Consider the following 55,079-nt stretch of genomic DNA (forward strand, 5'->3'; position numbering starts at 1 on the left):
TGTCGATTATGTCGACGGGATCGGCGAGTCGAAACTCCCGCAAGCGATGGCCAAGCTCAAATTTCCCAAGCTCGCCACCGCGCGCAACTGGAATACCGTGGTGAAGCTCGCGTCTTTGCTCGAACGCTAACCGTCATCCCTCCGGCATCTGGTACGGGTGCCGCTCGGAATGCACCGATCACCCGGCTCAGAAATCGATCGCGATGCCCTTCGATTCCCAATCGCCGTAGCGCGTCGGGTCGAGCCCGTCGGGATCGCCTTTCGCGCTCTGGCCCTTGGGCGCGACCGGCATCGGATCCGGTTCGGGCACCGGCGGACTCTTGCTGAGATAGGCGGGTGGCTTCACATGCGGCGGGCGAACGGCCATGGAGTGTCCTTGATGCACGACAGGTGCGCCCCCGCTACATCGGCGGCCTTTAGACAGAGTTCAAGCTTTTGACCCTTCCGCCGCCACGTCGCTACATGCCCAGACCCGAACCGGTCGATCCGCCCGGCGTCCCCGCACGCCGTGCCGCGCTCCGGTTGCTCGACGCGGTGCTGCGCCAGGGACTCCCGCTCGAGGCGGCGATCGGCCGCGCGACCGCCGGGATCGAGCGCAGCGACGATCGTGCACTCGCGCATGCGATCGCCGCCGAAGTGCTGCGCCGCCTGCCCGATCTCGATGCGCTGATCGATTCGGCGACCAAGACGCGATTGCCCGATGACGCCAAGGCGCGTTTCGCGCTGCGCATCGCTTTGGTGCAGGCGCTGTCGCTCGGCACGCCGCCGCATGCCGCGATCTCGACCGTGCTGCCGCTGGTCGATGGCGGTCCGCGCAAGCTCGTCCACGGCGTGTTCGGCACGCTGATGCGCGGTGGCGATCACTTGCCCGAACAGCCGACCTTGCCCGATCCGGTCGCGATCCGCTGGCACGCCGCCTGGGGCGACGACGGCATCGAGGCCGCCGAGCGCGCGATGGCCGCGCCGCCGCCGCTCGACCTGACGCTCGCCGACCCGGCGACGACCGAAGCGATGGCCGAGACGCTCGGTGGCGTCTCGCTGCTGCCTGGCCATGTCCGCCTGCCTTCGGCGCATGTTCCGGAGTTGCCGGGCTTCGAGGAGGGCAGCTGGTGGGTGCAGGATATCGCCGCATCGCTCCCCGCGCGGCTGCTCGGCAAGGGGCCGGGCAGCGTGCTCGATTTGTGCGCCGCGCCCGGCGGCAAGACGATGCAGCTCGCGAGTGCGGGCTGGAGCGTCACCGCGATCGATTCGTCGGAAAGTCGTCTTGCGCGACTTCACGAGAATCTCGAGCGCACCCATCTCGCCGCGACGGTGATCACCGCCGACCTGCTCCTCTGGTCGCCGCCTGCGCCGGTCGATGCGGTGCTGCTCGATGCGCCGTGCAGCGCGACGGGCATCTTCCGGCGCCACCCCGACGTACTCCACCGCGTCCGCCCCTCGCAGATCACCGAGCTGGCCGCGCTGCAGGCGAAACTGCTCGCGCGCGCCGCCGATTGGGTCAGGCCGGGCGGCACGCTCGTCTTCGCGACCTGCTCGCTTGAACCCGCCGAGGGCGAAGCGCAGCTGACCAAGTTCCTTGCCGCCCGCCCCGACTACAGCCTCGTCCCCGTGACGCAGGACGAATTGCCGGCGGGCATCGTCCCCAATCCCGGAGGCTGGGTGCGGACCTTGCCCGGCATGATCGATCCCGGCGGCAATGACGGCTTCTTCATCGCCCGTCTGCGCCGACAGGGTTAAGCGTTGCTTGCCCGTTCGCGCGACCGTGCTAGAGGCTGAACGACCATGAGCCAGCTACCCGTCCGTATCGCCCCGTCGATCCTTTCCGCCGACTTTGCCAAGCTTGGCGAGGAGGTCCGCGCGATCGATCTCGCGGGCGCCGACTGGATCCATGTCGATGTGATGGACGGGCATTTCGTCCCCAACATCTCGATCGGGCCGGGCGTGGTGAAGGCGATCCGCCCGCACACGACCAAGCCGCTCGACGTCCATCTGATGATCGCGCCGGTCGACGCTTATCTTGAGGCGTTTGCCGAGGCCGGTGCCGACACGATCAGCATCCATGTCGAGGCCGGGCCGCACACGCATCGCAGCCTCCAGCACATCCGCCAGCTTGGCAAGCGCGCGGGCGTCGTGCTCACGCCGCAGACGCCCGCCAAGGCGCTCGACTATCTGCTCGAGGAAGTCGATCTGGTGCTGGTGATGAGCGTCAATCCCGGTTTCGGCGGCCAGGCCTTCATCGAAAGCTCGCTGCGCAAGATCGAGGCGATCCGCAAGATGATCGACAAGGGCGGCTACACCGTCGATCTCGAGGTCGATGGCGGGATCGACCACGTGACCGCCCCCCGCGCGATCGCTGCGGGGGCCGATGCGCTGGTCGCGGGAACGGCGACCTTCCGCGGGGGACCTGACGCCTATGCCGCCAATATCGCAGGCCTGCGTGGTTAGGAGCCGCGATCTGCCGCAGCTCGATCCGTCCGCCTCCTTGGGCGAAGACGCGTTGCGCGACAGCATCGACGAGGGGAAACGGCTTGTCCGGCTGGGAGGAGACAAGGGATTGTCGCTCGCCGAACGCCTCTCGGAGCGCTTCCATCGCCTGACCTGGAGCACGCCGATCCACGGCATGCGGCTCAAGGGCCGCCATCCGCTCAAACTCACCGCCGTCCCCGACGACCCGTTCCTCGGCGACGTCAAGCGCGGCAAGGCGTTGCTCGAGGGCACGCTGACCTTCCGCGGCGAAAGTCGCGAGATCGACGCGCTCGATCTCGCCAAGCCCGATTTCTCGCGCGGTTTCAGCGACTATCTCCACAGCTTCGCCTGGCTGCGCGACCTCTCGACCGTCGCGACGCGCGCCCAGGCGACGCCGATCGCTGAAGCGCTGATGCGCAAGTGGCTCGCCGCGCATGCCGAGAAGGTGAGCGAGCCCGCCTGGCGCGCCGACCTGTGGGGCCGCCGGATCCTGTTCTGGACAGCGCACGCGCCGCTGATCCTGTCCTCGGCCGATCTGGTCTATCGCAGCAGCGTGCTCAACACGCTCGCGCGCGGCGCGCGCCATATCGACCGCGGTGCCGAGAAGGTCGCGCCCGGCGCACCGCGGATCGCGGCGTTGTGCGGCGTCGTCGCGGCGGGCCTGCTGATCGCCGGCGGCGATGCGCGCCGCGCTGCGGTCGAGGCGGCGCTCGCCAAGGGGCTGGCGGTGTCGATCTTCGAGGATGGCGGCAATGTCGCGCGCTCGCCATCGGCGCAGGTCGACATGGTGATGCTGCTCACTGCGCTTCGCGAAGTGTATGACGCGCGCCAGATCGAGGCGCCCGCCTGTATCGCCACCGCACTCGCTTCGCTGATGCCGGCGTTGCTCGGCATCTGTCACGGCGACCGCGATGTCAGCAGCTGGCAGGGCGGCGGGCCGATCGGAGCCGACGCGCTCGACCAGATCATCGCCGCTTCGGGCGTGCGTACGCGCCCGCTGCGCCAGGCGCGCGACTGGGGCTATCAGCGGCTCGCCGCGGGCAACGTCGTCGCGATCGTCGATGCCGCTCCGCCGCCGATCGCGCGGCTGGTCGAGGGCGGTTGCGCCTCGACACTGGCGTTCGAGCTGTCGGACGGAGCGAACCGCATCGTCGTCAATTGCGGCGGCGCACGGACGGGGATCATCCAGCTTCCGCCCGCACTGAGCGAGGGTCTGCGCACCACCGCGGCGCATTCGACGCTGATCGTCGGCGACAGCAATTCGACCGCGATCCATGCCGACGGCACGCTCGGCCGCGGCGTCGGCGAAGTCGAGCTCGCGCGGCAGGAAAGCGATGCCGGCAGCCGGATCGAGGCGAGTCATGACGGCTATGCGCGCCGCTTCGGCTTCCTCCATCGCCGCCAGATGACGCTGACCCGCGACGGCGCCGAGCTGCGCGGCGAGGACATGCTGCTGCCCGCGACCAAGCGCCGCAAGCTGACCGCGACGGGCTTTGCGATCCGCTTCCATCTCGGGCTCGGCATCCAGGTCTCACCGACCGCCGATGGCCTTGCGGCGTTGCTGCGGCTGTCCGGCGGCGGGCTCTGGCAGTTCCGCTGCCGCGGCGGGACGCTCGCGGTCGAGGAAAGCGTGTGGATCGACGCCGAGGGACGCCCGCGCGCGACGATGCAGCTCGTCGTGACCGGCGAATCGCCCTCGGGCGGGGCGAACGTCGGCTGGGCGTTCAAGCGCGCCGGTTAAGCCATCCCAGGTTGAATCTTGGGGGGCGAGCGGGCAGGGGACGCGCGAACGTTCCCCGGAGCCTGCCCCATGACCGCTATCCCCATCCGCCGCGCGCTTCTCTCGGTTTCCGACAAGACCGGCATCGTCGATCTCGCACGCGGTCTCGCCAGCCACGGCGTCGAACTGGTCTCGACCGGCGGCACCGCCAAGGCACTGCGCGATGCCGGGCTCGACGTCCGCGACATCAGCGAACTGACCGGTTTCCCCGAGATGATGGACGGTCGCGTGAAAACGCTCCATCCCAACGTCCATGGCGGCCTGCTCGCGGTGCGCGATGATGCGGCGCATGTCGCTTCGATGGAGGAACACGGGATCGGCGCGATCGATCTCGTCGTCGTCAATCTCTACCCGTTCGAGGCGACCGTCGCCAAGGGCGCCGAGCGCGACGAGGTGATCGAGAATATCGATATCGGCGGCCCGTCGATGGTGCGCTCGGCGGCGAAGAACCACGCCTTTGTCGCGATCGTCACCGATCCGGCCGATTACGCCTTGGTGTCGGGCGGCAGCACGACGCTCGCCGACCGTCGCAAGCTCGCCGCCAAGGCCTATGCCACCACCGCGGCCTATGACGGGGCGATCGCGACGTGGTTCGGCACGGTCGATCAGGGCGAGGCGTTCCCCGCAACACTCCCGATCACGCTCAAGCGCGGCCCAGACCTCCGCTACGGCGAGAACCCGCATCAGTCGGCGGCCTTCTACACCGCGGGCGGCCCCGCCGCGCGCGGCATCGGGCAAGCGCGGCAGGTGCAGGGCAAGGCGCTGAGCTACAACAACCTCAACGACGCCGACGCAGCGCTCGATCTCGTCAGCGAATTCCGCGACGCCGCGCCGACCTGCGTCATTGTCAAGCACGCCAATCCATGCGGCGTCGCGACCGGCGCGTCGCTCGCCGAGGCGTATGAAGCGGCGTTTGCGTGCGACACCGTCTCGGCGTTCGGCGGGATCATCGCGCTCAACCGCCCGCTCGACGGCGCGACCGCCCGCGCGATCGCGGGGATCTTCACCGAAGTCGTCGTCGCGCCTGATGCCGACGAGGAAGCGCAGGCGATCTTCGCCGCGAAGAAGAACCTCCGCCTGCTGCTGACCGGCGAACTCCCCGATCCTGCGCGCAGCGGTCTGCTCGCCAAGGCGATCACCGGCGGCTGGCTCGTCCAGACGCGCGACAATGCCAGCAATCCCGAATTGAAGGTCGTCACCAAGCGTGCGCCGACCGAGCAGGAACTGATCGACTGCCGCTTCGCCTGGACGATCGCCAAGCACGTCAAGTCGAACGCGATCGTCTATGCCAAGGACGGCAGCACGGCGGGGATCGGCGCGGGGCAGATGAACCGGCTCGAATCCGCGCGCATCGCCGCATGGAAGGCGAAGGACGCCGCCGACAAGGCCGGCTGGCCGACCCCGCGCACGATCGGCTCGGCGGTCGCCTCGGACGCGTTCTTCCCCTTCGCCGACGGCCTGCTCGCCGCCGTCGAGGCGGGTGCCACCGCGGTAATCCAGCCGGGCGGCTCGATCCGCGACGACGAGGTGATCGCCGCTGCCGATGCCGCCGGCCTGGCGATGGTGTTTACCGGGGTGCGCCACTTCCGGCATTGAGGCCGGGAACGGGCAAGGCGGGCGTCTCGCCCGCCTTGCGCCGGAACAAGGCGCGATCCTCTGGCCCCGCCGCCCAGCGGTACAGCACGAACAGATAGACCCCGGCGATCGCCGGCTCGCCGATCGCGAGCTCGGCCCATTCGAAGCGGTGCGGCAACAGCGTGAAGCCGACGCCGACCGTCCCTGCGGCGAGCACCGCCCACAGCATCGGCCAGCGCCATCCGGCAACGCCCGCGCCGAGCAACCGCGACAGATAGGTCGACTTGATGATCGACGTGATCCCGACCGACACGAACAACGCCACCGCCGGCCCCGCCGCCTGATACGCGACCGGCCATCCGACCGCCTGCATCGCAAAGATCAGCGCGAAGCTGAGTGCGACCTGGAACAGCAGCATCCCGATCGAAATCGCGACGTTCTGGACGCGCGCGATATAGACGAGCGCCGATTCGCACACCGCCCCGGTCGACGCCGCGGCTTCCGCGAGCAGCAGGAAGGCGAGCGCCGCGGTCCCGGCAACGAATTGCGGGCCGACGGTCCCCATCACCGCTTCGCCCGGGATCGAGCCCATCAAGGCCAAGCCCGTCTGCGCGGCGAGAATCCAGAAGCCCACCTGGCGCACCTGGCTCGCGACGCCAGCCGTGTCGCCGCGCGCTAGGCTCGAGGTGATCACGGGGCCGAGGATCGGGTCGAAGCTCGTCTTCAATTTGCCGGGGATCGAGGCGACCTGCTGCGCCATCCAGTAGATGCCGACGATCCGCGGCTCGAACATCAGGAACAGGATCGAGCGATCGACATTGCGCGTCCCCCATTCGAGCGCATCGGCGCCAGCAAGCGGCGCGTTGCGCCGAATCAGCGCGAAGGTCCGCCCCGGATGGAGTCGCCAGCCGGTCGGACGGCCATAGCTGCGCATGAACGGCACGATCGACGCGACGAGCGCGGCGGCCATCGACAGCATGTAGGCGAGCACCAGTCCGTCATGCGGCGCGACCGGGTAGAGCAGCCCGGCCGCGATCGAGATCGTCCACGGCTCGATCACCGCGCGCGCCGTCACCGTCGCCTGGACGTTGCGGCGATAGGCAAGGGCTGCGAGCATGATGTCCGACCACGCGCTCGCGACGATGATGCACGGCAGCAACCGCTCGAGCGCGGATGGATTGCCGCCATGGAACATCACGTCGGGCATGAGCAGCAGGATCCCGCTCGCGCAGCCGGAGGCGATCGCCGCGACGACGAGGCAATCCCACACGATCTGGACGTGCGGCCGCGCACTCTCCGAAATCGCCAGGGCAAGTCCGCGCTTCAAGCCGAAGGTCGCGAGCAACGCAGCCACTTCGACGAACAACACTGCGCGCGCGAAGGTGCCGAGCGTGTCGGGACCATACAATCGGCCGGCGATGAACAGGAACGGCAGACGCGCGACGAGCCGCATCACGAAGCCGATGATGTTGGTACGCCCGCCCTTGGCGAGCGCGTCGATCTCTTCGGTGGTACGCCCGCTTACAGGTGACTCGAATCCTATCGTCGTCAATGCGCGGCGCCCCAGCTCAGGCCCGTGCCGATCTCGATGCCGAGCGGCACGCTCAGCACGATCGCGGGTTCGGCAGCGCTCGCCATGACGTGCTCGATCACGGGGCGGGCCGCTTCGACATCGCCCTCGGGGAGTTCGAAGACGAGTTCGTCATGCACCTGCAGCAGCATCCGTACATGCCCGAGCCCGGCGGCTTCGAGCGCCGGCCCCATCCGCACCATCGCGCGCTTGATGATGTCGGCCGAAGTGCCCTGGATCGGCGCGTTGATCGCGGCGCGTTCGGCGCCCTGGCGTTCGTGCTGGAGCTTCGACTTGATCCGCGGGAAGTGCGTCTTCCGCCCGAACAGCGTCAGAGTGTAGCCCGTCTCGCGGACGAACTCGGTGGTCGCGGCGATGTAGTTGCGGATGCCCGGGAAGCGCTCGAAATAGCGATCGATCATCGCTTGCGCTTCGTCCGCGGTCACGTCGAGCCGACCCGCCAGGCCCCAGCGGCTAATGCCGTAGAGAATCGCGAAATTGATCGTCTTCGCCCGCCCGCGCGTATCGCGATTGACCTCGCCGAACAGCTCCATCGCGGTGAGGCTGTGAATGTCGTCTCCATTGGCGAACGCAGCTTTCAGCGCGGGCACGTCGGCCATGTGCGCGGCGAGCCGCAGCTCGATCTGCGAGTAATCGGCGGCGAGCAGGACATTGCCCGGCTCGGCGACGAACGCGTCGCGAATCTGCCGGCCGATCTCGGTGCGGATCGGGATGTTCTGCAGGTTCGGGTCGGTCGAGGACAACCGCCCGGTCTGCGCGCCGGTCAGCGAATAGGAGGTGTGGACGCGTCCGGTCGCTGGGTTGATCTGCGCCTGGAGCGCATCGGTATAGGTCGATTTGAGCTTCGACAGCTGGCGCCAGTCGAGCACCTTCGTCGCGATATCCTTGCCCGGCGAGTCCTTGTCGGCGGCGATCCGCTCGAGCTCGGTAACGTCGGTCGAATATACCCCCGACTTGCCCTTGCGGCCGCCCTTGACCCCCATCCGCTCGAACAGCACGTCGCCCAACTGCTTGGGGCTGCCGATCGTGAAGGCGCCGCCGGCGAGCGCATGAATCTCGACCTCGAGCGCACCAATGCGATACGCGAAGTCGGTCGACAGCGCGGCCAGCTTTTCGCGATCGACCTTGATGCCCTGCATCTCCATCTGCGCGATGACGGGCGCGAGCGGGCGATCGACCATTTCGTAGACGCGCGTCGCGCTCTCGGCGACGAGCCGCGGCTTGAAACGCCGCCACAGCCGCAGCGTCACATCGGCGTCCTCGGCGGCGTAGCGTGTCGCGGCATCGAGATCGACCTCGTTGAAGCTGCGCTGCGACTTGCCGACGCCGACGACGTCCTTGAACGCGATGCAGCTGTGCGAGAGATGCGTCGCGGCGAGTTCGTCCATGCTGTGGCCGTGAAGGCCCGCATCGAGATCGAAGCTCATCAGGATCGTGTCGTCATGCGGCGCGACGCTGAGCCCCAGCCGGCCGAGCACGATCATGTCGTATTTGAGGTTGTGCCCGATCTTGAGCACCGCCGGGTCCTCGAACAACGGCTTGAGCTTGGCGAGCGCGACGTCGCGGTCGAGCTGCGCCGGGGTTTCGGCGAACAACCCCGAACCGCCATGCGCGAGCGGAATGTAGCACGCCTTGTTGGGCTGCAATGCCATGCTCACCCCGACGAGCTCGGCGCGCGTCGCATCGATTCCGGTTGTTTCGGTATCGATTGCGATGAAGCCCTGATGCCGCGCCGCGGCGATCCAGCTGTCGAGCGCGGCTTCGTCGACCACCGTCTCATACCCGTCATGGTCGCATGGCGGGTCCTGCTCGGTCGGCACCGATTTCGGCGCGGGCACCGACGCGTCGGCGACCGCCGACAGTTTGGCGAGCAGCGAGCGGAAGCCGTGATGTTCCAAGAACGCGCGCAAAGGGGCGTCGGGAATGCCCTTGAGCTCGAGATCCTCGAGCGGCTCGGGCAGCGCGACGTCGCATTTCAGGGTGACGAGTTCCTTCGACAGCCGCGCCATCGCGGCATGTTCGATCAGATTGTCGCGCAGCTTGCCTGTCTTCATCCCCTCGGCAGCGGCGAGCACTGCTTCGAGCGTACCATGTTCGAGGATCAGCTTGGCGGCGGTCTTGGGGCCAACGCCGGGAACGCCCGGCACGTTATCGACGCTGTCGCCCATCAAGGCGAGCACGTCGCCGAGCTGCGCCGGGGTGATGCCGTGGAATTTCTCCGCGACATGCTCGGCGCCGAGGCGTCGGTTGTTCATCGTATCGTACATGTCGAGCCCGGGCTCGATCAGCTGCATCAGATCCTTGTCGGACGAGACGATCGTGACGTCCCACCCCTGCGCCAAAGCAGCGCGCGAATAGCAGGCGATGATGTCGTCGGCCTCGAGCCCCTCGGTCTCGATGCACGGTAGCGAAAACGCGCGCGTCGCATCGCGGATCATCGGGAATTGCGGGACGAGATCCTCGGGCGGCGGCGGGCGCTGCGCCTTGTACTGGTCGTACAGCTCGTTGCGGAAGGTCTTCGACGATTTGTCGAGGATCACCGCCATATGCGTCGGGCCATCGGCGGCATGGACCTCGTCGGCGAGCTTCCACAGCATCGTCGTATAGCCATAGACCGCGCCGACCGGCTCGCCATGCTTGTTGGTGAGCGGGGGGAGGCGGTGATAGGCGCGGAAAATGTATCCGGAGCCATCGACAAGATAGAGATGCGGCATTTGGCGGGGATAGCCCAAGCTTCGGGAAGCACAAAGCCCCCGCGTCACGCCATTCGGCGCTTATCCGCTGTTAGCCGCGATGGTTCGCAACGACGCTCGCCACCACCGCCTGCATCAACGCCTGACGCGCCGGGATCGGGCGCGGCGTATCGCCGATCATGATCGCGATCGCATAGCCGCTGCCATCGGGCGCCATCAGCAGCCCGACATCGTTATAGCCCGCGGTGCGCCCGGCAAGATCCTGGCCCGTGCCGGTCTTGTGCCCGAAGCTCCAGCCCGGCGGCACCGCGCCGCGCATCCGCTGCTTGCCGGTGTGCGACGACTCCATCGTGCTGATGAGATAATTGGTCGATTCGGGCGACAACAGGTCACCGCGCTTGAGCCGCGCAAGCGCGCCAGCGATCGCGACAGGCGCGGCGCCGTCGGGCGGATCGGCGACATAGCGCTCGAAGGCAGCGATCCGGTCGGCGCGCGACAGCCGATCGCGCGCGAGCGCGAAGCCGTTGCCGAAGGCATAGGACGGCTGCCACACCAGCCCCGCAGTCTGGCTTTGCAGACGACGCTCCCCCGGCCCGAAGCGGATATCGCCCAATCCCTTGCGCTGGATGAAGTCGCGCACCGAATTCGGTCCGCCGACATAGCGCAGCAAACGGTCGTTGGCGGTGTTGTCGCTCATTGTCAGCGCGCGCTGGAGCAATGCGCCGACCGTCGTCGGATAGCCCTGCTCGCCCTTGATCAGCGCCGTGATCGGCTGGTGGAACAAGGTGATGTCGTCGCGGTACAGCGTCACCGGGTCGGCCAACCGGAGCCGTCCGCGATCGCGGTAATCGAGCACGGTCATCGCGACCCACAGCTTGCTGACGCTCTGCTGCGGCAAGCGCTGCTCGCCGCCGGCATCGACGCTCCAGCCGCGATCGACGCTGCGCACCGCGATCCCGACCCGGCCGTCGAACTGGCGCGCAAGAGTTGCGACGCTGGTCGCCAGCGCCGAAGGCGCCGCAGCCGCGCGCGGCGCGGGAATCGCCTGGACATGCGCGAACGGCGCCGGTGACGACGGCACGACCCGTGCGAGATGCACATTGGCATCCTGTCCGCACGCACACAAAGCGGCGGTCAGGAGCAAGGCTGCAGCAGGCTTGGGCAATCGATAGGGAAGGATACGCAACACCGTGTTTAGTCCCGATACTCACCCCACGCTTGATCATGGCGGTAAGGCCAGATTGTGGTGGGGATATCCCTTGCGCCGCCGCTTGCGACGAAACGCTTTAATGGCGGGACAAGACGATATCGCGGCGGGAAGGTCTATTCCGTTGATCTACGGAACCAAAATGGTGTCAATGGCCTCGGGCAGCAAGTCCGGATAATCGAGCGTGTAATGGAGCCCGCGTGATTCTTGCCGATGAAGCGCGGAACGCACGATCAATTCTGCAGTCTGGAGCAGATTGCGCAGTTCGATCAGGTCGGGCGTGACTCGGAAATGCCCGTAATAATCGTTCACTTCGTCGGTGAGCATTCGAATACGGTGCTGCGCGCGTTCGAGCCGCTTGGTAGTGCGCACGATCCCGACATAGTTCCACATGAAGCGCCGGATCTCGGTCCAGTTCTGCTTGATGACGACCTCTTCGTCCGAATCCTCGACGCGGCTTTCGTCCCACGGACGGATCGGCGGCGGGGCGGGAAGCTCGTCCCAATGCTCGGCGATATGGTTGGCGCACGCCTCGCCGAACACGAAGCATTCGAGCAGTGAATTGGAAGCAAGGCGGTTGGCACCATGCAGCCCGCTCTCGCTGCACTCACCCGCGGCGTAAAGACCCGGCAGATCGGTGCGCCCGTCAAGATCCACTACCACGCCGCCGCAGGTATAATGCTGCGCGGGCACGACCGGGATCGGCTCCTTGGTCATGTCGATGCCGAGGCCAAGCAGCTTTTCATGGATGTTGGGAAAGTGCTCGCGGATGAACGCCTCGCCCTTGTGGCTGATGTCGAGATGGACGTAGTCGAGCCCCAACCGCTTGATCTCGTGATCGATCGCGCGCGCGACGACATCGCGCGGCGCGAGTTCGAGGCGAGGGTCGAAATCGGGCATGAAGCGATAGCCCGTCTCGGGAATCAGCAGATGCCCGCCCTCGCCGCGCACGGCTTCGGTGATCAGGAAGTTCTTGACCTCGAGATTGTAGAGGCAGGTCGGGTGGAACTGCATCATCTCCATGTTCGAGACGCGGCAGCCCGCGCGCCACGCCATCGCGATGCCGTCACCGGTCGCGCCGCGCGGCGCGGTCGAGAAGAGATAGGTGCGTCCCGCCCCGCCCGTGGCGAGGATCGTGGCGCGTGCGGTGTAGACCTCGACGCGGCCGGTTGCGCGGTTGACGGCGTAGACGCCCCAGACGTGGCCCGCGCCCGAATAGCGCTCCTCATGCTTGCCGGTGGCGAGGTCGATCGCGACCATGTCGGGGACGAGCGTGATGTTGGGATGGTCGGTCGCGGCGCGCTGCAACGCTTCCTGGACCGCCCAGCCCGTTGCGTCGGCGACATGGACGATGCGGCGGTGACTATGCCCGCCCTCGCGCGTCAGATGCAGCGCATTGCCCTCGGTCGCGAACGGCACGCCGAGCTCTTCGAGCCGCGCGATCGCGGCGGGCGCCTGCGTCACGACGAACTCGACCGTCGCGCGGTCGTTGAGCCCCGCGCCGGCGATCATCGTGTCCTCGATATGGCTCTCGAACGTATCGCCTTCCTCGAGCACCGCGGCGATGCCGCCCTGCGCCCAGGCGGTCGAGCCCTCGTTCATCGCGCCCTTGGCAAGCACGGTGACCTTGAAGCGATCGGCAAGGTTGAGCGCGGCCGTGAGGCCGGCGGCACCCGAGCCGATGATGAGGACGTCGGAGGTTTTCGTTTCGGGCACGCGCGTCTTTCTCATCCGTCGCCCCGCGGAGGCCGGGGCCGCTATGGTGGTGCCCGGCGCCAGCGTCTTGTGCAACCGCAAGCGGCCCCGGCCTCCCCCGGGGCGACGTTATGCGGCGGTGTTCGCCCGCGTCAGATTGAGGAACACGTCTTCGAGATCGGCCTCGCGAGTCGATACGTCCACAATCCCGTAGCCGTCGGCCTGCACCGCGGCGAGCACCTCGCCCGCATTCACCCGGTCTTTGGCGTAGGTGATCGCGAGCGTCCGCGTGCCCTTCAGTTCGATCTTCTGGAAGCAGACCGCGCTCGGCGGCACCGCGACGTCGCGATCGACCGTCACCTCGACCAATTTCTCGGTCGCCATCCCGACGAGCTCGCGCGTCGGCTTGTTGGCGATGAGCTTGCCATGGTTGATGATCGCGATCCGGTCGCAGAGCTGCTCAGCTTCCTCAAGATAATGCGTCGTCAGCACGACCGTCACGCCCTGCGCGTTGAGCTGGCGGACATAGGCCCAGAGCTGCTGGCGCAGTTCGATGTCGACGCCCGCGGTCGGCTCGTCGAGCACGAGCACGGGCGGCGTGTGCACCATCGCCTTGGCGACCATCAGCCGGCGTTTCATGCCCCCCGACAGCGTGCGGGCATAGGCATTGGCCTTGTCCTCGAGATGCACCGCCCGGAGCAATTCCATCGAGCGCCGGTTCGCCTTGGGGACGCCGTAGAGGCCGGCCTGGATCTCGAGCGTCTCGATCGGGGTGAAGAACGGGTCGAACAGGATTTCCTGGTTGACGATTCCGATCGACGCCTTGGCATTGCGCGGATGCTTCTCGGTGTCGAAGCCCCAGATCGTGGCATTGCCGCTGGTCTTGTTGACCAGCCCCGCAAGGATGTTGATCAGCGTCGACTTGCCCGCGCCGTTCGGACCGAGCAGCCCGAAAATCTGGCCGCGCGGTACATCGAACGACACGTCGTCGAGCGCGCGCTTGCCGCCTTTGTAGGTCTTGCATAGGTTCGCGATGGAGATGGCGGCCTCGGTCATGCCTTGCGCATAGCGCGCGAACGCGGGCCGGTCATCCCCCTCCCGCTTGCGGGAGGGGAGCTAGAAGGAGCGTCCCACCCCAAGCCGACGGACAAGGGGCGTTGAAGCGCAGCACCGACCTTGCTACACGCACGCCCATGATCGCACCGCCCGAAATCCTGCGCGTAACGCATGCCCGCAACATCTGTGACGGCGCGACCGACATTCCCGGCGGTGCAAGCCTCGGCCATCCGCGCGTTTTCCTCGAGATCGACGAGAGCGGCTATGTCGATTGCGGCTATTGCGATCGCCGCTTCGTGATGATCGGCGGACCCGCCGACGGGGTCGATCCGTCGACTTTGCACGATCACGGGGATGGCGCAGGGCGGTAACCTGCCTATATTCGTCGGATGACCAGTCCGACAGACCCCCGCGCGTTCCTGTATCATGATGGCCAGCTCGACCCGGCCGAAGCCCAGGCGCTCACCGCCGCCGCGCTCGGCAAGGCCGACGATGGCGAGCTGTATCTGCAATATCGCAAGTCCGAGGCGTTCGGCTTCGACGACGGTCGGCTGAAGACCGCGAGCTACGACACGCATTCGGGCTTCGGCCTGCGCGCCGTGTCGGGCGAGATGACCGCCTTCGCGCACGCCAGCGAGCTCAGCGCCGCCGCGGTCAAGCGCGCGAGCGAGACGATGGCGCTGATCGACCCGTCGAGCGCGCCCAAGGCCGGTCCGCCGCGCGCGACCAACCGCCACCTCTATACGGCGTCGGACCCGCTCGATCTGGTCCCCTTCGCCGACAAGGTGAACCTCTGCCAGACGATCGACGCCGCCGCGCGTGCGCGAGATCCGCGCGTCGCGCAGGTCTCGGTCTCGCTGTCGGGCAGCTGGAACGTCGTCGAGATCGTTCGCGCCGACGGCTTCATCGCCACCGACGTGCGCCCGCTCGTCCGCCTCAACGTCTCGATCGTGGTCGAGCAGAACGGGCGGCGCGAGACGGGGACGTTCGGGCTCGGCGGCCGCTATCTCTATGACGAGCTGATGGCCCCCGCGACCTGGAACCGCGCGATCGACGAGGCGCTGGCGCAGGCCGTCGTCAACCTCGACTCGGTCGCCGCACCCGCGGGCGAGATGACCGTGCTGCTTGGGCCGGGCTGGCCGGGCATTCTGCTCCATGAAGCCATCGGGCATGGCCTCGAAGGCGATTTCAACCGCAAGGGCACCAGCGCCTTCTCGGGCCGGATCGGCGAACGCGTCGCGGCGCCCGGCGTCACCGTGGTCGACGACGGCTCGATCGCCGACAAGCGCGGCTCGCTGTCGATCGACGACGAGGGCACGCCGACGCAGGAAAACGTGCTGATCGAGGACGGCATCCTCAAGGGCTATATCCAGGACCGGCTCAACGCGCGGCTGATGGGCGTCGCGCCGACCGGCAACGGCCGCCGCGAATCGTTCGCGCACGCGCCGATGCCGCGGATGACCAACACCTTCATGCGCGGCGGCAAGGATGATCCCGCCGAGCTGTTGTCGCGGGTCAAGAACGGCATCTTCGCCAAATCGTTCGGCGGCGGACAGGTCGACATCGTCTCGGGCAAGTTCGTTTTCTCGTGCACCGAGGCGTACAAGATCGAGAACGGCCGGATCGGCGCGCCGATCAAGGGCGCAACACTGATCGGCGACGGCCCCTCCTGCCTCACCCGCGTCGAGGGCATCGGCAACGACTTCGCGCTCGACGAGGGCGTCGGCATGTGCGGCAAGGGCGGGCAGAGCGTTCCCGCCGGTGTCGGGCAGCCGACCTTGCTGGTGGCAGGTCTGACGGTGGGCGGGACGGCGATGTAAGAGCGTGCAGCGCGGACGGAGGTGTGAGCTATGGCAATTCCCGATCGTCGACGACCGCGGCATGACCGCCGGCCGCAACATGATCGCTCCGGCCCTGCAGGGCGGTCGCCGCTGCTTCGGGACGCGGCGCTAATCCTGCGATTGTTCAAACGACGCGGCGACCCTGACGCGCCGCTCCCCGCGCCGGCGATTTCACCACGCGGTCCTTTGCCGCGATCCGGTGGTGCCGCGCACGCGCTGGACTTCGATGCGTGACGGCCTGGCCCGAACTCGACTGGACCGCCTGGCGCGAGACCGCGATCGCGCTGCAGCTCCGCACGCAGATCATCGGCAAGGTCCGGCTCGCGTTGACGCCGTGGCTCAACCATAGTTGGCACGTCCCGCTCTACGTCTCGGCGCGCGGGCTGACGACTTCGGCGATTCCGCTCGGCGACCGAATCCTCGAGATCGAGTTCGACCTGCTCCACGACCGCCTCGTCTTCATGACCAGCGACGGGCGCAGCCGCGGGATCGGACTCGGCCCGGGCAGCATCGCGCATTTCCACCAGAACGTGATCACCTGCCTCACCGAGCTCGATGTCCCCGCGCAGTTCGACGGCACCCCCAGCGAAATGGCCGACGTCCCGCCCTTCGCCGAGGATACCGCCGAACGCCCCTATAATGCCGACGCCGTCCGCGCCTTCTGGCGCGCGCTCATTCAGGTCGCGCGCGTCTTCGGCGAGTTCCGCACCGGCTTCCTTGGCAAGGCCTCGCCCGCCCACTTCTTCTGGGGAAGCTTCGATCTCGCCGCGACGCGCTTTTCGGGCCGTGCGGCACCGCGCCATCCCGGCGGCTTTCCCGGCCTGCCCGATGCGGTGACGTGCGAAGCCTATAGCCATGAAGAAGCCAGCGTCGGCTTCTGGCCGGGCAGCGACGCCTACCCGCACGCCGCCTTCTACGCGTACGCCTATCCCTCGCCCGCCGCTTATGCGCAGGCCAGCGTCGAACCCGCCGAAGCGCGCTGGAACGCCGAGCTCGGCGAATTCCTGCTCGACTATGCCATAATCCGCGCGGCCCCCGACCCGAGCGCCGCGCTGCTCGCTTTCTGCCAATCGACCTATGAGGCCGCTGCCGATCTCGCCGCCTGGGACCGCGACGCGCTCGAATGTCCGCTCGGTCGACGCCGGATTCCCCGCATCGTCTGAAAGTGCTACGCGCGCAGCATGGAAATGTTCTCGGCCATTGGCGATGCGCACCGCGCCTTTATCGCGAAGCAGCCCGTCTTCTTCGTCGCGACCGCCGCTGCGGGCGCGCGGGTCAACCTCAGCCCCAAGGGGATGGACAGCTTCCGCGTGCTCGGCCCCAATCGCGTCGCCTATCTCGACCTCGGCGGGTCGGGCAACGAGACGCAGGCGCATCTTGTCGCCGACGGCCGCATCACGATCATGTTCTGCGCTTTCGACAATCCCGCGCTGATCCTGCGGCTCTACGGGACGGGGAGCTTCGTCGTCGCGGGTGAGCCCGGCTTCGACGCGGTGGCGGCGCAGTTCCCGCGGCTCGCGGGTGCGCGGCAGGTGTTCGATATCACGGTCGACAGCGTCCAGACGAGTTGCGGATGGGGCGTCCCGCGGATGACGCTGGATCGTCCTCGCGATACGCTCATCAAGTTCCACGCACAGCAGGATCCCGACGCGCGCCTCGCTGTGATTGCCCAGCGCACGCACAGCATCGATGGCTTGCCGGTGCGCGTCCAGACGATCCTGCCGGCGTTCGATCCGCCGGAAATGACCAACAGGCGATGAGTCTCGCCGAAGTCGGGCGATTTGCGCGCAACGAGCCTATATCGTCGTCGGACGGCTCGAGTCCGAGGGGATCATGGCGCTCGCGCTCGACGGCAATGCCAGCATCGCCGATGGCAGTCAGTTCTTCATCCCGGTCCGCGTGATGGTCGATGAAGACGATGTCGCTGCTGCACGCAGGATCCTTGCCGAATCTGCCTGATTCTTGGGCAGCGGTTCGCAACTGCACAAAAATTTACGAATCGGTAAGCTTCGCGGATGCGGTACCGCCCCCGTCGGCGGGCGTTTGACGTCTGGCACGCCCTTTGCAGGTTACTCCCCAGGACCAATAACACATAGGGGGGTTCGCGCGTGAAGCTCGTCATTGCCATCATCAAACCCTTTAAGCTCGACGAGGTGCGCGAGGCGCTCACCGAGATCGGCGTCGCGGGAATGACCGTTACCGAAGTCAAGGGATTCGGCCGCCAGAAGGGCCAGACCGAAATCTATCGCGGCGCTGAATACAGCACCAACATGGTGCCCAAGATCAAGATCGAGGTGGTCTGCGGCTCCGACCTTGCCGGCAAGGTCGTCGAAGCGATCCAGGCCTCGGCTAACACCGGCGCGATCGGCGACGGCAAGATTTTCGTGCTCGATGTCGGACAGGCCGTCCGCATCCGCACCGGTGAAACCGACGAGACGGCCCTGTGAGCGCTGCGAACGACATGCAGGCTGTGAGCGCCGCGAACGAAACCACCCGCGTGAGCGGACTGAGGGGGGTAGCAATGAATCGATCGACCACATTGGGTCTGGCCGGGCTGGCAGGCGCGGCGCTGTTCGCAGCGCTGCCGGCATGGGCGCAGGCGCCCGCGGCAGCCGCCGCCAAGCCGTTCGTGCCGACCGCGGCGATGGTCAACAAGGGCGATACCGCCTGGATGCTGACCTCGTCGGTACTCGTGCTGATGATGTCGGTGCCCGGCCTCGCGCTCTTCTACGGCGGCCTGGTGCGCACCAAGAACATGCTGTCGGTGCTGATGCAGGTCTTCATGATCGTCTGCATCGCGGCGTTGGTGTGGGTCAGCTGGGGCTATTCGATGGCGTTCACCGGCGGATCGCAGTTCGTCGGCGGATTCGGCAAGCTCTTCCTTAAGGGCGTCGACGCGAACTCGCTCGCCGCGACCTTCTCGAACGGGGTGTACATCCCCGAATATGCCTATGTCTGCTTCCAGATGACGTTTGCGTGCATCACGCCCGCGCTGATCGTCGGTGCGTTTGCCGAGCGCGTGAAGTTCACGCCGCTGATGATCTTCATGGTCGCCTGGATGACGATCGTCTATTTCCCGATCGCGCACATGGTGTGGTATTGGGCGGGCCCGGACTTCCTTCCCGCTTCGCCGACCGACTACGGCTTCCTGTGGGGCAAGGGCGCGCTCGATTTCGCTGGTGGCACCGTGGTGCACATCAATGCCGGTATCGCCGGGCTCGTTGGCTGCCTCGTGATCGGCAAGCGTGCCGGTTTCAACAAGGAGCCGATGCCGCCGCACTCGCTGACCATGACGATGATCGGCGCCAGCCTGCTGTGGGTCGGCTGGTTCGGCTTCAACGCCGGCTCCAATCTCGAATCGAACGGCCTGACCGCTTTGGCCTTCATCAACACCTTCGTCGCCACGGCAGCAGCCGGTGTGTCGTGGGCGGTGATCGACCAGATCAAGCACGGCAAGCCCTCGTTGCTCGGCGCGGTGACGGGTGCGGTCGCCGGGCTCGTCGCGATCACCCCGGCCTCGGGTTACGCCTCGCCGATGACCTCGATCATCCTCGGCCTGCTCGTCTCGCCGCTCTGCTTCTTCTTCGTCACCACGGTGAAGAGCTGGGGCAAGTATGACGACTCGCTCGACGTCTTCGGCGTCCACTGCGTCGGCGGCATCTTCGGCGCGCTGGGCACAGGAATCGTCGCCAACCCGGCATTCGGCGGCGAGGGCTTTCTGGATTACACTGCCCCCGTCGCAAAGGCCGGTGTCTATGACATGGCAGCCCAGATGGTGACCCAGGCCGAAGCGGTCGGGATCACCCTGCTGTGGTCGGGCGGCGTCTCGGCCGTGCTGTTCCTGATCCTGAAATACACCGTCGGCATCCGCCCCTCCGAAGAAGTCGAGCATGAAGGTCTCGACATCTCCGAACATGGCGAGCGCGCCTACAATTATTGACCAGATTGGGGGGCGGGCCCCGAACGATCCGCCCCCTTCACGATGTTCCTCCTGCGGACGACCTAAGGCCGGTGCGGCAACGCACCGGCCCTTTTTTAAGTCTGTGGTGGGGTCGCTATCATTTGGTGCGGAAGATCCGCCCGCGCGGTGTCGCCGATAAAGCGCGCCCATACACCGCCCGGGCGCCAGATCGCGTCGAGCGCGGGGCGCGCCTGCGCATCGCCCCAGCCCAGCACGTCACGCCGATAGCGATAGAGGAAGGCCGAAACGCGCGCGTTGACGATGCAGTGGACGTGCACCGGCCGCGTGCCGAGATCCGCCATCGCCGCGCAGAAGTGCTCGAAATCGGCCGTGGTCGGCGCATCGAACACGACCGGGATGTGGATGTACCGCATGCCCAGCGCGACGACCGTGGCCGCTTCGTCGGGCAGCGCGCGCGGATGATCGTGCAAGGCGAGATTGATGACATCGCGCACGCCCAGCGCTGCGATCTCAGCAAGCTGTTCGCTGCTCGGCTGACCAGAGGTCGTAAGGTGAGCGTCGAGGCGATACCAATTTGGAATATCGACGGGGTCGCGCATGCGGGCTCCTTTCAAGCGGGGGTGCCCAGGCGAGCGGCGGCCGGGTCCGCGCTCCACGGTGGTGCCCCACCTGCTTCGCCAGTCACGCGAACGCAACTCTTCTCGTCGCCCGCGGCATTGCCCTCAAGCGGCTCGTCGGGCGCGACTTCCGGCTTGTCCCGGACCCTTTCGCGCAGTCGCCGCGCGGCGAGCGCGGCGCCGAGCAAAAAGCCGCCCGGTACCAACACCACCGCCGCCGTCAGCGCGACCCGATTCCAATCCTTGCGCTCCATCGCGCCGTCCCTAGCCGATCAGGCAAGATCCGCGGTCACAAAATCGGCGCAGCGTTCCCCGATCATGATCGACGGCGCATTGGTATTGCCCGAGACGAGCTTGGGCATCACCGAGGCGTCGGCGACATAGAGCCCCTCGACCCCGCGCACGCGCAGCCGCGGGTCGCACACCGCCGCCTCGTCCGATCCCATCCGCGCGGTCCCGACCGGGTGATAGACGGTGTCGGCGCGCGCGCGGATCAAGCGCTCGATCGCCTCGTCGTCGCGCAGGTCGATCGGATAGCGGTCGCGGCCCTGGTGGTCGCTCAGCGGCGGCGCCTCGAGGATGCGGTACATCGCGCGGACGCCGCGCATCATCGTCGCCATGTCGCGCGGATCACTGAAGAACGCCGGGTCGATCATCGGTGCCGCGCGCGCATCGCCCGAGGCGAGCCGCACCGTGCCGTGGCTTTCGGGGCGGAGCACGCAGACATGGCACGAATAGCCATGCCCCGGCACTTGCGTGCGGCCGTGATCCTCGAGCGCGGCGACGACGAAGTGGAGCTGGACGTCGGGCGCGGGGGCGTGCGGATCGGTGGTCAGGAACGCGCCCGCTTCGGCGAACGGCGTCGTCATCATCCCCTCGCGCTTGCGCAGCCACTGGAACAGCGCGCCCGCCATATCGAGCTTGCCCTTGAGCGAATTGCCGACGAAGCTCTTCCCCGGCGTCTCGAACGCCGCGACGTAGTCGATATGGTCCTGCAGATTGGCGCCGACCGCCGCGCGATCGACCCGCACCGATATGCCCTGCTCGCGCAGATGCGCGCCCGGCCCGATCCCCGACAGCATCAGGATCTGCGGCGTCCCGAACACCCCCGCCGCGAGCACGACGCCCTTGCGCGCGCGAATCACCTTCGACTCGCCACCCTGCAGATAGGCGACGCCCCAGGCCCGCCCTTCCTCGAACAGCACGCGCTCGACCGTGACGCCGGTCAGCACGTGCAACGCCGGATTGGCCGGCGCATCCCCCAGATACGCCCGCGCCGACGTCCAGCGCTCGCCGCCCTTCTGCGTCACCTGATAGAGCCCGATCCCCTCCTGCCGCGCGCCGTTGAAATCATCGTTGCGCGGGATCTGCAGCGATGCACCGGCCTCGACGAAATCGCGGCTACCGGGGTTGGCATGGTGCTGCTCGCTCACCCACAGCGGCCCGTCGCCGCCGTGATAGGCATCGCCGCCGCGGACATTGTGCTCGCTGCGCTTGAACCACGGTAGCACGTCGTCATATGCCCAGCCGGGGCAGCCGAGCGCTGCCCAATTGTCGTAATCCCATTTGTTGCCGCGGATATAGATCATCGCGTTGATCGCGCTCGACCCGCCGAGCCCCTTGCCGCGCGGCTGGTGCCCGCGCCGGCCGCCGAGGCCGGCTTGCGGGACAGTCTCGTAATTCCAGTTGGTCTTGTCGGTCTGGAACGCGAGGAAGGCCGGTATGCGCGTCCGCAGCCCCGTGTTGCGGCCACCCGCCTCGAGCAAGGCGACCGAGACTTTCCCGCCATCGCTCAAGCGCCCGGCCGCCGCCGCGCCGCCCGAACCGCCCCCGATGACCACGATATCGGCTTCTTCCACGCGCTCTCTCCTGCTCGCGGCGCTTTAGCGCGCCTTTGTATCGCTCGATCGCCACCGCGCCTTGATCGTCTCGGACGTGTCGCGACTGCCGTCGTGGCTCCACCCCGGCGGCATGACCAGATAGCCGAATTTCGCACGAAGCCCCGGCGCCCGCCAGACGTCTTGCGAGATCCCGATCCACTCGTGGGACGCGGCCCATAACAGGTTGAACGAGCCGAGATTCTTGACGATCCCGTAGCGCGGACGGTCGTCGGCGCGCTCGGGCTCGAACGTGCCGAACAGCCGGTCCCAGACGATGAACACGCCGGCATAATTGGTGTCGAGATAGCGCGGATTGGTCGCGTGATGGACCCGGTGGTGCGACGGCGTGTTCATCACCGCCTCGACCCAGCGCGGCATCCGGTCGATCACCTCGGTGTGGATCCAGAATTGGTAGATCAGGTTGAGCCCCGCGACGAACACCAGCATCGCCGGCGGAAAGCCGATCAGCAACAGCGGGAGGCGGAAGAGGAAGCCCAGCGAAACGAAGCCCGTCCAGGTCTGCCGCAGCGCGGTCGACAGATTATAATGCTGGCTCGAATGGTGGATGACATGGCTCGCCCAGAACCAGCGGACCCGGTGGGCCGAGCGGTGGAAGACGTAATAGAACAGGTCGTCGAGCACGAAGGCGAGCACGAACCAGTACCAGGCATAGCCGATGTCGAAGACGCGGAACTGCCAAACCCAGAGCGACAGCGCGAAGACCAGTCCGACCGACAGCGCGCCGGCGACGGTGCTGCCGAGGCCGAGCGCAAGCGACACGAGCGTGTCCTTGGGTTCGTAGCGACTGCGATCCTTGATCCGCGCGACGACCATCTCGGCAAGGACGAGCGCGATGAAGCCGGGGACGGCGTAGTGGACGGGATCGGGCAGGTCCATTCGCACTGTTTACACCAGTGTCAGTGGGATCCGTAAAGAGGTAATATCGCGCGGCCGATCAGTGGTAGGTCGTCCCGTGCGTGACGCTGTCTTCGATCGCACGGACATCGGCTTCGAGCACGCCGAACAGCAGCACCGCGCCGAACTGACGTTCCCCCGTCTCGACGCGCACGCCCTCGATCGCCTGAGTCAGCCGCAATGGCGCGATCAGCCGCCGGGCGGCGACCTTTGCACCGTGACGTTTCAGCAGGGCAAGCGCTCCGTTTCCGGCGACCAGCGCGGCATTGCCGTCGGTCCCGATCACCGCCCCGTGCGCGACGAAGCCGGCGAGCATCTGCTCGGCGGTCTCACGCGCTTGCGCTGTGCTCGAAATGCGCGCCTCGCCGAGCCGCATCCAGCGCGCGACCAGCGCCAGGCCGAGCACGCCGGCCACGCTCAGTCCGAGTTGCGTCCAGTCCATCGCGCCGCGGTCACGCCGGCGTCGACAGCGCGTCGAGCAGCGGCCGGAGTCCGGTGAGATCGTATCCCGCAGCAGCGGCCTTCGCCATCGCGGTATCGGGCTGCATACCGCCCTTGACCGCCGCGAGCGCCCAGAGGTTGCATGAGCGTGTTCCCGAACGGCAATACGCCAGCACCGGCCCCTTAGCCTCGGCCAGCACCGCCGCCATCGCGTCGATCTGCGGGTGCGAGAAGCCGGCGTGGGTCACCGGGATCGCAGCGTAGGTAAGGCCGGCGGCCTCTGCGGCGGCGGCGATCTCGGCACCGCTCGGCTGGCCCATGTCCTCGCCATCGGGGCGGTTGTTGACGATCGCCGTGAAGCCGGCGGCGGCAAGCTCGCCCATCGCGTCGGGCGAGATTTGCGGGGCGACCGCGATGGTCGGGTCGATGGTGCGGAGGGTGGTCATGGGCGTGCTTCTAGCTCGCACGGCCGCGCGGCGGAAGCGGCAGATTTCTGTCGGGCAGAGCGTATGGGTCGGAGCAGCATGCCCGCTGAACGCGACGAACGCGCTGCCCAGATAGCCAGTGCCGGTCAGAACCGCCGCAACACCCCGAGAAACGCCTCGCCATAGGCTTCGAGCTTGCGCGCGCCGACGCCAGTGATGTGCCCCATCGCCGACAGCGACGACGGCCGCGTCGTCGCCATCTCGCGCAGCACCGAATCGTGGAAGATGACGTACGGCGGCACGCTCGCCTCGAGCGCGAGTTCGCGGCGCTTGGTCCGCAAGGCCTCGAACAGCGGTTCGCCGGTCGGGTTGGGCACGCTGCCAGCGCCGCCGCGCCGACGCCGCTCGCGCTTGGGCGGGACGATCAGCGCGACCTGTTCGCCCTCTTTCAGGATGCCGCGCGCGCCCGGACCGAACTCCAACCCGCCGAAATCGTTCGCGCGCAGCGCATCGCGCAGCAGCAGCGCGCGCCCGACCGGCTTGATCAGCGCGGCTTCCTCAGGGCTCGAGGCGATGCCGAATACGCCGAGCGTCTCATGTCCGTTCATCAGGCTGCGCTCGCTCGACTGGCCCATCAGGACTTGCTCGATATAGCCCGCGCCAAAGCTCTGCCCCGTGCGAAACACTGCGGAGAGGAACTTCCTCGCCACCTCCGTCGCATCGACCGCGGCCGGCGGGTTGAGGCAATTGTCGCAATTGCCGCAATTCTCCGGCGAATCGTCGCCGAAATGCTTGAGCAGGATGCGCCGCCGGCACCCGGCGGTCTCTGCCAGCGCGCCGAGCGCCGCGAGCCGCTGGCGCTCACCCGGCTGGCGCGCCGGCTCGACCTCGCCGATCCGCTGGCGCGCGCGCGCAAAATCTTCCGCGCCCCAGAACAGATGCGCGACGGCCGGGTCACCGTCGCGCCCTGCACGGCCGGTTTCCTGATAATAGCTCTCGATCGATTTCGGCAGCCCGGCATGCGCGACGAAGCGCACGTCGGGCTTGTCGATCCCCATGCCGAACGCGACCGTCGCGCACATCACCATGTCTTCGCTCGCGACGAAGTCGGCCTGGTTCTTAGCGCGGACATGCGGGTCGAGCCCGGCATGATAGGCGCGCGTCGGCCGCCCGGTCTTGGCGAGCGCCTCGGCCATCTTCTCCGTGCCCGCGCGGCTCTGCAGATAGACGATCCCGGCGCCGGGCGTCTCGGCGATCAGATCGGCAATCTGGCGTGTGGCATTGTCCTTGGGGGAGATGCGATACTGGATGTTGGGCCGGTCGAACCCGGCGACGATCATCCCCTCATGCGGGATGCCGAGCTGTTCGAGAATGTCGGCACGGGTGCCGGCGTCGGCGGTGGCGGTCAGCGCGAGCCGCGGCACATCGGGGAACGCATCGAGCAACGGCCGCAGCAGCCGATAATCGGGCCGGAAATCGTGGCCCCATTCCGACACGCAATGCGCTTCGTCGATCGCGAACAGGGCGAGCGGTGCGCGCGCGAGCAGCTTGCGGAACGCGCCGCCCGACGCACGCTCTGGCGCGACGTAAAGCAGATCGAGCTCGCCGCGGCGGAAGCGCGCGATCGTCTCGGCCTGGTCGGTATCGACCGAGGTGAGCGTCGCCGCGCGGATCCCGATCGCGGTCGCGGCGCGGAGCTGGTCGTGCATCAGCGCGATCAGCGGCGAGACGACGACGCACGTCCCCTCGAGTACGACCGAAGGCAATTGGTAACACAGCGACTTGCCCGCGCCGGTCGGCATCACCGCGAGCGTACGCTCGCCGGCGAGCACGCGTTCGACCACCGACCCCTGCACGCCGCGAAACGCCGGGAAGCCGAAGGTCGATTGCAGGACGGGAAGGGGATCGATCATTACGCGAAGCCAAGAATAAGAAGGAGAGCCCGATCGACACGCTGCATGTCGGTCTCGGACAAACGGCCAATCGCTCGGCCAAACTGCTCGTGATCCACGGTCACCAAAATGTCGACCGCGACGTCTGAAATCGCTTCAAGGGCATTCTGCGCATCGGGCAAGATCCGCGGGCGGAGGTCGCGTGCCTCGCCCGTCGCGGTCTGGCACAACGCCACGACACGATGCGGCGTATCGCCAAACGCGTCGCCTTGCACGACCACGACCGGGCGAGGCTTGCCGCCATTGCCGCTTCCCGTCGCAGCACTCCAGATTTCACCCCGCTTCATGATCGAGCCTTACCGCTCCGTTTCGCGGTCGAGGCGCTCGAGCACGACGTCGGTCATCGCACCAGCGAACGCCATCGCTTCGCGGTCGTCGTCTACACGCGCCCATAACCACTCTCGCGTTTTGCGGGCTTCCTCCTTAAACGCCGCAGTCGTGGTGTCCGGCAACCAGAAAGTCTTCGGTCGTAACCCCCGCGCGCGGAGTGCCGCGCGACGCTTGGCGACGCGCTCGGCGCTGGTCATCGGTCGCTCCATGCCCATCGCCACGCTCCTTCCATCGAGCGTTACATGTAACGTCCAGCCCCCAGAATCACAAGATGTTTACCACTTGTTCTTGCGTACGTCTGTACTCTCGGTGCAAGCGCACACCCATGGAAACAGTCCGCGACAACAAGGCCGAGCAGGAATTCGAGCTGACCGTCGGCCGCCACCGCGCGGTCGCGGCGTACCAGATGGAAGGCGAGACGATCGTCTTCACCCACACGCTCGTGCCCAAGGCGGTGGCGGGGCACGGCGCTGCGACCAAGCTCGTCCGCGCCGCACTCGACAGCGCGCGTGACCGCGGGCTGAAGGTCATTCCGCAATGCCCGTTCGTCGCGGCCTATATCGACAAGCACCCGGAATATCGCGATTTGCTGTGAAGCGGCCGCGGTTTGGCCACCGCGCGGGTCCGTTTTGGCCCTATTCTGCCGCAAGACCTAGTACATACAGCAACAGGGCGGCCGATTATGATGATTCCCATCCGCCTGTTCCCGGTTTGCTCAGTCTTGGCGATCGGCCTCGGCGCAGCGGCGCCAGTACCGGTTCCCGATTCCGTCTATACGGTGCGCGACGATGGCGTCGTCGCGGCGAGCGTCGATAGAGCGCCTGGCACGCTGCGCATCGATCCGGGCGCACCCGCGCTGCCAATCCTGACGAAACCCTTTGCGCTTACGGCCGGCCTGAAGCCCGGAATGTTCGGCCTCCAATATAAAGTCGGCCCGAGCGCGGTGCGGGGTGTAACCGCTGTGACGCATCTCACGGTCGACGGCATGCCGGTCCGACGGCGCGTCGGCTGGTTCGACACGCCCTATGCCGCCGGCCCCGATGGCGTGATCGGCCCCGGCGGATTGCCCGCGCCGGTGGTGCGCTTCGAACTCCATCCGCCGCGCCTGGGCGAGCGCACGCTTGACCTCCCGCTGGTCGATGGCGGCGCGCTGATCGGCAATTGGGGCGGGCTGTTCGGCGAGATCATCGTCGGCGGCGTGCCGATGCGGGTGCGCTTCGACCTGCACCATCGCCTGTCGCTCGCCAGCGCCGGTGCGGCGCAGCGCATCGCGGCGGCGCAGGGTGGCGCATTGACAGGCCCGATCGACCAAGCCGAGATCGCTTTCGGGATCGCGCGGCCGGTCCGCCGCATGACGCTCGCCACCCCGTTTGCGATCGGGCCGCTGGCGCTGAACGAACTGCACGTCCGTGTCGCGGACTATGGCAATACGGCGACGATCCGCGATGCCGACGTCCCCCCGATCCCGACGAGATCATCGTGACCGGCAAGACAAAGCGCGACCCGGCGCGCGATCGACTGTCGATCGGCAGCGATGCGCTCGAACACTGCTCGTCGATCACCTTCGACAAACCCGCCAAGCGCATCCGGCTGAGCTGCCGCTAACCTTACTCGGCAGAGACCGATTCCTCGGCGCGTTCCTGTGCCTGGCGATTCCACATCTCGGCATAGAGCCCGTCCTTGCGCAGCAGCGCGGCATGGCTGCCGCGCTCGACCACTTGGCCCGCTTCGAGCACGACGATTTCGTCGGCATGCACGACGGTCGACAGTCGATGCGCGATCACGATCGTCGTGCGGCCCCGTTCGATCGCCTGGAGCGTATCGAGAATCTCTCCCTCGGTGCGGCTGTCGAGCGCCGACGTCGCTTCGTCGAGGATCAGCACCGGCGGGTTCTTGAGCAGCGTCCGCGCGATCGCGACGCGTTGCTTCTCGCCCCCCGACAGCTTCAATCCACGCTCGCCGACGCGCGTGCCATAGCCCTGCGGCTGACGCTCGATGAAGCCCGCGATCGCCGCCCCGCGCGCAGCATTCTCGATCTCGTCCTGCCCGGCACCCTCACGGCCATAGCCGATATTGTAGCCGATCGTGTCGTTGAACAGCACGGTATCCTGCGGCACGATCCCAATCGCCGAGCGCAGCGACGCCTGCGTCACCTCGGCAATGTCCTGCCCGTCGACGGTGATGCGTCCGCCGGTCAGATCGTAAAAGCGGTACAGCAGGCGCGCGAGTGTGCTCTTTCCTGCCCCCGACGGTCCGACCACCGCGAGCGTCTTGCCCGCCGGGATGTCGAGATCGATCCCCTTGAGGATCGGCATCCCCTTGTCATAGCCGAAGCGCACATCCTCGAACCGCACATGCCCGCGCGCCACCACCAGCGGCTGCGCGCCGGGCGCGTCGACCACTTCGGACGGCGTATCGATCAGGTCGAACATCGCGCCCATGTCGATCACACCCTGGCGGATTGTGCGGTACACCATGCCGAGCAGGTCGAGCGGGCGGAACAGTTGCGACAGCAAGGTCGAGACGAACACCACGTCGCCCGCCGAGAATTGCCCGCGGCCCCAGCCCCAGGCGACGAACGCCATCCCGCCGCCGAGCATCAGGTTGGTGATCAGCGCCTGCCCGACGTTCAGCCAGGCGAGCGAATTCTCCGACGTGACCGCGGCATTGGCATAGGCCGCCATCGCCGCGTCGTAGCGCTTGCCCTCGCGCTCTTCCGCGCCGAAATATTTGACCGTCTCGAAATTGAGCAGCGAATCGACCGCGTGGCTAACCGCGCCGGTGTCGAGATCGTTCATCCGCGTGCGCAAGGCGGCGCGCCAGTCGGTCACCATCCGCGTGAACCAGATGTAGGTCGCCACCATCACCACGGTCGCCGCGACCAGCCCCCAGCCGAAGCTCGAGCGGAAGATGTTGAGCACCAGCAGCAGTTCGAGGATCGTCGGCGCGATGTTGAACAGCATGAAATAGAGCATCGTATCGATGCTCTTGGTGCCGCGCTCGACGACCTTGGTGACCGCGCCCGTCCGCCGCTCGAGATGGAAGCGCAGCGACAATTGGTGGAGATGACGGAACACGCTCGCCGCCAGTCGCCGCGTCGCGTCCTGCCCGACGCGCTCGAACACCGCATTGCGCAGATTATCGAACAGGGTCGTCGAGAAGCGCGCGCCGGCATAGCCCGCGACGAGCGCGATCACGATCCACACCGCACCGCGCTGGCCCTGCGCCATGCGATCGACCGCCCATTTCAGCGTGTAGGCGCTGGCATAGACCTGCGTGACCTTCGAGGCGATGACGAGCAGCATCGCGCCGACGATCCGCGCCCGCAGGATCGGCGCGTCCTTCGGCCACAGATAGGGCAGGAAGCGCCGGAGCGTCGGAAGCATCGGCCGCTCGGGCGTGGTCGAGGAAGTGGCTGTATCGGGGGGCATCGGGTCCTCATGTAGGCGCGGTCAAGCGCGATCGAAAGCGTCTCATGGAACAAGCAGGGCGGTTCGTCGGTTTTCCTTTTGAACGGAGACGGTTATGGACCCGCTTTTCTACGTCATGGCGATCATGGGTTGCGGCGACGGCAGCTCGGCTTGTCAGCAGGCTCGCGTCGAGCAAGTGCAATACCATTCGATCGGCGAATGCCAGCGCGCGATGCCAGCAGCGCTGGCGCGCAACAGCGACGTCGATTATCCCGTGGTCACCGCTTCGTGCCGGGCGACGGGCGAGCGGATGGCGCAGACCAAGGCGATCACGACACGCGGGTGATCGGCATGGGTCGATAGCATGCTATAGCCCGCGCGACAGGAACACGGCGTGCGGAGATTGAGTGCCATCGGTATCGGAAGTTTCGTATCGCTGGTGCTCGTTGCCGCGATCGAAAGCCTGAGCGCGACGCTCTATCCGATACCGGGCGATATTACAGAAGCCGATCGCGCGACGTTGCTGGCGATGATCACCGGTATCCCGCTCCCGGCAAAACTCATCATTGTGGCAGGTTGGCTGATCGCCCCTTTCGCAGGCGTGTGGTTATGCCTTCGCATCGGCGACTGGCCGATCGGTGGCTGGCTCGTCACGGCAATCTTCCTCGTCGCCGCCATTGCCGGGCAAGTGAATGTACCCCATCCGCCGTGGATGGCGCTTTGCGCAGTGATCCTGCCGTTGCTCGGTGGATGGCTAGCGCAGCGCGTTCATCGCAAACCCTATCCGGGCGAGCCATTGCTCGGATAGAAGCGCGGCGGCGGGTTCAGCCTTCGCGGTCGATCGTCCGATTTCCGTCGTGCATCGGCAGCGCCCAGCGAATTTGCTCGCGCAGCAGTGTTTCGAGTTCCTCCGCCCCGACGACATGTGCGGTCGCGCGCTTGCGCAGCAACGCTACGAGCAGCGAAGCGCGGCTGTCGGGCGCCTGCGCGACGCGTCCGCGCGACAGAGCCTTGGCGAAGTGAACGGAGAGCGCGGTCAATGATGCAAGGCCTTTATCCAGGCCGGTAGCGTAAGCGTGCAGACGTGCAGGCGATCTCACCGAAAGTGGTTAGCGTCGCCTTCGGTATTTCGCGGGCGCGTCCAAAGCGAATAATCGCGCTGGGCCGGTGCGTATGCGCGCGCGCGCCTGCGCGCGGCGAAAAACGCCTTGCCGATCATGGCGACCTTCGCCGCACTCGACGTCGTCACGCGATCGTCCCACGCGCGCGGTCCGAGCGACGCGACACCGCGCGCAATCGCCCCATAGATGTCGGCCGCGGCGAGCACCGCCCAGGCCGAGCGGAACGACAATACCGGCGTGCCACGACGGGCGCTCGCCTCGTAGCCCGCCGCCAGTTGCGCCAGCCGCACGCCGAGCATGCCAAGCGGCGCGCGACTTTCAGGCGCCAGCAGCGTGTCGGTGCGAAGGCCCATTTCGTCGAGCCACTCCTGCGGCAGGTAGCAGCGCCCGGCACGCGCGTCCTCGGCGATGTCCCGCGAGATATTCGCAAGCTGGAAGGCGATGCCCAGGTCGCAGGCGCGATCGAGCGTGGCTTCGTCGCTCGGCGCGACCCCCATCGCGATCGCCATCATGCACCCGACCGCGCCTGCGACATGGTAGCAATATTGGTAGAGATCGGCCTCGCTCCGCGGGCGCCAGCCTTCGGCATCGAGTGCGAACCCGGCGATCAGATCGTGCGCGAGGGCAGGGGGCAGCGCGGTCTCCGCCGCGAACAGCCGGAGCGCGTCGAACGCCGGATCGCCGACAATCTCGCCCCCGAGCGCAGCGTCGGTCTTTGCCGCGATTTCCGCGAGGCGCGCGGGACCATCGTCGACCCCGGTCATGTCATGGCCGTGGTCCTGGCCATCGGCGATATCGTCGCACGCGCGGCACCAAGCGTAGAGCAACCAGGCGCGTTCGCGCGTCGGCCGATCGAACAGCTTGCTCGCCGCGGCAAAGCTCTTTGATCCGCGCGCAATCGATTCCTGCGCTGTCGCGACGATCGCATCGCGACTGGGCAAGGTGGTGGCGCTCACAAGTCTTTCGCGCCGATCTTGGTGATCGTCACGATCGGCTCATGCGCGGCCATCTGCTCGAGCAGGCCGTCGAGCCCGGTGTCGATCAGCAGGATGCCGTGGTGCTGCGGCCGGAGGAAGCCGACCTCACCCATATGGCGATAGAAAGCGACAAGATGGTCGTAATAGCCCGCGATATTGAGCAGCCCGACGGGCTTGGCATGATAGCCAATCTGCGCCCAGCTTAGCGCTTCCCACAATTCGTCCATCGTGCCGGTGCCGCCGGGCAGATTGACGAACCCATCGGACAGATCGGTGAACGCCTGTTTGCGCTGGTGCATCGTCTCGACGACGTGGAGCTCGGTCAGCCCGCGATGCGCGACCTCGGCATTGACCAACGCTTGCGGGATGATGCCGATCACCTCGCCACCAGCCTCGAGCGCGCTGTCGGCGACTGCGCCCATCAGCCCGAGCTTGCCGCCGCCATAGACCACGCCGATGCCGCGTTCGGCGAGCGTGCGGCCGACCTGGCGCGCGCATTCGATATAGATGGGGTCGGCTGGGGTAGCCGAACCGCAATAGATAGCGAGCCGCTTCATGCGCGCGTCGCCCCGGCGCAGGCCGGGGCCGCTGCGTTGCGACGGGGTGCCCCGATCAGGGCGACCCCGGCCTTCGCCGGGGTGACGGAAATGCTCATCGTTCACCTTCCAGCATCAGCGCCGCGGTCGCCTTGGCGCTTCCCACCACGCCGGGAATCCCGGCGCCCGGGTGCGTGCCGGCACCGACGAAATAGAGGTTCGGGATATGATCGTCGCGATTGTGGACGCGGAACCACGCGCTCTGCGTCAGCAGCGGCTCGAGCGAGAAGGCGCTGCCGAGATGCGCGTTGAGATCTGCTGCAAAATCGTTGGGCGCATAATGGAACTTGGTGACGATCCGATCATGGATGTCGGGGATCAGCCGCCGCCCGATCTCGTCGAGGATGCGCTTTTCGAGGATCGGGCCGATCTCGTCCCAATCGACCGGGAACTTGCCCATGTGCGGCACCGGCGCCAGCGCATAGAAGGTCGAATGCCCCTCGGGCGCCATCGACGGATCGGTGACGGTCGGATGATGGAGGTAGAGCGAGAAATCCTCGGGCAGCACGCCGTGATCGTAGATGTCGCTGAGCAGCCCTTTGTAGCGCGGCCCGAACAGGATCGTGTGGTGCGGGATCCCCGGCCAAGTCCCCGTAATCCCGAAATGGACGACGAACAGCGACGGCGAATAGCGCTTGCGCGCGAGCGCCTTCTTGGTGCGCTGCGCACTGCGCGACGATTTGAGCAGATCGCGATAGATGTGCATCACGTCGCCATTGCACGCGACCATGTCGGCATCCTGGTGCCAGCCGCTCGCGGTGGTGACCCCGGTCGCGCGGTCGCCGAGCGTTGCGATGTCGACCGCGGCGTCGCCCAATCGCAGAACGCCGCCGAGCCGTTCGAAATGCGTGACCATTCCGTCGATCAGCTTGCTCGTCCCGCCCATCGCGAACCACACGCCGCCGTCTTTTTCGAGCTTGTGGATCAGCGCGTAGATCGCGCTCGTGTTCATCGGGTTGCCGCCGACGAGCAGCGTATGGAACGACAGCGCCTGGCGGAGATGCTCGTCCTTCACGTAACTCGACACGATCGAATAGACCGAGCGCCACGCCTGATATTTGGCAAGCGGCGGCGCCGCCTTGATCATCGACGCGAAGTCGAGAAACGCGACATGGCCAAGCTTGCGATAGCCCTCTTCGTACACGCCAGCGGCATATTCGAGGAACTTGGCATAGCCCGCGACATCGTCGGGGTTGAGCTTGGCGATCTCGGCGTTGAGTGCGGGTTCGTCGTTCGAATAATCGAACACCGTGCCGTCGGGCCAGTTGAGCCGGTAGAACGGGGTGACCGGCGCGAGCGTCACGTCGTCGGCCATGTCGCGGCCGGTCAGCGCCCACAATTCCTCCAGGCACGGCGGATCGGTGATCACGGTCGGCCCGGCGTCGAATACGAAGCCGTCTTTTTCCCAGACGTACGCACGGCCCCCGGCCTTGTCGCGTGCCTCGAGCAGCGTCGTCTCGATTCCCGCGGATTGCAGTCGGATCGCGAGCGCCAGCCCGCCAAAGCCCGCGCCGATCACGATCGCCGTGCGGGCCTGCGCGCGCACCGGGTGCGAACTCATGCCTTCACCCCGCCTGGCAGCACGCCGATCGCGCGCAACGCGCGGCTGATCGGTACCGGCGGCTTGCCGGTCAGGATCCGTGCCTTGTCCATCATCGTCGATCGTCCTGCGTAGAAGCGCCGCACCAGGCGCGGGTCGAGCCGGTAGAAGCGTTCGAGAATGCGATAGCGTTCCTCAGGCTCGGCCGCGCGGAACAGCATCTTGTCGAGCATACGGTAGAAGCCGCGGGCCTGCCATGTGCTTCGTGCGTGGTCGTACGTCAGGCTGTGCAGCGCCGCGCCCGAAAAATCGCGCGCGTCGGCGATCAACGCGGCGAGCCGCACCGCATCGGGCAGCGAATAGCCCGTCGTCGGATGGAACAGCCCCGCGCGCATCCCCGCCTTGGCGACCTTGTTGCCGCCGGATTGCCAATAGGCCTCGAAATCGCCGCCCATCGTCACTGGCAGGACGCCCGATTCCTCGCGGATGATCGTATGCGTCGCCCAGCCATGCGCCGCGGCATAGGCCCGCACGCGATCCGCGATCGGGTCGGCGTTGCTGCCGCTGCCGGGCTGCGGCCGGTACAGATCGGGGGTGTCGCTGTAATAGGTGTCCTCGACGAACAGGCGGGTCGGCGAGAAGGGCAGCGTGTAGACGAAGCGATAGCCATCGATCTGATCGACCGTCGCGTCCATCACGATCGGACGCGTGAGGCCATGCGGCGCATCGAGCTCGAATTCGATCCCGACAAATTTCTGCCAGCCCAGATCGAGCAGCCCCAGATCGCCGGGCCCGCGAGTGTCGATCACGCCCTTCGCCTCGAGCCGATCGCCATCGGCGAACACCACCGCGGTCGGGCCTGCGGCAAGCACCTTGCGCCCGGTCATCAACGCGTGCGCCGGCAGCGCGGCGCGCAGCGTTGCGTCGAGCCGGGCGGATTCGATCGAATGATAGGCACTGTCGAGCGTCCGGGCGTGCGCCGGGAAGGCAATGTCATACCCTTGCCAACTATAGCTGACGAGCGGCGCGACGATCCAGCGATCGGCGTCGCGAACGTCGCTGGCGAAGAACGACCAGAGGTGGTTGCCGCCGAAGGTATCCGACCGCTCGACGATCCGCACATCGAGCCCGGGGTGTCGCTTGGCGAGCGCCAGCGCGATCAGCCCGCCGGCCAGCCCGCCACCAACGATGGCGATGTCGCAGGAGAGGGTCGCTGGCATGACCAAGGCGATAGCCGAAATGCCGCGCCGTGCAAACGGATCGGGTCGATCGTGGGGCTTACGGGTGCGGGGCGAATCTCGCTGACTTGCTCGCCGCTCTCGGTTAGACTGCGGGCATGCTTCTCGCGATCCTTGCTTCCGCGCTCGCCATGTCGCTGATCGTCGGCGTGCGCTACCTGATCGTGTCGGGGGCATTCGCGGCGGCAACACGCGCGAAGCATCCCGGCCTCTATACCGGCCTGTCGACGCAAATGCGCCGCGAGGTCGCGTGGAGCCTCGCCTCGGCGCTGATCTATGGCGTACCCGCCGGGATCGTCGCCTGGGGGTGGAAGACGCTCGGCTGGACGCGGATCTATGCCGACATCCACGCCTTTCCGTTATGGTATGCCCCGCTTTCGGTGCTGCTCTATCTGTTTGCGCACGATACGTGGTTCTATTGGACCCATCGCTGGATGCACCAGCCGAGCGTATTCAAACTCGCTCATGCAGTGCACCACGAAAGCCGTCCGCCGACCGCCTGGGCGGCGATGGCGTTCCATCCGATCGAGGCGATCACCGGCGCTGTGATAATTCCGCTACTGGTCTTCCTTATTCCCATCAATATCGGCTGCCTCGGCTTGGTCCTCGCGATCATGACGGTTATGGGGGTTACCAATCATATGGGGTGGGAGGTATTTCCCCGGTTCATGTGGAAGGGCCCAGTGGGAGCATGGCTGATCACGGCCAGCCACCACCAACGCCACCACGATCTCTATCGAGGAAATTATGGTCTCTATTTCCGTTTCTGGGATCGGCTCTGCGGCACCGACAAGGGCGTCGGCGATTTTGTCAAAGCGCATGCGCAAGCTCGCCTGCGTCAGCGGCGCGGGGGCGGCGGTGTTGCTGGCGCTGCCGGGCGCGGTGGCGACGAGTGAGCTGTCGGTCGATCTCGTCAATCTGCGGTCGCACAAGGGTTCGGTGCGGATCTGCCTGACCGCCGATCCCGACAATTTCCCCGCCTGTATCGACGATGCGCAGGCCGTGACACGCTCGATCCCTGCGACCGCCGCCAGTCTCAGCTTCGAAGGGCTGGCGCATGGCGATTATGCCGTCGCGGTGATCCATGACGAGAACAACAATCGCAAGCTCGACACCTTTGCCGGTATTCCGCGCGAAGGGTTTGGTTTTTCGCGCAATCCCGCAGTGAGTTTTGGCCCGCCACGCTTCGCCGCGGCCCGTTTCACCTTGACGAGTGATGCCGATCGGCAACAGATCAGAATGCGTTATTTGCTTTGACCGTTGCTATACGGACCCAAAGCGTTGCGCGGGCGTTACGGCCCCAAATCCTTAGCTTTCGGAGCTGCCCCGTGATCGATCGTCGTCTTCTCGTTTCCGCCACTGCACTGCTTTTGGCGAGTGCAGCCCCCGCCTTTGCGCAAAGCACACCCCCGGCGCCCGCCGACAACGATCAGATCGCCGCCGATTTCAACAAGGATTCCGTGACGGTCGCCGTGGCCGGCGCCTATCTGCCCGATTATGACGGCTCGAACGATTACCGCTTCGTGCCCGCGCCCGCCGCGATCGGCTCGGTCAAGGGCTTCAACTTCTCGGTGATCGGCAACCGCGCGAGTATCGATCTGATCCCGAACCGCCCGGGCCAATCGATCGATCTGCAGTTCGGCCCGGTCGGCGTGATCAATTTCGATCGCTCGAGCCTCAAGAACATCGACGACGTCCGCGTCCGCGCGCTGGGCAAGCGCAGCACTACGCTCGAACTCGGTGGCTATGTCGGGATCGGCAAGACCGGCGTCATCACCAGCCCCTACGACAAGGTGTCGGTCTCGGTCAGCTATCGCAAAGGCGTGACCGGCGCGCATAACAGCGGGATCTGGCAGCCGAGCTTTACCTATCTGACGCCGCTCAGCCGCAAGGCCGCGGTGGGCATCCTCGCATCCGCACAGCATGTCGGGCAGGGCTATGCCGATACCTATTTCAGCATCACCCCGACGCAGAGCCTGGCCAGCGGCCTGCCGACCTATGCCGCGCGCTCGGGCTGGAAGAACTATTCGCTTGGCGGCTTTGCAACCTATTCGCTGACCGGCAATCTGCTGCACGGCGTCAAGGTCATTGCCGGCGGCACCTATTCGCGCTCGCTGGGCGATTTCTCTTACAGCCCGATCGTGCGCATCGCGGGCTCGCCCAACCAGTGGCTCGGCGCGGTCGGTCTCGCTTACACCTTCTAAACCCTTCTCGATTCAGCCGATATTCAGAATCCGTCGTGGAGCGCCCGTGGCCGCCCCACGGCGGATTTTGTCTTTTCCGCCTGCCGTCGTTATTGTCCGACGTGTCACCTATTCTGGCCTTGCGCCGTCGTGCGCGAGGTGCCACGCCAGCGGCGCAATCTAGCGTTTCAAGCAAGAGGGTTCGCCCCAATGAACGACACCGAAGACCAGTTGATCGAGCGCCTCGAAGCCCACACCGATCGTCGGAACGAACGCCGTGAATTCTTCCGCACCGCGCTCGGCGCTGGCGCGGTTGCCGCGGTCGGCGCCGCCGCCGTCGCGGTCGGCACCAGCGCGTCTGCTCAGGCGACCGCGGAAACCGACATCCTCAACTTCGCGCTCAACCTCGAATATCTCGAGGCGCAATTCTATTCCTACGCCGTGTTCGGTACGGGCCTGGCCAACAGCCAGCTGACCCCCGGAAGCGCCAGCACGACGACGCAAGGGGCGGTCACCGGTGGTCGCCAGGTCAGCTTCAGCGACCCGCTCGTCGCGCAATATGCGCGCGAGATCGCGGGCGACGAAACGCAGCACGTCGCTTTCCTGCGCAGCCAGCTCGGCACCGTCGCGGTCGCGCAGCCCGCGATCGACATCGGCAGCACCGCAACCAGCGCCTTTACGGTCGCCGCGCGCGCCGCCGGTCTCGCGACGAATGCGAGCGGCGCAGTCGACAATGTCAACGGCACCTTCGATCCCTACGCCAATGACCAGAACTTCCTGCTCGCCGCCTTCCTGTTCGAAGATGTCGGCGTGACGGCGTATAAGGGCGCGGCGTCGCTGCTGACGACCAAGACCTATATCGATGCCGCCGCCGGCATCCTCGCCGCCGAGGCCTATCACGCCTCGATCATCCGCACCGTGCTCTACAGCAAGGGCCTGGCGACGCCGTCGCTGCGCACCGCGGCCGGCGCGATCTCGGACGTGCGCGACAAGCTCGACGGTACGTCGGACGACGATCAGGGCATCGCCTCGGCAGTGGTGGCGAACAGCCAGCTCGCAGCGCTCAATGGTCTGACGGCATCGAACATCGTGCCGACCGGGCTCGATGGCATCGCCTATGGCCGCAGCACCGCCAACGTCCTCAACATCGTCTATCTCAATAGCCTGGCGGTGGCGAAGGGCGGCTTCTTCCCGAACGGGCTCAATGGCTCGATCGTGACCAGCGCCGCGAACTGATCCGTCCACATCTTCAAGCTTGCCCGAACGGGAGTTCCCCCAGTGATCGATAGCGACATCCTCTTGCAGGTTCTCGACGCCGGCGAACGCCGCCGCGCCGAACGCCGTAATTTCCTGCGCAGCGCGGGCGTGGCCTCCCTCGCCGTCGGCGGCGCTTCGCTGTTGTCGGCTTGCGGCGGCTCGTCGAGCGGCACTGATTCGTCAGCGACCGATACCAGCACGCCGACTCCGAGCCCAAGCTCGACCAGCACGCTGCAGGACCAGGACACGCTCAATTTCGCGCTCAACCTCGAGTATCTCGAAGCGCAATTCTACAGCTACGCCGTCACCGGCGCCGGCCTGCCCAACGTGTTGATCGCGAAGGGCGATGGCAACCAGACCGTCCAGGGCACCGTGACGGGCGGCCGCAAGGTCAGCTTCACGGATCCGATCGTCCAGCAATATGCGATCGAGATCGCCGCGGATGAAGTCGCGCACGTCGCCTTTCTGCGCTCGGCGCTTGGCGCTGCGACGGTCGCCATGCCTTCGATCAACATCGATGGGGGCGCCAACGGTGCTTTCTCGGCGGCTGCGCGCGCGGCGGGGATCGCGACCACCAACGGTGTCGTCGATAGCGTCAACGGCACGTTTGACCCGTATGCCAGCGACGAGAATTTCCTGCTCGGCGCGTTCATCTTCGAAGATGTCGGCGTGACTGCTTACAAGGGCGCTGCGCAAACGATCAACACGACGCTGTTGCTCGATGCCGCTGCGGGCATCCTTGCGACCGAGGCGTATCATGCCGGCCTGATTCGCACCGTGCTCTATTCGAAGGGCCTCGCCACCCCGAGCCTGCGCGTCAATGCCGGCCTGATCAGCAACGCGCGCGACAGCCTCGATGGCACGAGCGACATCGATCAGGGCATTACCGGGGATTCGGTCACCTCGAACCTCGTACCCGTCGATGCCAACGGGCTCGTCTACGGCCGCACCGCGGGCCAGGTGCTCAATGTCGTCTATCTTAACAAGAATGCCGTGGTCGGCGGGGGCTTCTTCCCCAACGGCCTCAACGGCAACATCCGCACCAGCGCAGCAAACTAGTTGCACGCGGCGCGCGAGCGCCTAGACTGACGCCATTCCCCGGGGGGCTGCTGATCGGCGGCTGAGAGGGGGGCACGAGCCCCCGACCCGCATCAACCTGATCCCGTTAATACGGGCGTAGGGAGGGAGCGGTGTCCATCGGGAAACCGTCTTTGCTCCGTGCGATATTGGAGCGAAGAGCATGGCCGACCTTCTCGCACGCACTGAAATCGGTGTGACCACCGGCCCGATCCGGGGCTCGCGCAAGATCCACGTTCCATCGGCGGCGATTCCTGGTCCGGGTGTCGCCATGCGCGAAATCGTGCTCGAGCCGTCCTGTGGTGAGCCGCCGCTGCGCGTCTACGACACGTCGGGACCCTATACCGACCCCAAGGCGCGGATCGACATCAATCTCGGCTTGCCGACGCTGCGGCGCGACTGGATCCTCGCCCGCGGCGATGTCGAGGACTACGCCGCGCGGGAAATTCGCCCGGAAGACAACGGCTTGACCGGGCCGGACCGTTCGGCGGGGGTGCCGCAATATCCAAACGTCGTGAAGCGTCCGCTAAGGGCACGCGCAGGCGCTAATGTCAGCCAGATGCACTATGCGCGGCGCGGCATCATTACGCCGGAGATGGAATATGTTGCGATCCGCGAAAATCTCGGGCGCGCGGCGGCAAAGGAAGCGCTGATCCGCGACGGCCAGGACTTCGGCGCGTCGATGCCCGATTACGTCACCCCCGAATTCGTCCGCGACGAGATCGCACGGGGCAGGGCGATCATCCCCAACAACATCAACCATCCCGAATCCGAACCGATGGCGATCGGCCGCAACTTCCTGGTCAAGATCAACGCCAATATCGGCAACTCCGCCGTTGCGAGCAACGTCGCGGCCGAAGTCGACAAGATGGTCTGGTCGATCCGCTGGGGTGCCGACACGGTGATGGACCTGTCCACGGGCCGCAACATCCACGACACGCGCGAATGGATCCTGCGCAATTCGCCCGTTCCGATCGGCACCGTGCCGATCTACCAGGCGCTCGAAAAGGTCGGGGGCGTTGCCGAGGATCTGACCTGGGACATCTTCCGCGATACCCTCATCGAACAGGCCGAGCAGGGCGTCGATTACTTCACGATCCATGCCGGCGTGCGTCTCGCTTACATCCCGATGACCGCCAAACGCGTCACCGGCGTCGTCTCGCGCGGCGGGTCGATCATGGCGAAATGGTGCCTCGCGCATCACAAGGAGAGCTTCCTCTACGAGCGCTTCGACGAGATTACCGAGATCATGAAGGCGTATGACATCGCATACTCGCTCGGCGACGGTCTGCGCCCCGGCTCGATCGCCGATGCGAACGACGAAGCGCAGTTCAGCGAGCTTTATACGCTCGGCGAACTCACCCACCGCGCCTGGAAAAGCGACGTCCAGGTGATGATCGAAGGCCCCGGCCATGTGCCGATGCACAAGATCAAGGAAAATATGGAGAAGCAGCTCGAAGTGTGCGGAGAGGCGCCGTTCTACACCTTGGGGCCGCTCACCACCGATATCGCACCGGGCTACGACCATATCACCAGCGGTATCGGTGCTGCGATGATCGGTTGGTACGGCACCGCGATGCTCTGTTACGTCACGCCGAAGGAGCATCTCGGGCTGCCAGACCGGGACGACGTCAAGGTCGGCGTGGTGACCTACAAGCTCGCCGCGCACGCTGCCGATCTCGCCAAGGGTCATCCCGCCGCCAAGATGCGTGACGATGCGGTCAGCCGCGCGCGCTTCGAATTCCGCTGGCGCGATCAGTTCAACCTGTCGCTCGATCCCGACACGGCCGAGCTCTATCACGACGAAACGCTGCCCGCCGAAGGCGCGAAGACCGCGCATTTCTGTTCGATGTGCGGTCCTAAATTCTGCTCGATGAAGATCACGCAGGAAGTGCGCGATTTCGCCGCCAAGCAGAACCAGTCCGCGGCAAGCTTTCTGGCGGCGACGCCGCCGGTCGACGCGGCCGATGCCGAGCGTGCGGCATTCGCGCGTGGTGCGCAGGCAGAGGCGGGGATGGCCGAGATGAGCGCTGCGTTCAAGGCGCAGGGCAGCGAGCTCTATCTGCCCGCGGCGGAATAATCCGCGAACCGGCGGAGGCCAAACGCGTCCGCCGGTTGCCCCCTCGCTAGATTCGTTCGCCGGTCAGCCGCTGACAGACCATGTCGAGCTGATCGAGCGTCGAATAGGATAGTGTCAGCGTACCGCCCTTGGCGCTATGCGCCACACGCACCGACAGGCCTAGCAGGTCGGCCAGCTGATGCTCGAGCGCTGCGAGATCGGGATCACGACCCTCGGTGTCGCGCTGGCCCCGCGGCGCCGGCTTGGCGGCTCGCGCCATGCGCTCGGTATCGCGTACCGAAAGCCCGCGTGCGACAACTTGATCCGCGAGCGTCTCGACGTCCGGCGCACCGATCAGCGCCCTGGCATGCCCCATCGTCAGCGCACCATTGACGACTCGTTCCTGAACTGGGGTGGGTAATTCGAGCAGACGCAGCAGATTGGCGATGTGACTGCGCGATTTGTTGACCAGCTTACCAAGCGCCTCCTGGGTATGGCCGAAATCCTCGATCAGCCGATGATAGGCCTCGGCCTCTTCGATCGCGTTGAGATCCTGCCGCTGGATATTCTCCACCAACGCGACTTCGAGCGTCTCGGTATCATCGAACGCGCGCACGATGACGGGCACTTCGTGGAGCCGCGCACGCTGCGCCGCACGCCAGCGGCGCTCGCCGGCGACGATCTGATAGCCGGTCCCGTGCGGCCGGACGACGATCGGTTGGAGCACTCCGCGCAGCGCAATCGACTGCGCCAGCTCCTCGAGCGCCGCTTCGTCGAAATGGCGGCGCGGCTGGCCCGGGTGCGGGGTCAGCGATCCGACCGGGAGGGAACGCACGCCGGGAGAGGCATTCTCCTTGCCCTCGCCAACGGGCTCTTCGCGCGCGAGGTCCCCCATCAGGGCATTGAGACCACGGCCCAAGCCCGACCGGGGCTTAGGGCGCGAGACTGGAGGAATCGTCGAGTCGGTCATGCGGCCCTTGCCGGTTGCGGGGTATCGAGAGCGGGCAGGCGTGCGATCAGCTCGCGAGCGAGGGCGATATACGCTTCGGAGCCAGGGCAGCGATAATCGTAAATCAGGGCCGGCAGGCCATGGCTTGGCGCTTCGGACAGGCGGACGTTGCGCGGGATGACGGTGTCGAAGACCACCCGGCCGAGCACGGCACGCACGTCGTTCGAGACCTGATCGGTGAGCCGGTTGCGCCGGTCGTGCATCGTCAGCGCGACCCCCATGATCGACAGCGCCGGGTTGAACCGCTCGCGGATCCGCTCGACGGTGCTGAGCAGCTGGCTAAGCCCCTCAAGCGCGAAGAATTCGCACTGCAGCGGCACGAGCAGCGAGTTCGACGCAACCATCGCATTGAGGGTAAGCAGACCGAGCGAAGGCGGGCAATCGATCAGCACGACATCCCAGCGATGATCGGACCGTGCGAGGGCGCGCGACAGGCGATGCGTCCGCTCCTCATATTCCACCAATTCGATCTCAGCGCCCGACAGATCGACTGTCGCCGGGACGATGTCGAGTTTCGGGACGCAGGTCGGAATCGCAGCGACTTCGATCGACGTTTCGCCGAGCAGGATATCGTAGGTCGAATGATGCCGGTCCGCCCGAGCGATGCCAAGCCCGGTCGAGCAATTCCCTTGTGGATCCAGATCGAGGAGAAGCACGCGCAGCCCGGTCGCGGCGAGTGCGGTGCCGAGGTTGATCGCGGTCGTCGTTTTTCCGACCCCGCCCTTCTGGTTCGCGACGGCAATCACGTTCATCGGCGTGTGACCCTTGATGCGAGAACGATCAGTGAGTCGGGATCGGTTACACTGTGTTCCACGTGAAACACCCCGTCCCAGACCTGCTGCGCCGCGGCGACATCCGCCAGCGCCGACCGTCCTTTTGGCAGAATCCAGCACGTTGCGGAAGACGCACACTTCGCACCCCATGCAAAAAGACTGTCCAACGATGCTACGGCGCGCGCCGAAATAATTCCGGCATCGACCGCAACGTCCTCGATCCTCGCGGCTTTGACCGTGACCCGATCACTTATCCCCATCGCGTCTGCCGCATCCGAGAGGAAATCTGCGCGCCGTCGGCGAGGCTCCACGAGCCAGACGGGGCGCTCGGTAAGCGATGCGACGACCAGCCCCGGAAAACCCGCCCCGCTTCCGATATCGAGCCACAGTCGGTCATCTTGCGGTGCAAGTCGCACGAGCTGCGCCGAATCGACGATATGTCGCGTCCACATCGCCTCGAGCGTCGATGGTGCAATAAGGTTCTGTCGGGTGCTTTCGGCACGAACGATTTCGATCAGCTGGAGCATCGCCGTCACCGCGGGCCCGCCGAAGCTGTGCTCGACCCAGTCGCGCGCTTCGTCCTCGGTCACGCGGCCTTCTTCCGAATTTGCAGCAGGATCGCGGTCAGCGCCGCCGGCGTTATGCCACGGATCCGCTCCGCTGCCGCCAGCGTGGCAGGCCGAGCGGTTTCGAGGCGTTCGATCATCTCGCTCGACAGGCCGGGAACGCTCGCGAACCGCAGAGCATCGGGCACCACGATCGCGTCATGCGATCGCATCGCGGCGACCTCCGACTCCTGACGTGCGAGATAGGGAGCGTATCGCGCATCTTCGGCGGCTTCGGCCAGCAGGTCCGGGGCTATCCGGTCGATCAGGTCGGGCGCGACCATCTCAAGCGAAACCCCCGCGACACGAAGCCACGCCGCGCCCGTACGCCGTTCGGGATCGCCTGCGATCGATGCACCGCGTGCCACGAGATGCTCGCTCGGCACGGTCTGGTCGAGCGTCTGCTCGATCTCCGCACGGCGATCGATTCGTTCGGTAAGGCGCTCGGTGCGCGCTGCGGAGAGGCACCCGATCTCGGCTGCGATCGGGCTCAGCCGCGTTTCCGCGTTATCGGCGCGGAGGCGTAGCCGATATTCCGCACGGGCAGTCAGCATCCGATAGGGCTCTGTAATGCCCTGAAGGACGAGATCGTCGATCATCACGCCGAGATAGGAGGACGCACGGTCGAGCACGACATCCGCCAGATCAAGCGCCCGCGCTGCGGCGTTGAGGCCGGCGAGCAGACCCTGACCGGCAGCCTCCTCATACCCGGTCGTCCCGTTGATCTGGCCGCAACAGAACAGGCCTTCGAGCGCCCGCACCTCGAGCGTCGCCGATAAAGCGCGCGGATCGATATGGTCATATTCGACTGCATAGCCCGGCGTCAGCATCATTGCGGTTTCGAGCCCCGGGATCGAGCGGAGCATCGCTGCCTGGATATCGACGGGGAGCGAGGTGGAGATGCCGTTGGGATAGATCGTCGGGTCGTCGAGACCTTCGGGTTCGAGGAAGATCTGATGGCCATCGCGGTCGCCGAAGCGGTGGATCTTGTCTTCGATCGACGGACAATAGCGCGGCCCGGCACCGCCAATTGCGCCGCCAAACAACGGCGAACGGTCGAGCCCGGACCGGATGATATCGTGGGTCTGCGGGGTCGTCCGCGTGATCGCGCAATGCAGCTGGGGCAGGGGGCGTTGCCCCGACATGGGCGACATTGTCCACGGCTCGGCATCGCTCTCCTGCTGCGCCAGTTGCGCCCAGTCGATCGTGCGGCCGTCTAGCCGTGGCGGCGTCCCCGTCTTGAGCCTGGCCATCGGCAGGTTGGCGGCGCGCAGCTGCTGCGCGAGCAACGAGGCGCCGGCTTCACCAACCCGTCCGCCCTCCGATCGCTCCTCGCCGCAGAACATTCGGCCGCCAAGAAACGTGCCGGTCGCGAGCACGACCGCGCGGGAGGGGAGCACGGTATCGTCGGAGAGACGAACGCCGGCGATGGTTCCGCTCGCGCTCAGCTGGAGACCTGCGACTTCGCCGTCGATAATCTCGAGGTTGCTTTGCTGGGCAAGCATCGCCTGGATCGCGGCTGCATACCGCCGGCGATCGGCCTGGACGCGTGGTCCTTGAACGGCCGGACCTTTGCTGCGGTTGAGCATCCGATAATGGATACCCGCCGCGTCGGTCGCGCGGGCCATCAGGCCGTCAAAGGCATCGACCTCTCGAACGAGGTGACCCTTACCAAGCCCGCCAATCGCGGGATTGCACGACATGGCGCCGACTCTGGTCCGATCGAACGTTATCAGCGCAGTTCTTGCGCCACCGCGAGCGGCCGCGGCGGCAGCCTCTGTGCCGGCGTGCCCGCCACCCACTATGATGACGTCAAAATTCTTCATGCAATCGCGCTAAATGGGTGGGCGCGATCTGTCAAAGTCCGCTGTTCCACGTGGAACATCATTTGCCGATACAGAAGCGCGAGAAGATCGCATCGAGAACATCCTCGGTGCCCGTCCGCCCGGTTACCGCATCCAGCGCCCGAATGGCGCATCGCACCTCTTCGGCAACGATGAGCAAGTCTCTTTGCCGGGCCATTGCGAGGTGTTGGTGGCTCGCTCGAAGCAGCAGCCGCTGACGATCATTCGTCGCAATCGCATCCACAACCGGCAACAGCGCTGCTGCTCGCACCGCAAGCAAGGTCCAGAGCGCAGCGATCCCGCCTTCGGTCGCTGCGGAAACGACGAGCTGCGTGAACGCAGGGGGGGTCGATCGTTCCGGAAGATCGGCGCGCGCATGGATCGCGATATGGCCGGGATCCAAAGTTGGGGTGTCACCGAGCCAGAGCACAATATCCGCGGACTCAATCGCGGCGGCGGCGCGCGCTACGCCGATCTCCTCAACGATATCGTTCGGGGTATCGGTCAGCCCTGCGGTGTCGGTGAGCAAATAGGCAATTCCGTCGCGCGTCACGGCGGCCTCGATTCTATCCCGCGTCGTCCCGGAGAGCGGCGAAACGATTGCGACATCGCGCCCGGTCAGCACGTTGAGCAAGGTCGACTTGCCGCTATTGGGCGGACCCGCGATCACGACGCGCACGCCGTCGTGCAAACGCTCGACCGGCGGCGCCGCCAACACCGCCGCCATCGCGTCGGCGATGGTCGCAATGTCCGCGCCAATCGCATCCGTCGCTTCGTCGGGAACATCGTCCTCGTCGGAAAAGTCGAGCTGGGCTTCGATCCGTGCGGCGACCCCGACAAGTCGATCCGACCACGCTTCAATAATCGTCCGCAGACCACCTTCGGCCATCCGCAATGCCGCGCGCCGCTGCGTCTCGGTCTGGGCGTTGAGGAGATCGCCAAGGCCTTCGGCCGCGGTGAGATCGAGCACGCCGTTGGTCAGCGCACGCCGCGTGAATTCGCCCGGCTGGGCAGCGCGCAACCCCGGCTGCGCTGCCAGCACGTCACTCACCGCCGAGACCACTGCACGACCGCCGTGGAGGTGGAATTCGACGAGATCCTCGCCCGTTGCCGTCCGTGGCGCCGGAAAGGTCAGAACGAGGGCTCGGTCGAGCGGCCGCGCATCTGCGGGATCGCACAACGTCCGAACGCTCGCACGGCGTGGCGACGGCAAGTCTCCCGCGAGCGCGATAGCGACCTTGAACGCTGCAGGTCCGCTAACCCGCAGGATCGCGATCGCCGCGGGAGGGGGGCCACTCGAACAGGCGTAGATCGTGTCGTCGCTCACGGTTATTTCGCGGCGCGCTCGAACATCGTGCGCCACAGCCCCATGCTCGCGTCGCTGACGGGCGCCCAGCTGCGCATCATGTTCTCGATCAAATCGGGGGACACCACGCCGTCCATCGAGTCGGTCATCATCGACAGATATTTCTGGTGAATGGGGGTAAGGTCGGGAAGCCCCATGAATGCGCGCGCCTCTTGCGGGGTGCAGTCGATCTCGACGTTGATCTTCATTACGGCGTCTCCGCTTGAGCCGGCACACGCGCGGCGGCATAGTCTTACCATGTATGCGCGCGATATGGCCCGGATCGCAACGCCCGTCGGGCTGATCACGATCAGCGGCGACGAGCATCGGCTTTATGCGATCACGATCGGCGGGGAGGGTGAGGAGCAGCGAGGAAGCGGTGCGCCGGTTCGTGCCGCCGTGGATCAACTGTGCGCATGGTTCGCTGGAGAACGGACGACCTTCGCGCTTCCGCTGGCGCCTGCGCGATCAGAGCGCGGCGAGGCGCTCCGACTGACGATGGTCACGATTCCCTATGGGGATACGCTAAGCTACGGCGCGCTTGCCAGGATCGCTGGATCGAGCGCACGCGCGATCGGCCAGGCGTGCGCGCGCAATCCGTTCCCGATCGTGGTGCCGTGTCACCGCGTGCTCAACGCCGCGGGAAACCTGGGCGCGTATTCGGCGGGAAAGGGGCCCGCGACCAAACAGTGGCTGCTCGATTTCGAACGGCGCGGGCGACGGGATCTGCTGCTGTGATTGCGCTAGGCGCGCATGGGCAAAGCCCATGCCGCCGATGCGAGTCTGCGGGCAGGGTGCCCGCGGCCGTGTTCGGCTATTGATTCATGCTGTCGAAGAAATCTTCGTTGGTCTTCGAATTCTTCATCTTGTCGAGCAGGAACTCCATCGAGTCGATCGTGCCCATCTGCATGAGGATGCGGCGCAGCACCCACATCTTCGACAGCTTGCTCTGATCGACCAGCAGCTCTTCCTTGCGCGTTCCCGACTTGCCGACGTCGAGCGCCGGGAAGATGCGCTTGTCGGCGACCTTGCGGTCGAGCACGATCTCGGAGTTACCCGTGCCCTTGAACTCCTCGAAGATCACTTCGTCCATCCGGCTGCCGGTATCGATCAGCGCGGTCGCGATGATCGAGAGCGAACCGCCTTCCTCGATGTTGCGTGCGGCACCGAAGAAGCGCTTCGGGCGCTGCAAGGCGTTGGCGTCGACACCGCCGGTCAGCACCTTGCCAGACGACGGGACGACGGTGTTGTAGGCACGGCCGAGACGCGTGATCGAGTCGAGCAGGATCACGACGTCCTTCTTGTGCTCGACCAGACGTTTGGCCTTTTCGATCACCATTTCGGCGACCTGGACGTGGCGCGTCGCGGGTTCGTCGAAGGTCGAGCTGACCACCTCGCCCTTGACCGAGCGCTGCATGTCGGTGACTTCCTCTGGGCGCTCGTCGATCAGCAGGACGATCAGGAAGACCTCTGGATGGTTGTCGGTGATCGCCTTCGCGATGTTCTGCAGCATCACCGTCTTGCCGACGCGCGGCGGCGCGACGATCAGTGTGCGCTGGCCCTTACCCTGCGGCGAGATGATGTCGATCACGCGCGCGCTCTTGTCCTTGACCGTCGGATCGGCAGGATCGAGCGTCAGCTTCTGCTCGGGATAGAGCGGGGTGAGGTTGTCGAAATTGACGCGATGACGGACAGCGTCGGGATTGTCGAAATTGACCGCGGTCAGCTTGGTCAGCGCGAAATAGCGTTCGCCATCCTTGGGTCCGCGGATCTCGCCCTCGACCGTGTCACCCGTGCGCAGGCCGAACTTACGGACCTGGTTGGGCGAGATGTAGATGTCGTCGGGGCCCGCCAAATAGTTAGCCTCGGGCGAGCGAAGAAAGCCGAAGCCGTCGGGCAGCACTTCGATCGTGCCGAGCCCCATGATCTCCTCGCCCTCTTCGGCCTGGACCTTGAGGATCGCGAACATCAGATCCTGCTTGCGCAGCGTCGACGCGCTCTCGATGCCGAGCTCCTCGGCCATCGCGACCAGTTCGGCCGGCTTTTTGTTCTTGAGGTCTTTGAGATGCATGGAGGGCGTCCGGGGCATAAGAATGCGAGGGGGGAGCTTCGGTCGGCGAACAGCTACGCGACGATGCTGGAGGAAGGATGCCGCAACCGAACGGGTGGACCCGCCGCATCGCGACACGAATTTCGAGATACGATCCGGCGAGGGGCGCGTCAAGGGGAGCGCACGCCGCGCGATGCGCGCCTCCCCCGGCACCGGCCCATGCAGGCCAACGCCGTTCGACAGTTCAGAACGGCTGAACGATCGCCAGGATGACGATGAAGGTCACCAGCACCGCGGGTGCCTCGTTGATCAGTCGCAATTGCCGCCCGGTCAGCGTCGGCTTCCCCGCCGCGAGCTTCTTTGCATAGCCGACGGCCCAACCATGATAGCCGCTGAGGATCACCACGAGCAGCAGCTTGAGATGCAGCCAGCCGAGCCCACTGCCGCCCGAGAACAGCCCGAGATTGGCGCCGAGGGTCAAACCGAGCACCCACACCATGACCATCGCAGGCGTCAGGATGATGTTGCGGATCTTGGCCTCGCGATCGACCCATTTGGCCGCTTCGGGCGATCCGATCGGGGCCTCCTGATGATACACCAGATAGCGCGGCAGCATGAACAGCCCAGCCATCCAGAAGATCACGAAGATCAGATGCGCAGCCTTGACCCAAGGGTAGGCGTTGCCGAGCATTCCGATCATCGCGCGCTCCGGACGAAATCGAGCAGCTGCTCGACATGGGGGATGGGGGTGTCCTGCAGGATGCCGTGGCCGAGATTGAAGATGTGCGGACGGTCGGCAAACGCGCGCAAGATCCGCGTGGCGGCCTGTTCCATCGACGCGCCTCCGGCGATCAGCACGAGCGGGTCGAGATTGCCCTGCACCGGCAAATCCGCTGGCAGGGTGGCGGCGGCCCATTCGGGGTCGATCGTCTCGTCGAGCCCGAGCGCATCGACACCGGTTTCGCGCGCATAGGCCGGAAGCTTCTCGCCAGCCCCCTTGGGAAAGCCGATGATCGGCACGCCGGGATGCCGCGCGCGAAGCGCCGTGACGATCGCCGCATTGGGCGCGATCACCCAGCGTTCGAACTGGGCAGGGCTGAGGCTGCCCGACCAGCTGTCGAAAAGCTGTACCGCCTCGACCCCGGCCTCGATCTGGCGCGACAGATATTCGACGGTGCAATCGGCGATCGCAGTGATGATCGCGCCGAACGCGGCCGGGTCGCCATACGCGAAACGCCGCGTCTCGCCCTGATCCTTGCTGCCATGTCCCGCGACCATATACGTGGCGACAGTCCACGGGCTCCCCGCAAAGCCAAGAAAGGTGGTCTGTGGCGGCAGTTGCGCTGCGACCAGGCGCACCGTCGCATACACCGGATCGAGCCGCTCAGGCGCCCCCTGGAGGCTCTCCAGCGCATGATCGACGAGCGGAGGTGTCAGTGCCGGTCCTTCGCCCACACCAAAGCTCAGGCCCTGTCCCAGCGCGGAGGGGACCATCAGGATGTCCGAGAAGAGGATCGCGCCGTCGAAGCCGAAACGCCGGATCGGTTGGATCGTCACCTCGGCCGCCGCTTCGCTGTCGTTGACGAGCGCGAGGAAGCCACCCTTCTCGGCCCGGAGCGCGCGATATTCAGGCAGATACCGGCCTGCCTGGCGCATCAGCCAGATCGGCGGGGTGGAAGCACGCTCACCCTTGAGCGTGGCGAGCAACGGCTTGTTCTGTGTCAGCACGATCGGTCTTTCCTCACCCTACTTCTATAAGAATCTAGAATCTTAAAAGGTTGAAGTGGTTGTTGGTACGTTGATAACGGGGCTTATGCCGCCATCCCCAAAATGCCAACAGATTGACGTGGCACGATCGACGCGCACGCCTTGAGTCGGCGGGGTCATCCCCATTATCCACAGGCTGTGGGGGGAACCCAGGGGTGTTTGCGCGATTGTGGATAGCGGATGGGTTATGCACCGCGGTCGCCCGACTTTGCGGACGGGCAAAGTTGCGCTAGCGCTTGCCCGCATGTTGTCCACAGTTTCGCCCCGCACCGCTCGTTGATGCGCCTGCATCTCCATCTCCTGTCGGATTCGACCGGCGAAACGCTCGAAAACATCGCCAAGGCCGCTCTCGCGCAATATGACGATGTCGAGACGATCCGCCACTTCTGGCCGATGGTGCGGACCGAGGCGCATCTCGAGCGGATCCTGCAGGAAATCTCGCAAAATCCGGGGCTGGTGCTGTTCACGCTGGTCAACAGCGAGACCCGCCGCACACTCGAATCGCGCTGTCGCACGCTGGGGTTGCCCGCGGTCGCGCCGCTCGATGCGGTGACCGGCGCTTTGTCGGGACTGCTCGGCCAGGCGGCGAAGGCGCGACCGGGGCGGCAGCATGTGCTCGACGCGGCCTATTTCGCGCGCGTCGACGCGATCCAGTTCACCATCGCGCATGATGACGGCATCCTCGCGGAGGATTGGGAAGAGGCCGATATCCTGCTCGCCGGCGTGTCGCGCTCGTCGAAGACACCGACGTCCATCTATCTCGCCAATCGCGGGTTCAAGACCGCGAACATCCCGATCGTTGTCGAAAGCCCGCCGCCGGAAAGCCTCTTCACGCTGAAAAATCCGATCATCGTCGGCCTGACGACGAGCGCCGACCGGCTCATTCAGGTCCGCCGCAACCGCCTTCTGTCGCTCAACGAGCTGACCACCACCGCGTATGTCGATCAGGAATCGGTCACGCGCGAGGTCGCCTATGCGCGGCGGATGTTCGCCGACAATGGCTGGCCGGTGATCGACGTCACGCGACGCTCGATCGAGGAGACCGCGGCCGCGATCATCGCGCTTGTCGGCGAGCGTCGTGGCGACATGAGTGGCGAGCCATGACGCTGGTGCTCGCCTCGCAAAGCGCCTCGCGGCGCGCAATGCTGACCGCCGCTGGCGTCCCGTTCGTCGCGGTCTCGGCGGGCGTCGATGAGGAATCGGCGAAGGCGGCGCTGATCGGCGAAGGGCTTGCGGCGCGCGACATGGCCGACGCCCTTGCCGAGCTCAAGGCAATCAAGGTGTCGTCGGGCGACGGCCAGGCGCTCGTGCTGGGCAGCGACTCGATCGTCGCGCTCGAGGACGGGTCGATGCTCGACAAGCCGCGCGATCGCGCCGAGGCCGCGGCGCATCTGCGCCGTCTGTCGGGCAAGCGCCACGAACTGATCAGCGCGGCGGTGATCGCCGAGGGCGGGCGCCCGGTGTGGCGTGTCGTCGACCGCGCGAAGATGCATGTGCGGCCGCTGTCCGAGGCCTTTATCGAGACCTATCTCGATCTCGAGTGGCCCGCCATTGCCGGCTGTGTCGGCTGCTATCGGATCGAGGGACCGGGCGCGCAGCTGTTCAGCCGGATCGAGGGAAGCCATTTCACCGTGCTCGGCCTGCCCCTGCTGCCGGTGATCGATTATCTGCGGGTGCGGGGAGTGATGCCGTCATGATGCTGGCCGAGGTGATCGGGGATCCGATCGCGCATTCCAAGTCGGCGCTGATCCACGGCTTCTGGATCGAGCGGCTCTCGCTCGATGCCGAATACCGGCTATGCGAGGTCAAACCCGACGGGCTCGGCGCCTATATCGCCGCGCGCACGGCCGATCCCGCCTGGCGCGGGTGCAACGTCACGATTCCCCACAAGCTCGCGATCTTCGATCATGTCGCCGATCCGGGCGGTGTCCGCGCCACGATCGGCGCGGCCAATACGGTGTTCCGTGGCGAGGATCGTGCAGTGATCCTGACCAACACCGATGCCGCCGGATTCTATGCGCCGATCAACCAGCTCGACCTCACCGGGGCGCCGGTCGTGGTGGTCGGGGCAGGCGGCGCGGCGCGTGCGGTGTTGTTCGCGCTCGCCCGACTCGGCGTTGGTCCGGTGACGATCCTCAACCGCAACGTGCTCAAGGCGGCCGCCTTGCTGTCGTCGTTCGGGTTGAAGGGCAAGGCGCTGCCGCTCGACGCGACGCTGCCGCCCGCCGCCTTGCTGGTCAATGCAAGCGCGCTCGGCATGGTCGGGCAACCGCCGCTCGCGCTCGATCTGACGCCATTGCCGCAGGATGCCGTGGTCTATGATGTCGTTTATGCGCCGCTCGAGACGGCGCTGCTCGCCGCCGCGCGCGAGCGCGAGCTCGATACCGTCGATGGGCTCGACATGCTGATCGGCCAGGCGGCGCTCGCGTTCGAATTGTTCTTCGGCGTCGCTCCGCCGCGCGACGAAGCGAGCGACGACGAGCTCCGCGCGCTGCTGACCGCATGACGCCCGCGCGGCCGATCACGCTCGGCCTGACGGGCTCGATCGGGATGGGCAAATCGACCGTCGCGGCGATGTTTGCAGAGGCCGGGGTGCCGGTGTTCGATGCCGATGCCGCGGTCCATGCATTGCAAGGTCCGGGCGGGCGTGTCGTTTCGGCGATCGAGGCCGCCTTTCCCGGCACGACCGGGCCTAACGGCGTCGATCGCGCCATGCTCGGCGCGCGCGTCCTGGGCGATCCCGCGGCGCTCGCGCGGCTCGAGGCAATCGTCCATCCCGCGGTCGGCGAGGAGCGCGCCGCCTTCCTCGCGCGCCACGCGACGGCGCCGATCGTGCTGTTCGACGTGCCGCTGCTGTTCGAGACCGGGGGCGAGTCGCGAGTCGATCGCGTCGTCGTCGTATCGGGGGCGCCCGCGGTACAGCAAGCGCGGGTGCTCGCGCGGCCGGGCATGACCCCCGCCAAACTCGACGCGATTCTCGCCAGGCAATTGCCGGACGCGGAAAAAGTCGCACGCGCCGACCATGTCGTGCCGACCGGCGGGTCGCTGGATACGACGCGCCGTGCGGTCGCTGCCATCATCGCTTGCCTCGAAGGGCGCGAGACCCCACTATCATAGTCTTATGCGTGAGATCGTTTTCGACACCGAGACCACAGGCTTCAGCTTCGCCGATGGCGATCGCATGGTCGAGATCGGCTGTCTCGAGATGGTCAACAAGGTCGAGACGGGGCGCACTTTCCACGCCTATTTCCACCCCGAGCGCACGATGCCGGCCGAGGCGCAGCGCGTCCACGGGCTGAGCGACGCGTTCCTCGCCGACAAGCCGCTGTTCGTGCAACGGGTCGAGGATCTGCTCGATTTCATCGGTGACAGCCCGCTCGTTGCGCACAATGCGAGCTTCGATTTCGGCTTTCTCAACGGCGAACTGCAACGTTGCGGCCGGGCAACCGTCGGGTTGGACCGCATGGTCGATACCGTCGCGATGGCACGCATGCGGCATCCCGGCACGAAGCACAGCCTCGATGCGTTGTGTAACCGCTACGGCATCGATCGCAGCCATCGCACCGTCCACGGCGCGCTGCTCGACGCGCAATTGCTGTCGCAAGTCTATGTCGAGCTGACCGGTGGACGCCAGATCGGGCTCGGCCTGGTCAGCGACGTCGTCGCGGACACCGCGCCAAGCACGCTGATCGTCGCGACCGTCGTTCGCCCACCCCGCATCTTTGCGGTCGCCGAGGCGGACCGGGCGCGTCACACCGCCTTTCTCAAGACTGTGGTCAACCCGTTATGGGGGAGCGATCCGGCCATGGCGTGAGCTGAGTTTGGGGGGTCGAGGCGCCCGA

General features: G+C 66.2%; 58 protein-coding genes and 2 riboswitches (1 of these 60 only partly in view). Of the genes, 29 read left to right on the forward strand and 29 right to left on the reverse strand.

The features are described 5' to 3' along the window. Positions 1–130, forward strand: the end of a protein-coding gene (locus ACVWYO_RS09415; protein WP_457350186.1) for a DUF1697 domain-containing protein. The gene continues 407 nt to the left of window position 1, outside the view; the window shows 130 of its 537 coding nt (coding positions 408–537); its start codon lies beyond the left edge, outside the window; the stop codon is at positions 128–130. Between the two features lie 57 nt (positions 131–187). On the opposite strand, the gene ACVWYO_RS09420 is transcribed toward ACVWYO_RS09415, so the two are convergent. Next, entirely contained in the window at positions 188–367 is a 180-nt protein-coding gene (locus tag ACVWYO_RS09420) for a DUF1674 domain-containing protein (protein WP_457350188.1), read from the reverse strand. A gap of 95 nt (positions 368–462) precedes the next feature. Here ACVWYO_RS09420 and ACVWYO_RS09425 point away from each other — a divergent pair, with 95 nt between their 5' ends. From ACVWYO_RS09425 to purH, 4 genes are all read left to right on the forward strand, one after another. After that, the gene (locus ACVWYO_RS09425) at positions 463–1,737 is read left to right on the forward strand and encodes an RsmB/NOP family class I SAM-dependent RNA methyltransferase (protein ID WP_457350190.1); all 1,275 of its coding nucleotides are present in this window, start codon (positions 463–465) and stop codon (positions 1,735–1,737) included. A gap of 45 nt (positions 1,738–1,782) precedes the next feature. Continuing rightward, positions 1,783–2,445, forward strand: a complete 663-nt coding sequence (gene rpe / locus ACVWYO_RS09430) for a ribulose-phosphate 3-epimerase (protein ID WP_457350192.1) — start codon at positions 1,783–1,785, stop codon at positions 2,443–2,445. Next, positions 2,438–4,207 carry a heparinase II/III family protein gene (locus ACVWYO_RS09435; RefSeq protein WP_457350194.1) on the forward strand — a complete coding sequence of 590 codons (1,770 nt, stop codon included), beginning with the start codon at positions 2,438–2,440 and terminating at the stop codon, positions 4,205–4,207. Before rpe ends, ACVWYO_RS09435 begins: the two co-directional genes overlap by 8 nt. Positions 4,208–4,276: 69 nt before the next feature. Next, a complete protein-coding gene (gene purH, locus ACVWYO_RS09440) occupies positions 4,277–5,842 on the forward strand; it encodes a bifunctional phosphoribosylaminoimidazolecarboxamide formyltransferase/IMP cyclohydrolase (protein ID WP_457350196.1) in 1,566 nt (521 codons plus the stop codon). Here the strand turns inward: purH and ACVWYO_RS09445 are convergent. The 5 genes from ACVWYO_RS09445 to ACVWYO_RS09465 all read right to left on the reverse strand — a co-directional run bounded on the left by ACVWYO_RS09445 (position 5,814) and on the right by ACVWYO_RS09465 (position 14,063). Further along, positions 5,814–7,274 (reverse strand): lipopolysaccharide biosynthesis protein, encoded by a 1,461-nt coding sequence (locus tag ACVWYO_RS09445; protein ID WP_457354928.1) that lies wholly within the window; start codon positions 7,272–7,274, stop codon positions 5,814–5,816. The genes purH and ACVWYO_RS09445 overlap by 29 nt on opposite strands. Before the next feature lie 95 nt (positions 7,275–7,369). Beyond that, entirely contained in the window at positions 7,370–10,126 is a 2,757-nt protein-coding gene (polA, locus tag ACVWYO_RS09450) for a DNA polymerase I (protein ID WP_457350198.1), read from the reverse strand. A gap of 70 nt (positions 10,127–10,196) precedes the next feature. Continuing rightward, a complete protein-coding gene (locus ACVWYO_RS09455; RefSeq protein ID WP_457350200.1) occupies positions 10,197–11,294 on the reverse strand; it encodes a serine hydrolase in 1,098 nt (365 codons plus the stop codon). A 147-nt stretch (positions 11,295–11,441) separates the two neighbouring features. Beyond that, the gene (gene nadB / locus ACVWYO_RS09460; protein ID WP_457350202.1) at positions 11,442–13,043 is read right to left on the reverse strand and encodes an L-aspartate oxidase; all 1,602 of its coding nucleotides are present in this window, start codon (positions 13,041–13,043) and stop codon (positions 11,442–11,444) included. Positions 13,044–13,136: 93 nt separating this feature from the next. Further along, positions 13,137–14,063 carry an ABC transporter ATP-binding protein gene (locus ACVWYO_RS09465; protein ID WP_457350204.1) on the reverse strand — a complete coding sequence of 309 codons (927 nt, stop codon included), beginning with the start codon at positions 14,061–14,063 and terminating at the stop codon, positions 13,137–13,139. 137 nt (positions 14,064–14,200) lie between these two features. Here ACVWYO_RS09465 and ACVWYO_RS09470 point away from each other — a divergent pair, with 137 nt between their 5' ends. The 7 genes from ACVWYO_RS09470 to ACVWYO_RS09500 all read left to right on the forward strand — a co-directional run bounded on the left by ACVWYO_RS09470 (position 14,201) and on the right by ACVWYO_RS09500 (position 19,844). Further along, complete coding sequence (locus tag ACVWYO_RS09470; protein WP_457350206.1) at positions 14,201–14,434, forward strand: zinc-finger domain-containing protein; 234 nt, start codon at positions 14,201–14,203, stop codon at positions 14,432–14,434. A gap of 18 nt (positions 14,435–14,452) precedes the next feature. Beyond that, positions 14,453–15,883 (forward strand): metalloprotease TldD, encoded by a 1,431-nt coding sequence (tldD, locus tag ACVWYO_RS09475; RefSeq protein ID WP_457350208.1) that lies wholly within the window; start codon positions 14,453–14,455, stop codon positions 15,881–15,883. Positions 15,884–16,134: 251 nt separating this feature from the next. After that, entirely contained in the window at positions 16,135–17,067 is a 933-nt protein-coding gene (locus ACVWYO_RS09480) for a DUF5996 family protein (protein ID WP_457350210.1), read from the forward strand. 18 nt (positions 17,068–17,085) lie between these two features. Beyond that, complete coding sequence (locus tag ACVWYO_RS09485) at positions 17,086–17,664, forward strand: pyridoxamine 5'-phosphate oxidase family protein (protein WP_457350212.1); 579 nt, start codon at positions 17,086–17,088, stop codon at positions 17,662–17,664. A gap of 73 nt (positions 17,665–17,737) precedes the next feature. After that, entirely contained in the window at positions 17,738–17,863 is a 126-nt protein-coding gene (locus tag ACVWYO_RS09490; protein ID WP_457350214.1) for a putative signal transducing protein, read from the forward strand. 149 nt (positions 17,864–18,012) lie between these two features. Then, on the forward strand, positions 18,013–18,351 hold the full coding sequence (locus ACVWYO_RS09495) for a P-II family nitrogen regulator (protein WP_140850681.1): 339 nt from the start codon (positions 18,013–18,015) through the stop codon (positions 18,349–18,351). Positions 18,352–18,425: 74 nt separating this feature from the next. Then, complete coding sequence (locus ACVWYO_RS09500; protein ID WP_457350217.1) at positions 18,426–19,844, forward strand: ammonium transporter; 1,419 nt, start codon at positions 18,426–18,428, stop codon at positions 19,842–19,844. Positions 19,845–19,939: 95 nt separating this feature from the next. Here the strand turns inward: ACVWYO_RS09500 and ACVWYO_RS09505 are convergent, their stop codons facing one another. The 8 genes from ACVWYO_RS09505 to ACVWYO_RS09540 all read right to left on the reverse strand — a co-directional run bounded on the left by ACVWYO_RS09505 (position 19,940) and on the right by ACVWYO_RS09540 (position 26,583). After that, positions 19,940–20,425, reverse strand: coding sequence for a protein tyrosine phosphatase family protein (locus tag ACVWYO_RS09505; RefSeq protein WP_457350219.1), 486 nt, complete (start codon positions 20,423–20,425; stop codon positions 19,940–19,942). Between the two features lie 16 nt (positions 20,426–20,441). Continuing rightward, a riboswitch (ZMP/ZTP riboswitch) is annotated at positions 20,442–20,521 on the reverse strand. Positions 20,522–20,715: 194 nt separating this feature from the next. Further along, entirely contained in the window at positions 20,716–22,302 is a 1,587-nt protein-coding gene (locus tag ACVWYO_RS09510; protein WP_457350221.1) for a GMC family oxidoreductase, read from the reverse strand. Positions 22,303–22,326: 24 nt separating this feature from the next. Beyond that, on the reverse strand, positions 22,327–23,220 hold the full coding sequence (locus ACVWYO_RS09515; RefSeq protein WP_457350222.1) for a sterol desaturase family protein: 894 nt from the start codon (positions 23,218–23,220) through the stop codon (positions 22,327–22,329). Positions 23,221–23,278: 58 nt separating this feature from the next. Continuing rightward, on the reverse strand, positions 23,279–23,680 hold the full coding sequence (locus ACVWYO_RS09520; protein ID WP_457350224.1) for a hypothetical protein: 402 nt from the start codon (positions 23,678–23,680) through the stop codon (positions 23,279–23,281). A 10-nt stretch (positions 23,681–23,690) separates the two neighbouring features. Further along, complete coding sequence (locus ACVWYO_RS09525; protein ID WP_457350226.1) at positions 23,691–24,125, reverse strand: TIGR01244 family sulfur transferase; 435 nt, start codon at positions 24,123–24,125, stop codon at positions 23,691–23,693. 125 nt (positions 24,126–24,250) lie between these two features. Next, on the reverse strand, positions 24,251–26,017 hold the full coding sequence (recQ, locus tag ACVWYO_RS09530) for a DNA helicase RecQ (RefSeq protein WP_457350228.1): 1,767 nt from the start codon (positions 26,015–26,017) through the stop codon (positions 24,251–24,253). Next, positions 26,017–26,343 (reverse strand): type II toxin-antitoxin system PemK/MazF family toxin, encoded by a 327-nt coding sequence (locus tag ACVWYO_RS09535; RefSeq protein ID WP_457350230.1) that lies wholly within the window; start codon positions 26,341–26,343, stop codon positions 26,017–26,019. The genes recQ and ACVWYO_RS09535 overlap by 1 nt, the downstream gene beginning before the upstream one ends. A 9-nt stretch (positions 26,344–26,352) precedes the next feature. Beyond that, entirely contained in the window at positions 26,353–26,583 is a 231-nt protein-coding gene (locus tag ACVWYO_RS09540) for an antitoxin MazE-like protein (protein WP_457350232.1), read from the reverse strand. Positions 26,584–26,711: 128 nt separating this feature from the next. On the opposite strand from ACVWYO_RS09540, the gene ACVWYO_RS09545 reads away from it, so the two are divergent. The 3 genes from ACVWYO_RS09545 (at position 26,712) to ACVWYO_RS09555 (ending at position 27,991) form a co-directional block, all read left to right on the forward strand. After that, positions 26,712–26,981: a GNAT family N-acetyltransferase gene (locus ACVWYO_RS09545; RefSeq protein ID WP_140850671.1), complete on the forward strand. Its 270-nt coding sequence runs from the start codon at positions 26,712–26,714 to the stop codon at positions 26,979–26,981. 87 nt (positions 26,982–27,068) lie between these two features. After that, entirely contained in the window at positions 27,069–27,869 is an 801-nt protein-coding gene (locus ACVWYO_RS09550) for a hypothetical protein (protein WP_457350235.1), read from the forward strand. Next, the gene (locus ACVWYO_RS09555; RefSeq protein ID WP_457350237.1) at positions 27,866–27,991 is read left to right on the forward strand and encodes a hypothetical protein; all 126 of its coding nucleotides are present in this window, start codon (positions 27,866–27,868) and stop codon (positions 27,989–27,991) included. The genes ACVWYO_RS09550 and ACVWYO_RS09555 overlap by 4 nt, the downstream gene beginning before the upstream one ends. 2 nt (positions 27,992–27,993) lie before the next feature. Here ACVWYO_RS09555 and ACVWYO_RS09560 read toward each other — a convergent pair whose 3' ends face one another. Beyond that, positions 27,994–29,817, reverse strand: a complete 1,824-nt coding sequence (locus ACVWYO_RS09560; RefSeq protein ID WP_457350239.1) for an ABCB family ABC transporter ATP-binding protein/permease — start codon at positions 29,815–29,817, stop codon at positions 27,994–27,996. 94 nt (positions 29,818–29,911) lie between these two features. Here ACVWYO_RS09560 and ACVWYO_RS09565 point away from each other — a divergent pair, with 94 nt between their 5' ends. Together ACVWYO_RS09565 and ACVWYO_RS09570 are read left to right on the forward strand one after the other, a co-directional pair. Continuing rightward, the gene (locus ACVWYO_RS09565) at positions 29,912–30,142 is read left to right on the forward strand and encodes a hypothetical protein (RefSeq protein WP_457350241.1); all 231 of its coding nucleotides are present in this window, start codon (positions 29,912–29,914) and stop codon (positions 30,140–30,142) included. A 48-nt stretch (positions 30,143–30,190) separates the two neighbouring features. Next, positions 30,191–30,604 carry a hypothetical protein gene (locus ACVWYO_RS09570; RefSeq protein WP_457350243.1) on the forward strand — a complete coding sequence of 138 codons (414 nt, stop codon included), beginning with the start codon at positions 30,191–30,193 and terminating at the stop codon, positions 30,602–30,604. Positions 30,605–30,620: 16 nt separating this feature from the next. Here the strand turns inward: ACVWYO_RS09570 and ACVWYO_RS09575 are convergent, their stop codons facing one another. From ACVWYO_RS09575 to crtY, 5 genes are all read right to left on the reverse strand, one after another. After that, complete coding sequence (locus ACVWYO_RS09575) at positions 30,621–30,836, reverse strand: hypothetical protein (RefSeq protein WP_457350245.1); 216 nt, start codon at positions 30,834–30,836, stop codon at positions 30,621–30,623. 56 nt (positions 30,837–30,892) lie between these two features. Next, positions 30,893–31,873: a phytoene/squalene synthase family protein gene (locus tag ACVWYO_RS09580; protein WP_457350247.1), complete on the reverse strand. Its 981-nt coding sequence runs from the start codon at positions 31,871–31,873 to the stop codon at positions 30,893–30,895. Further along, positions 31,870–32,451, reverse strand: coding sequence for an LOG family protein (locus tag ACVWYO_RS09585; protein ID WP_457350249.1), 582 nt, complete (start codon positions 32,449–32,451; stop codon positions 31,870–31,872). Before ACVWYO_RS09585 ends, ACVWYO_RS09580 begins: the two co-directional genes overlap by 4 nt. A 94-nt stretch (positions 32,452–32,545) precedes the next feature. Then, entirely contained in the window at positions 32,546–34,051 is a 1,506-nt protein-coding gene (locus tag ACVWYO_RS09590) for a phytoene desaturase (RefSeq protein ID WP_457350251.1), read from the reverse strand. Next, the gene (crtY, locus tag ACVWYO_RS09595) at positions 34,048–35,250 is read right to left on the reverse strand and encodes a lycopene beta-cyclase CrtY (RefSeq protein ID WP_457350253.1); all 1,203 of its coding nucleotides are present in this window, start codon (positions 35,248–35,250) and stop codon (positions 34,048–34,050) included. Before crtY ends, ACVWYO_RS09590 begins: the two co-directional genes overlap by 4 nt. Positions 35,251–35,366: 116 nt before the next feature. Here crtY and ACVWYO_RS09600 point away from each other — a divergent pair, with 116 nt between their 5' ends. The 6 genes from ACVWYO_RS09600 (at position 35,367) to thiC (ending at position 41,865) form a co-directional block, all read left to right on the forward strand. After that, complete coding sequence (locus ACVWYO_RS09600) at positions 35,367–36,164, forward strand: sterol desaturase family protein (RefSeq protein WP_457350255.1); 798 nt, start codon at positions 35,367–35,369, stop codon at positions 36,162–36,164. After that, positions 36,088–36,525, forward strand: a complete 438-nt coding sequence (locus ACVWYO_RS09605; protein WP_457350257.1) for a DUF2141 domain-containing protein — start codon at positions 36,088–36,090, stop codon at positions 36,523–36,525. The genes ACVWYO_RS09600 and ACVWYO_RS09605 overlap by 77 nt, the downstream gene beginning before the upstream one ends. A 71-nt stretch (positions 36,526–36,596) precedes the next feature. After that, positions 36,597–37,472: a MipA/OmpV family protein gene (locus ACVWYO_RS09610; protein WP_457350259.1), complete on the forward strand. Its 876-nt coding sequence runs from the start codon at positions 36,597–36,599 to the stop codon at positions 37,470–37,472. 189 nt (positions 37,473–37,661) lie between these two features. Next, positions 37,662–38,687: a ferritin-like domain-containing protein gene (locus ACVWYO_RS09615; protein WP_457350261.1), complete on the forward strand. Its 1,026-nt coding sequence runs from the start codon at positions 37,662–37,664 to the stop codon at positions 38,685–38,687. A gap of 42 nt (positions 38,688–38,729) precedes the next feature. Next, entirely contained in the window at positions 38,730–39,767 is a 1,038-nt protein-coding gene (locus tag ACVWYO_RS09620) for a ferritin-like domain-containing protein (protein WP_457350262.1), read from the forward strand. Between the two features lie 30 nt (positions 39,768–39,797). Continuing rightward, positions 39,798–39,908, forward strand: a riboswitch (TPP riboswitch). A 40-nt stretch (positions 39,909–39,948) separates the two neighbouring features. Beyond that, positions 39,949–41,865 carry a phosphomethylpyrimidine synthase ThiC gene (gene thiC / locus ACVWYO_RS09625; protein ID WP_457350264.1) on the forward strand — a complete coding sequence of 639 codons (1,917 nt, stop codon included), beginning with the start codon at positions 39,949–39,951 and terminating at the stop codon, positions 41,863–41,865. 46 nt (positions 41,866–41,911) lie between these two features. Here the strand turns inward: thiC and ACVWYO_RS09630 are convergent, their stop codons facing one another. The 6 genes from ACVWYO_RS09630 to ACVWYO_RS09655 form a co-directional block, all read right to left on the reverse strand. Further along, positions 41,912–42,739 (reverse strand): ParB/RepB/Spo0J family partition protein, encoded by an 828-nt coding sequence (locus tag ACVWYO_RS09630; RefSeq protein WP_457350266.1) that lies wholly within the window; start codon positions 42,737–42,739, stop codon positions 41,912–41,914. A gap of 71 nt (positions 42,740–42,810) precedes the next feature. After that, entirely contained in the window at positions 42,811–43,605 is a 795-nt protein-coding gene (locus ACVWYO_RS09635; RefSeq protein WP_457350268.1) for a ParA family protein, read from the reverse strand. Beyond that, entirely contained in the window at positions 43,602–44,216 is a 615-nt protein-coding gene (locus tag ACVWYO_RS09640) for a 16S rRNA (guanine(527)-N(7))-methyltransferase RsmG (RefSeq protein WP_457350270.1), read from the reverse strand. The genes ACVWYO_RS09635 and ACVWYO_RS09640 overlap by 4 nt, the downstream gene beginning before the upstream one ends. Next, entirely contained in the window at positions 44,213–46,057 is a 1,845-nt protein-coding gene (gene mnmG / locus ACVWYO_RS09645; RefSeq protein WP_457350272.1) for a tRNA uridine-5-carboxymethylaminomethyl(34) synthesis enzyme MnmG, read from the reverse strand. The genes ACVWYO_RS09640 and mnmG overlap by 4 nt, the downstream gene beginning before the upstream one ends. Before the next feature lie 58 nt (positions 46,058–46,115). Continuing rightward, positions 46,116–47,402, reverse strand: a complete 1,287-nt coding sequence (gene mnmE / locus ACVWYO_RS09650; RefSeq protein ID WP_457350274.1) for a tRNA uridine-5-carboxymethylaminomethyl(34) synthesis GTPase MnmE — start codon at positions 47,400–47,402, stop codon at positions 46,116–46,118. Positions 47,403–47,404: 2 nt separating this feature from the next. After that, positions 47,405–47,629 (reverse strand): DUF6489 family protein, encoded by a 225-nt coding sequence (locus ACVWYO_RS09655; protein WP_140850651.1) that lies wholly within the window; start codon positions 47,627–47,629, stop codon positions 47,405–47,407. A 49-nt stretch (positions 47,630–47,678) separates the two neighbouring features. Between ACVWYO_RS09655 and ACVWYO_RS09660 the strand changes: the two genes are divergently transcribed. After that, positions 47,679–48,158 (forward strand): methylated-DNA--[protein]-cysteine S-methyltransferase, encoded by a 480-nt coding sequence (locus tag ACVWYO_RS09660; protein WP_457350277.1) that lies wholly within the window; start codon positions 47,679–47,681, stop codon positions 48,156–48,158. Positions 48,159–48,234: 76 nt separating this feature from the next. Here the strand turns inward: ACVWYO_RS09660 and rho are convergent, their stop codons facing one another. The 3 genes from rho to hemE form a co-directional block, all read right to left on the reverse strand. Then, on the reverse strand, positions 48,235–49,491 hold the full coding sequence (gene rho, locus ACVWYO_RS09665) for a transcription termination factor Rho (protein WP_140850649.1): 1,257 nt from the start codon (positions 49,489–49,491) through the stop codon (positions 48,235–48,237). Between the two features lie 223 nt (positions 49,492–49,714). After that, positions 49,715–50,170 carry a CopD family protein gene (locus tag ACVWYO_RS09670; RefSeq protein ID WP_457350279.1) on the reverse strand — a complete coding sequence of 152 codons (456 nt, stop codon included), beginning with the start codon at positions 50,168–50,170 and terminating at the stop codon, positions 49,715–49,717. Then, positions 50,167–51,198 carry a uroporphyrinogen decarboxylase gene (gene hemE, locus ACVWYO_RS09675; protein ID WP_457350281.1) on the reverse strand — a complete coding sequence of 344 codons (1,032 nt, stop codon included), beginning with the start codon at positions 51,196–51,198 and terminating at the stop codon, positions 50,167–50,169. The genes ACVWYO_RS09670 and hemE overlap by 4 nt, the downstream gene beginning before the upstream one ends. A gap of 318 nt (positions 51,199–51,516) precedes the next feature. On the opposite strand from hemE, the gene ACVWYO_RS09680 reads away from it, so the two are divergent. The 5 genes from ACVWYO_RS09680 to dnaQ are packed head-to-tail and all read left to right on the forward strand — an operon-like array spanning position 51,517 to position 55,051. Further along, positions 51,517–52,341, forward strand: coding sequence for a pyruvate, water dikinase regulatory protein (locus ACVWYO_RS09680; RefSeq protein WP_457350283.1), 825 nt, complete (start codon positions 51,517–51,519; stop codon positions 52,339–52,341). Beyond that, complete coding sequence (locus ACVWYO_RS09685) at positions 52,338–52,934, forward strand: Maf family protein (protein ID WP_457350285.1); 597 nt, start codon at positions 52,338–52,340, stop codon at positions 52,932–52,934. Before ACVWYO_RS09680 ends, ACVWYO_RS09685 begins: the two co-directional genes overlap by 4 nt. Next, complete coding sequence (locus tag ACVWYO_RS09690) at positions 52,931–53,743, forward strand: shikimate dehydrogenase family protein (RefSeq protein WP_457350287.1); 813 nt, start codon at positions 52,931–52,933, stop codon at positions 53,741–53,743. Before ACVWYO_RS09685 ends, ACVWYO_RS09690 begins: the two co-directional genes overlap by 4 nt. Next, a complete protein-coding gene (coaE, locus tag ACVWYO_RS09695) occupies positions 53,740–54,354 on the forward strand; it encodes a dephospho-CoA kinase (protein WP_457350289.1) in 615 nt (204 codons plus the stop codon). Before ACVWYO_RS09690 ends, coaE begins: the two co-directional genes overlap by 4 nt. A gap of 4 nt (positions 54,355–54,358) precedes the next feature. Further along, positions 54,359–55,051 (forward strand): DNA polymerase III subunit epsilon, encoded by a 693-nt coding sequence (gene dnaQ, locus ACVWYO_RS09700; RefSeq protein WP_457350291.1) that lies wholly within the window; start codon positions 54,359–54,361, stop codon positions 55,049–55,051. Positions 55,052–55,079: the final 28 nt, after the last annotated feature.

Source organism: Sphingomonas sp. UYP23 (assembly GCF_054059235.1).

Bases quoted from the DNA above. Each gene is read 5' to 3' on its own strand.
- tldD (WP_457350208.1), top strand. From the start codon at position 14,453: ATGACCAGTCCGACAGACCCCCGCGCGTTCCTGTATCATGATGGCCAG.
- mnmG (WP_457350272.1), bottom strand. From the start codon at position 46,057: ATGAAGAATTTTGACGTCATCATAGTGGGTGGCGGGCACGCCGGCACA.
- ACVWYO_RS09550 (WP_457350235.1), top strand. From the start codon at position 27,069: ATGATGATTCCCATCCGCCTGTTCCCGGTTTGCTCAGTCTTGGCGATC.
- ACVWYO_RS09520 (WP_457350224.1), bottom strand. From the start codon at position 23,680: ATGGACTGGACGCAACTCGGACTGAGCGTGGCCGGCGTGCTCGGCCTG.
- ACVWYO_RS09515 (WP_457350222.1), bottom strand. From the start codon at position 23,220: ATGGACCTGCCCGATCCCGTCCACTACGCCGTCCCCGGCTTCATCGCG.
- rpe (WP_457350192.1), top strand. From the start codon at position 1,783: ATGAGCCAGCTACCCGTCCGTATCGCCCCGTCGATCCTTTCCGCCGAC.
- ACVWYO_RS09465 (WP_457350204.1), bottom strand. From the start codon at position 14,063: ATGACCGAGGCCGCCATCTCCATCGCGAACCTATGCAAGACCTACAAA.
- ACVWYO_RS09600 (WP_457350255.1), top strand. From the start codon at position 35,367: ATGCTTCTCGCGATCCTTGCTTCCGCGCTCGCCATGTCGCTGATCGTC.
- ACVWYO_RS09615 (WP_457350261.1), top strand. From the start codon at position 37,662: ATGAACGACACCGAAGACCAGTTGATCGAGCGCCTCGAAGCCCACACC.
- ACVWYO_RS09690 (WP_457350287.1), top strand. From the start codon at position 52,931: ATGATGCTGGCCGAGGTGATCGGGGATCCGATCGCGCATTCCAAGTCG.
- ACVWYO_RS09525 (WP_457350226.1), bottom strand. From the start codon at position 24,125: ATGACCACCCTCCGCACCATCGACCCGACCATCGCGGTCGCCCCGCAA.
- ACVWYO_RS09680 (WP_457350283.1), top strand. From the start codon at position 51,517: ATGCGCCTGCATCTCCATCTCCTGTCGGATTCGACCGGCGAAACGCTC.
- ACVWYO_RS09670 (WP_457350279.1), bottom strand. From the start codon at position 50,170: ATGATCGGAATGCTCGGCAACGCCTACCCTTGGGTCAAGGCTGCGCAT.
- ACVWYO_RS09560 (WP_457350239.1), bottom strand. From the start codon at position 29,817: ATGCCCCCCGATACAGCCACTTCCTCGACCACGCCCGAGCGGCCGATG.
- ACVWYO_RS09685 (WP_457350285.1), top strand. From the start codon at position 52,338: ATGACGCTGGTGCTCGCCTCGCAAAGCGCCTCGCGGCGCGCAATGCTG.
- crtY (WP_457350253.1), bottom strand. From the start codon at position 35,250: ATGCCAGCGACCCTCTCCTGCGACATCGCCATCGTTGGTGGCGGGCTG.
- thiC (WP_457350264.1), top strand. From the start codon at position 39,949: ATGGCCGACCTTCTCGCACGCACTGAAATCGGTGTGACCACCGGCCCG.
- ACVWYO_RS09425 (WP_457350190.1), top strand. From the start codon at position 463: ATGCCCAGACCCGAACCGGTCGATCCGCCCGGCGTCCCCGCACGCCGT.
- ACVWYO_RS09535 (WP_457350230.1), bottom strand. From the start codon at position 26,343: ATGAAGCGGGGTGAAATCTGGAGTGCTGCGACGGGAAGCGGCAATGGC.
- ACVWYO_RS09540 (WP_457350232.1), bottom strand. From the start codon at position 26,583: ATGACCAGCGCCGAGCGCGTCGCCAAGCGTCGCGCGGCACTCCGCGCG.
- ACVWYO_RS09500 (WP_457350217.1), top strand. From the start codon at position 18,426: ATGAATCGATCGACCACATTGGGTCTGGCCGGGCTGGCAGGCGCGGCG.
- ACVWYO_RS09485 (WP_457350212.1), top strand. From the start codon at position 17,086: ATGGAAATGTTCTCGGCCATTGGCGATGCGCACCGCGCCTTTATCGCG.
- ACVWYO_RS09445 (WP_457354928.1), bottom strand. From the start codon at position 7,274: ATGCGGCTCGTCGCGCGTCTGCCGTTCCTGTTCATCGCCGGCCGATTG.
- ACVWYO_RS09630 (WP_457350266.1), bottom strand. From the start codon at position 42,739: ATGGGGGACCTCGCGCGCGAAGAGCCCGTTGGCGAGGGCAAGGAGAAT.
- nadB (WP_457350202.1), bottom strand. From the start codon at position 13,043: ATGAGAAAGACGCGCGTGCCCGAAACGAAAACCTCCGACGTCCTCATC.
- purH (WP_457350196.1), top strand. From the start codon at position 4,277: ATGACCGCTATCCCCATCCGCCGCGCGCTTCTCTCGGTTTCCGACAAG.
- ACVWYO_RS09565 (WP_457350241.1), top strand. From the start codon at position 29,912: ATGGACCCGCTTTTCTACGTCATGGCGATCATGGGTTGCGGCGACGGC.
- ACVWYO_RS09505 (WP_457350219.1), bottom strand. From the start codon at position 20,425: ATGCGCGACCCCGTCGATATTCCAAATTGGTATCGCCTCGACGCTCAC.
- ACVWYO_RS09635 (WP_457350268.1), bottom strand. From the start codon at position 43,605: ATGAACGTGATTGCCGTCGCGAACCAGAAGGGCGGGGTCGGAAAAACG.
- coaE (WP_457350289.1), top strand. From the start codon at position 53,740: ATGACGCCCGCGCGGCCGATCACGCTCGGCCTGACGGGCTCGATCGGG.
- ACVWYO_RS09660 (WP_457350277.1), top strand. From the start codon at position 47,679: ATGTATGCGCGCGATATGGCCCGGATCGCAACGCCCGTCGGGCTGATC.
- recQ (WP_457350228.1), bottom strand. From the start codon at position 26,017: ATGATCGATCCCCTTCCCGTCCTGCAATCGACCTTCGGCTTCCCGGCG.
- ACVWYO_RS09470 (WP_457350206.1), top strand. From the start codon at position 14,201: ATGATCGCACCGCCCGAAATCCTGCGCGTAACGCATGCCCGCAACATC.
- dnaQ (WP_457350291.1), top strand. From the start codon at position 54,359: ATGCGTGAGATCGTTTTCGACACCGAGACCACAGGCTTCAGCTTCGCC.
- ACVWYO_RS09590 (WP_457350251.1), bottom strand. From the start codon at position 34,051: ATGAGTTCGCACCCGGTGCGCGCGCAGGCCCGCACGGCGATCGTGATC.
- rho (WP_140850649.1), bottom strand. From the start codon at position 49,491: ATGCATCTCAAAGACCTCAAGAACAAAAAGCCGGCCGAACTGGTCGCG.
- ACVWYO_RS09585 (WP_457350249.1), bottom strand. From the start codon at position 32,451: ATGAAGCGGCTCGCTATCTATTGCGGTTCGGCTACCCCAGCCGACCCC.
- ACVWYO_RS09545 (WP_140850671.1), top strand. From the start codon at position 26,712: ATGGAAACAGTCCGCGACAACAAGGCCGAGCAGGAATTCGAGCTGACC.
- ACVWYO_RS09655 (WP_140850651.1), bottom strand. From the start codon at position 47,629: ATGAAGATCAACGTCGAGATCGACTGCACCCCGCAAGAGGCGCGCGCA.
- ACVWYO_RS09420 (WP_457350188.1), bottom strand. From the start codon at position 367: ATGGCCGTTCGCCCGCCGCATGTGAAGCCACCCGCCTATCTCAGCAAG.
- ACVWYO_RS09605 (WP_457350257.1), top strand. From the start codon at position 36,088: ATGCGCAAGCTCGCCTGCGTCAGCGGCGCGGGGGCGGCGGTGTTGCTG.
- ACVWYO_RS09490 (WP_457350214.1), top strand. From the start codon at position 17,738: ATGGCGCTCGCGCTCGACGGCAATGCCAGCATCGCCGATGGCAGTCAG.
- polA (WP_457350198.1), bottom strand. From the start codon at position 10,126: ATGCCGCATCTCTATCTTGTCGATGGCTCCGGATACATTTTCCGCGCC.